The organism is Streptomyces sp. NPDC088707, assembly GCF_044752725.1.
Lineage (GTDB): Bacteria > Actinomycetota > Actinomycetes > Streptomycetales > Streptomycetaceae > Streptomyces.
This window is the reverse complement of the sequence record NZ_JBIVLV010000009.1, coordinates 1-57,671: the sequence shown is the minus strand read 5'-3', so window position 1 is coordinate 57,671 and position 57,671 is coordinate 1. Positions and strand designations below refer to the sequence as shown.

General features: G+C 71.1%; 45 protein-coding genes and 2 pseudogenes (1 of these 47 running past the window's edge). 34 read left to right on the top strand and 13 right to left on the bottom strand.

Annotated features, from left to right (window positions below):
- Positions 1 to 1,031, top strand: the 3' portion of a protein-coding gene (locus tag ACIP84_RS25685) for a 4-hydroxy-3-methylbut-2-enyl diphosphate reductase (protein ID WP_401800624.1). The gene continues 22 nt to the left of window position 1, outside the view; the window shows 1,031 of its 1,053 coding nt (coding positions 23–1,053); its start codon lies off the left edge, out of view; it ends in the stop codon at positions 1,029 to 1,031.
- Between the two features lie 30 nt (positions 1,032 to 1,061).
- Positions 1,062 to 1,805, top strand: coding sequence for a polyphosphate--glucose phosphotransferase (gene ppgK, locus ACIP84_RS25680; protein ID WP_355961979.1), 744 nt, complete (start codon positions 1,062 to 1,064; stop codon positions 1,803 to 1,805).
- 226 nt (positions 1,806 to 2,031) lie between these two features.
- Here the strand turns inward: ppgK and ACIP84_RS25675 are convergent, their stop codons facing one another.
- Positions 2,032 to 2,604, bottom strand: a complete 573-nt coding sequence (locus ACIP84_RS25675; protein WP_355962008.1) for a DUF6542 domain-containing protein — start codon at positions 2,602 to 2,604, stop codon at positions 2,032 to 2,034.
- 338 nt (positions 2,605 to 2,942) lie between these two features.
- Here ACIP84_RS25675 and ychF point away from each other — a divergent pair, with 338 nt between their 5' ends.
- A complete protein-coding gene (ychF, locus tag ACIP84_RS25670; protein WP_187622319.1) occupies positions 2,943 to 4,031 on the top strand; it encodes a redox-regulated ATPase YchF in 1,089 nt (362 codons plus the stop codon).
- A 49-nt stretch (positions 4,032 to 4,080) separates the two neighbouring features.
- Here ychF and ACIP84_RS25665 read toward each other — a convergent pair.
- Positions 4,081 to 4,556: pseudogene (locus ACIP84_RS25665) on the bottom strand (Uma2 family endonuclease); the annotation flags it as partial.
- A 115-nt stretch (positions 4,557 to 4,671) separates the two neighbouring features.
- On the opposite strand from ACIP84_RS25665, the gene ACIP84_RS25660 reads away from it, so the two are divergent.
- Together ACIP84_RS25660 and ACIP84_RS25655 are read left to right on the top strand one after the other, a co-directional pair.
- Positions 4,672 to 7,317 (top strand): BTAD domain-containing putative transcriptional regulator, encoded by a 2,646-nt coding sequence (locus ACIP84_RS25660; protein WP_401800620.1) that lies wholly within the window; start codon positions 4,672 to 4,674, stop codon positions 7,315 to 7,317.
- A 138-nt stretch (positions 7,318 to 7,455) separates the two neighbouring features.
- On the top strand, positions 7,456 to 8,220 hold the full coding sequence (locus ACIP84_RS25655; protein WP_401800617.1) for a DUF4232 domain-containing protein: 765 nt from the start codon (positions 7,456 to 7,458) through the stop codon (positions 8,218 to 8,220).
- 27 nt (positions 8,221 to 8,247) lie between these two features.
- Here ACIP84_RS25655 and ACIP84_RS25650 read toward each other — a convergent pair whose 3' ends face one another.
- The gene (locus ACIP84_RS25650) at positions 8,248 to 9,384 is read right to left on the bottom strand and encodes a threonine synthase (RefSeq protein WP_355967875.1); all 1,137 of its coding nucleotides are present in this window, start codon (positions 9,382 to 9,384) and stop codon (positions 8,248 to 8,250) included.
- Between the two features lie 175 nt (positions 9,385 to 9,559).
- Between ACIP84_RS25650 and ACIP84_RS25645 the strand changes: the two genes are divergently transcribed.
- A complete protein-coding gene (locus ACIP84_RS25645) occupies positions 9,560 to 11,131 on the top strand; it encodes a S8 family peptidase (RefSeq protein ID WP_401800615.1) in 1,572 nt (523 codons plus the stop codon).
- An 898-nt stretch (positions 11,132 to 12,029) separates the two neighbouring features.
- Positions 12,030 to 13,139 (top strand): DUF4190 domain-containing protein, encoded by a 1,110-nt coding sequence (locus ACIP84_RS25640; protein ID WP_401800613.1) that lies wholly within the window; start codon positions 12,030 to 12,032, stop codon positions 13,137 to 13,139.
- Positions 13,140 to 13,404: 265 nt separating this feature from the next.
- On the opposite strand, the gene ACIP84_RS25635 is transcribed toward ACIP84_RS25640, so the two are convergent.
- Positions 13,405 to 14,742: a glycoside hydrolase family 18 protein gene (locus ACIP84_RS25635; RefSeq protein ID WP_401800610.1), complete on the bottom strand. Its 1,338-nt coding sequence runs from the start codon at positions 14,740 to 14,742 to the stop codon at positions 13,405 to 13,407.
- A gap of 318 nt (positions 14,743 to 15,060) precedes the next feature.
- Between ACIP84_RS25635 and ACIP84_RS25630 the strand changes: the two genes are divergently transcribed.
- The 6 genes from ACIP84_RS25630 to ACIP84_RS25605 all read left to right on the top strand — a co-directional run bounded on the left by ACIP84_RS25630 (position 15,061) and on the right by ACIP84_RS25605 (position 21,841).
- Positions 15,061 to 15,813, top strand: coding sequence for a GntR family transcriptional regulator (locus tag ACIP84_RS25630; RefSeq protein WP_030320623.1), 753 nt, complete (start codon positions 15,061 to 15,063; stop codon positions 15,811 to 15,813).
- A 159-nt stretch (positions 15,814 to 15,972) separates the two neighbouring features.
- Complete coding sequence (locus tag ACIP84_RS25625; protein WP_401800606.1) at positions 15,973 to 17,733, top strand: purine-cytosine permease family protein; 1,761 nt, start codon at positions 15,973 to 15,975, stop codon at positions 17,731 to 17,733.
- A gap of 154 nt (positions 17,734 to 17,887) precedes the next feature.
- Positions 17,888 to 18,067 carry an SPOR domain-containing protein gene (locus tag ACIP84_RS25620; protein ID WP_030320624.1) on the top strand — a complete coding sequence of 60 codons (180 nt, stop codon included), beginning with the start codon at positions 17,888 to 17,890 and terminating at the stop codon, positions 18,065 to 18,067.
- A gap of 40 nt (positions 18,068 to 18,107) precedes the next feature.
- Positions 18,108 to 18,560 carry a (deoxy)nucleoside triphosphate pyrophosphohydrolase gene (locus ACIP84_RS25615; RefSeq protein WP_401800603.1) on the top strand — a complete coding sequence of 151 codons (453 nt, stop codon included), beginning with the start codon at positions 18,108 to 18,110 and terminating at the stop codon, positions 18,558 to 18,560.
- Between the two features lie 143 nt (positions 18,561 to 18,703).
- Positions 18,704 to 19,126, top strand: coding sequence for an ATP-binding protein (locus ACIP84_RS25610; protein ID WP_355967897.1), 423 nt, complete (start codon positions 18,704 to 18,706; stop codon positions 19,124 to 19,126).
- Positions 19,127 to 19,270: 144 nt separating this feature from the next.
- Positions 19,271 to 21,841 (top strand): SpoIIE family protein phosphatase, encoded by a 2,571-nt coding sequence (locus ACIP84_RS25605; protein WP_401800601.1) that lies wholly within the window; start codon positions 19,271 to 19,273, stop codon positions 21,839 to 21,841.
- A gap of 152 nt (positions 21,842 to 21,993) precedes the next feature.
- Here the strand turns inward: ACIP84_RS25605 and ACIP84_RS25600 are convergent, their stop codons facing one another.
- Both ACIP84_RS25600 and ACIP84_RS25595 read right to left on the bottom strand, forming a co-directional pair.
- Positions 21,994 to 22,701 carry a PspA/IM30 family protein gene (locus ACIP84_RS25600; RefSeq protein ID WP_401800598.1) on the bottom strand — a complete coding sequence of 236 codons (708 nt, stop codon included), beginning with the start codon at positions 22,699 to 22,701 and terminating at the stop codon, positions 21,994 to 21,996.
- Positions 22,702 to 22,754: 53 nt separating this feature from the next.
- Positions 22,755 to 24,857, bottom strand: a complete 2,103-nt coding sequence (locus tag ACIP84_RS25595) for a TPM domain-containing protein (protein ID WP_401800595.1) — start codon at positions 24,855 to 24,857, stop codon at positions 22,755 to 22,757.
- 170 nt (positions 24,858 to 25,027) lie between these two features.
- Here ACIP84_RS25595 and ACIP84_RS25590 point away from each other — a divergent pair, with 170 nt between their 5' ends.
- Together ACIP84_RS25590 and ACIP84_RS25585 are read left to right on the top strand one after the other, a co-directional pair.
- On the top strand, positions 25,028 to 26,047 hold the full coding sequence (locus ACIP84_RS25590; protein ID WP_401800592.1) for a hypothetical protein: 1,020 nt from the start codon (positions 25,028 to 25,030) through the stop codon (positions 26,045 to 26,047).
- A gap of 158 nt (positions 26,048 to 26,205) precedes the next feature.
- On the top strand, positions 26,206 to 27,084 hold the full coding sequence (locus tag ACIP84_RS25585) for a transglutaminase domain-containing protein (protein WP_401800591.1): 879 nt from the start codon (positions 26,206 to 26,208) through the stop codon (positions 27,082 to 27,084).
- Here the strand turns inward: ACIP84_RS25585 and ACIP84_RS25580 are convergent.
- Genes ACIP84_RS25580 through ACIP84_RS25565 form a run of 4 tightly spaced genes read right to left on the bottom strand, consistent with a single transcriptional unit; the run spans position 27,062 to position 30,872 of the window.
- Entirely contained in the window at positions 27,062 to 27,835 is a 774-nt protein-coding gene (locus ACIP84_RS25580; protein WP_355967913.1) for a succinate dehydrogenase/fumarate reductase iron-sulfur subunit, read from the bottom strand. The two genes, ACIP84_RS25585 and ACIP84_RS25580, sit on opposite strands and share 23 nt — an antisense overlap.
- Positions 27,832 to 29,772, bottom strand: a complete 1,941-nt coding sequence (locus tag ACIP84_RS25575; RefSeq protein ID WP_401800587.1) for a fumarate reductase/succinate dehydrogenase flavoprotein subunit — start codon at positions 29,770 to 29,772, stop codon at positions 27,832 to 27,834. Before ACIP84_RS25575 ends, ACIP84_RS25580 begins: the two co-directional genes overlap by 4 nt.
- A 1-nt stretch (position 29,773) precedes the next feature.
- A complete protein-coding gene (locus ACIP84_RS25570) occupies positions 29,774 to 30,595 on the bottom strand; it encodes a hypothetical protein (protein WP_401800585.1) in 822 nt (273 codons plus the stop codon).
- Positions 30,596 to 30,644: 49 nt separating this feature from the next.
- On the bottom strand, positions 30,645 to 30,872 hold the full coding sequence (locus ACIP84_RS25565) for a hypothetical protein (RefSeq protein ID WP_355967919.1): 228 nt from the start codon (positions 30,870 to 30,872) through the stop codon (positions 30,645 to 30,647).
- 247 nt (positions 30,873 to 31,119) lie between these two features.
- Here ACIP84_RS25565 and ACIP84_RS25560 point away from each other — a divergent pair, with 247 nt between their 5' ends.
- From ACIP84_RS25560 to ACIP84_RS25500, 13 genes are all read left to right on the top strand, one after another.
- Positions 31,120 to 33,570, top strand: a complete 2,451-nt coding sequence (locus ACIP84_RS25560; RefSeq protein ID WP_401800582.1) for an ABC transporter family substrate-binding protein — start codon at positions 31,120 to 31,122, stop codon at positions 33,568 to 33,570.
- A gap of 334 nt (positions 33,571 to 33,904) precedes the next feature.
- On the top strand, positions 33,905 to 35,806 hold the full coding sequence (gene typA, locus ACIP84_RS25555) for a translational GTPase TypA (RefSeq protein ID WP_355967926.1): 1,902 nt from the start codon (positions 33,905 to 33,907) through the stop codon (positions 35,804 to 35,806).
- A 582-nt stretch (positions 35,807 to 36,388) separates the two neighbouring features.
- Entirely contained in the window at positions 36,389 to 38,026 is a 1,638-nt protein-coding gene (locus tag ACIP84_RS25550; protein WP_073909642.1) for an ABC transporter substrate-binding protein, read from the top strand.
- Between the two features lie 174 nt (positions 38,027 to 38,200).
- Positions 38,201 to 39,133 carry an ABC transporter permease gene (locus tag ACIP84_RS25545; protein ID WP_073909639.1) on the top strand — a complete coding sequence of 311 codons (933 nt, stop codon included), beginning with the start codon at positions 38,201 to 38,203 and terminating at the stop codon, positions 39,131 to 39,133.
- A complete protein-coding gene (locus tag ACIP84_RS25540; protein WP_355967930.1) occupies positions 39,126 to 40,073 on the top strand; it encodes an ABC transporter permease in 948 nt (315 codons plus the stop codon). The genes ACIP84_RS25545 and ACIP84_RS25540 overlap by 8 nt, the downstream gene beginning before the upstream one ends.
- Positions 40,074 to 40,085: 12 nt before the next feature.
- Positions 40,086 to 41,144 (top strand): ABC transporter ATP-binding protein, encoded by a 1,059-nt coding sequence (locus ACIP84_RS25535; RefSeq protein ID WP_355967933.1) that lies wholly within the window; start codon positions 40,086 to 40,088, stop codon positions 41,142 to 41,144.
- Complete coding sequence (locus ACIP84_RS25530) at positions 41,137 to 42,225, top strand: dipeptide ABC transporter ATP-binding protein (protein ID WP_355967936.1); 1,089 nt, start codon at positions 41,137 to 41,139, stop codon at positions 42,223 to 42,225. Before ACIP84_RS25535 ends, ACIP84_RS25530 begins: the two co-directional genes overlap by 8 nt.
- Positions 42,226 to 42,444: 219 nt before the next feature.
- Positions 42,445 to 44,070 (top strand): ABC transporter substrate-binding protein, encoded by a 1,626-nt coding sequence (locus ACIP84_RS25525; RefSeq protein ID WP_401800578.1) that lies wholly within the window; start codon positions 42,445 to 42,447, stop codon positions 44,068 to 44,070.
- Positions 44,071 to 44,175: 105 nt separating this feature from the next.
- Positions 44,176 to 45,099 carry an ABC transporter permease gene (locus ACIP84_RS25520; RefSeq protein ID WP_355967942.1) on the top strand — a complete coding sequence of 308 codons (924 nt, stop codon included), beginning with the start codon at positions 44,176 to 44,178 and terminating at the stop codon, positions 45,097 to 45,099.
- A complete protein-coding gene (locus ACIP84_RS25515) occupies positions 45,092 to 46,087 on the top strand; it encodes an ABC transporter permease (RefSeq protein WP_355967945.1) in 996 nt (331 codons plus the stop codon). Before ACIP84_RS25520 ends, ACIP84_RS25515 begins: the two co-directional genes overlap by 8 nt.
- A gap of 6 nt (positions 46,088 to 46,093) precedes the next feature.
- Positions 46,094 to 47,077 (top strand): ABC transporter ATP-binding protein, encoded by a 984-nt coding sequence (locus ACIP84_RS25510; protein WP_401800574.1) that lies wholly within the window; start codon positions 46,094 to 46,096, stop codon positions 47,075 to 47,077.
- Positions 47,070 to 48,230, top strand: a complete 1,161-nt coding sequence (locus ACIP84_RS25505; RefSeq protein ID WP_401800571.1) for an ABC transporter ATP-binding protein — start codon at positions 47,070 to 47,072, stop codon at positions 48,228 to 48,230. The genes ACIP84_RS25510 and ACIP84_RS25505 overlap by 8 nt, the downstream gene beginning before the upstream one ends.
- A 192-nt stretch (positions 48,231 to 48,422) precedes the next feature.
- Positions 48,423 to 49,361, top strand: coding sequence for a hypothetical protein (locus tag ACIP84_RS25500; RefSeq protein WP_401800568.1), 939 nt, complete (start codon positions 48,423 to 48,425; stop codon positions 49,359 to 49,361).
- 1 nt (position 49,362) lies between these two features.
- Here ACIP84_RS25500 and ACIP84_RS25495 read toward each other — a convergent pair whose 3' ends face one another.
- Positions 49,363 to 51,555 (bottom strand): prolyl oligopeptidase family serine peptidase, encoded by a 2,193-nt coding sequence (locus ACIP84_RS25495; protein WP_401800565.1) that lies wholly within the window; start codon positions 51,553 to 51,555, stop codon positions 49,363 to 49,365.
- A 181-nt stretch (positions 51,556 to 51,736) separates the two neighbouring features.
- Between ACIP84_RS25495 and ACIP84_RS25490 the strand changes: the two genes are divergently transcribed.
- The 4 genes from ACIP84_RS25490 to ACIP84_RS25475 all read left to right on the top strand — a co-directional run bounded on the left by ACIP84_RS25490 (position 51,737) and on the right by ACIP84_RS25475 (position 55,672).
- Positions 51,737 to 51,931: a hypothetical protein gene (locus ACIP84_RS25490; RefSeq protein WP_187622349.1), complete on the top strand. Its 195-nt coding sequence runs from the start codon at positions 51,737 to 51,739 to the stop codon at positions 51,929 to 51,931.
- Between the two features lie 36 nt (positions 51,932 to 51,967).
- The gene (mshB, locus tag ACIP84_RS25485) at positions 51,968 to 52,858 is read left to right on the top strand and encodes an N-acetyl-1-D-myo-inositol-2-amino-2-deoxy-alpha-D-glucopyranoside deacetylase (RefSeq protein ID WP_401800562.1); all 891 of its coding nucleotides are present in this window, start codon (positions 51,968 to 51,970) and stop codon (positions 52,856 to 52,858) included.
- On the top strand, positions 52,855 to 53,280 hold the full coding sequence (locus ACIP84_RS25480) for a DUF6113 family protein (RefSeq protein WP_401800559.1): 426 nt from the start codon (positions 52,855 to 52,857) through the stop codon (positions 53,278 to 53,280). The genes mshB and ACIP84_RS25480 overlap by 4 nt, the downstream gene beginning before the upstream one ends.
- A gap of 175 nt (positions 53,281 to 53,455) precedes the next feature.
- Positions 53,456 to 55,672 (top strand): hypothetical protein, encoded by a 2,217-nt coding sequence (locus tag ACIP84_RS25475; RefSeq protein ID WP_401800557.1) that lies wholly within the window; start codon positions 53,456 to 53,458, stop codon positions 55,670 to 55,672.
- 220 nt (positions 55,673 to 55,892) lie between these two features.
- Here the strand turns inward: ACIP84_RS25475 and ACIP84_RS25470 are convergent, their stop codons facing one another.
- Entirely contained in the window at positions 55,893 to 56,117 is a 225-nt protein-coding gene (locus ACIP84_RS25470; protein ID WP_401800554.1) for a hypothetical protein, read from the bottom strand.
- Positions 56,118 to 56,318: 201 nt separating this feature from the next.
- On the opposite strand from ACIP84_RS25470, the pseudogene ACIP84_RS25465 reads away from it, so the two are divergent.
- Positions 56,319 to 56,414 (top strand): annotated as a pseudogene (locus tag ACIP84_RS25465) (DUF397 domain-containing protein); the annotation flags it as partial.
- Positions 56,415 to 56,419: 5 nt separating this feature from the next.
- On the opposite strand, the gene ACIP84_RS25460 reads toward ACIP84_RS25465, so the two are convergent.
- On the bottom strand, positions 56,420 to 56,785 hold the full coding sequence (locus tag ACIP84_RS25460) for a DUF1304 domain-containing protein (protein WP_319310041.1): 366 nt from the start codon (positions 56,783 to 56,785) through the stop codon (positions 56,420 to 56,422).
- Between the two features lie 296 nt (positions 56,786 to 57,081).
- On the opposite strand from ACIP84_RS25460, the gene ACIP84_RS25455 reads away from it, so the two are divergent.
- A complete protein-coding gene (locus ACIP84_RS25455; RefSeq protein WP_355967972.1) occupies positions 57,082 to 57,537 on the top strand; it encodes a hypothetical protein in 456 nt (151 codons plus the stop codon).
- The last annotated feature ends 134 nt before the right edge of the window (positions 57,538 to 57,671 follow it).

Sequence of the window (57,671 nt, the reverse complement as noted above, 5' to 3'; positions counted from 1 at the left end):
CCGCGTCGACGCCCGATTCCGCCTCCGCGACGAACCGCCCGAAGCGTGTCCTGCTCGCCGCTCCCCGCGGCTACTGCGCGGGCGTGGACCGTGCCGTGATCGCGGTGGAGAAGGCCCTGGAGCAGTACGGGGCCCCGATCTACGTCCGGCACGAGATCGTCCACAACAAGTACGTCGTCCAGACCCTGGAGCGGAAGGGCGCCATCTTCGTCGACCAGGCGACCGAGGTGCCGCCGGGCAACATCGTGATGTTCTCCGCGCACGGCGTCGCCCCGACCGTCCACGAGGAGGCCCGCCAGGGCCGCCTCGCGACCATCGACGCCACCTGCCCGCTGGTCACCAAGGTCCACAAGGAAGCCGTCCGCTTCGCCAACGAGGACTTCGACATCCTCCTCATCGGCCACGAGGGCCACGAGGAGGTCATCGGCACCTCCGGTGAGGCCCCCGACCACATCCAGCTGGTCGACGGCCCCGGCGACGTCGCCAAGATCGAGGTCCGCGACCCGTCCCGGGTCGTCTGGCTCTCGCAGACCACGCTCTCGGTCGACGAGACGATGGAGACGGTCGACGCGCTGAAGGAGAAGTTCCCGCAGCTGATCTCCCCGCCGTCCGACGACATCTGCTACGCGACGCAGAACCGCCAGATCGCGATCAAGGAGCTGGCCGGCCAGGCCGAGCTCGTCATCGTCGTCGGCTCGAAGAACTCCTCGAACTCGATCCGCATGGTCGAGGTCGCCAAGCAGGCCGGCGTCCCCGCCGCCTACCTGGTCGACTTCGCGAGCGAGATCGACGAGGCCTGGCTTGAGGGCGTCACCAGCGTCGGCCTCTCCTCCGGCGCCTCCGTCCCGGACATCCTCGTGCAGGAGGTCCTGGAGTGGCTCTCCGAGCGCGGGTACGCGGACGTGGAGATCGTCAAGACGGCCGACGAGTCCCTCACCTTCTCGCTGCCCAAGGAGCTCCGCAACAAGGACCTGCGGGCCGTCGCCGAGAAGCTCGGCGCGGGCGAGCCCGCGGCGACCGCCAAGGAGTAACCCGGCACCCCAGCCCGTACCGTGGATTCCATGAACGTCTTCGGAGTGGACATCGGCGGCTCGGGCATCAAGGGTGCCCCCGTGGACCTGGAGCGCGGGGCGCTCACCGAGGAGCGCCACAAGGTGCTGACCCCGCACCCCGCCACACCCGACGGTGTGGCGGGGTGCGTGGCGGAGGTCGTGGCGCACTTCGGCTGGACGGGACCGGTGGGGGTGACGTTCCCGGGGGTGGTGACCGGCTCGACCATCCGCACGGCGGCGAACGTCGACAAGTCATGGGTCGGCGTGGACGCCGGCACTCTGCTGAGCGACCGCCTGGGCGGCCTCCCGGTGACCGTCCTGAACGACGCCGACGCGGCCGGAATCGCCGAGATGACCTTCGGCGCGGGCCGGGGCCGCAAGGGCACCGTGATCATGCTGACCTTCGGCACAGGCATCGGCTCGGCCCTCTTCGTCGACGGCCGCCTCGTCCCGAACACGGAGCTGGGCCACCTGGAGCTCAAGGGCCACGACGCGGAGACCAGGGCGTCGACGAAGGCCAAGGAGGACGAGGACCTCAGCTGGGAACACTGGGCGACGCGCCGCGTGCGGAAGTACCTCGCGCACGTGGAGATGCTGTTCTCGCCGGAGCTGTTCATCATCGGCGGCGGGGTGAGCCGGAAGGCGGACAGGTTCCTGCCGCTCATCGAGGACATCAGGGCGGAGATCGTCCCGGCGGAACTCCAGAACAACGCGGGGATCGTGGGGGCGGGAATGGCGGCGGGAGCGGCGTAGGGGCTCCAGGAGCAGGGGGCTCTACGCCGCCGGGGACGCCGAGGCGGCGTAGAGCCCCGGCGGTCCGGGGATGCCGAGGCGGGGACCCCCCGCGGGGTGCCGAGGCGTCTTCGCGTACGCGGACGGGGGCGCCGAGGTGTCCTGGGCGACCAGGCGTCTTCGCGTACGCGGGCCGGGAGCGCCGAGGTTTCTTCGGGGGCAGGCGTCTTCGCGTACGCGGACCGGGCTAGCCGACGGGGCGGCGCCGAGGGGTGCGGCCGCCCGACGCGGGCCCCCTCCCACCGGCCCCGGGCGCCTCACCGGCGCCGGCGGAGGCTCCGGCCGAGGCGCCGCCGGAGGCCGCGGCTGCCGCGGCGGCGGTGCGCACGAGGTGCTGGCGCCGCCCCATCTCCCGCACCTTCCGCACGCTCGCGATGAGCCCGGCGACCAGGGTCCCGCCGTACAGCCAGCCGGCGTGCACGGCGAGGGCCGTCACGACGGCCATGGCCTGGCCGCCGAAGCCGCCCGTGCCGCCCGCGATGGGGACGACGCCTACGGCGAAGGCGATGGGCACGCCGATGGGGGCGGTGACGAGGTCCGCGGCACGGACCCAGAGCGCGGTCAGGGCGCTGACCGGCAGGAACAGCAGTCCGTAGACGACCGGGGAGCCGTCGAGGAGCAGCCGGTCGAGGCAGCCGAGCGTCAGCATGACGGCGGAGGCGAAGAGGCCGGCGCCGAGCCCGGTGAGGCGTGGCTGGGGGAGCCGCCGCAGCGCGAGGACGACGGGCGGCACCGGCCGTCCCGTCGGCTTCCCGGCCACCGCCCCGGGTGCCCCGGCGCGCTGGACGCGGGGGCCGCCGGGGCCCCGCCGGGTCCGGCCGGTCACGCGGTACACGGCCGCGCCCTCCACGAGTGCGGGGGGCGGGGTGACGGGCGGCGTGACGGGGGTTTGGGGCCGTCGGCGGCCTTGCGGCTGACTTGTCCTGTGCTGCTCCACTCCACCAACGTAGGTCGGAAAGGGGCGGGAACCGGGTCCGGGACACGCCCTTTGGGTGACCTTGCCCCCGAGAACGACCGAAGGTCGGCGTCACTGGCCGGTTCGGCCCGCCCGTAAACTGGGGGATCGGCCCACCATCCACACTTCAGGAAGTCGCCACCGTGTCGCTCACGATCGGAATCGTCGGTCTGCCGAATGTCGGCAAGTCGACCCTGTTCAACGCCCTGACCAAGAACGACGTGCTGGCGGCCAACTACCCGTTCGCCACGATCGAGCCCAACGTCGGAGTCGTCGGTGTCCCCGACGCCCGCCTGACCAAGCTCGCGGAGATCTTCTCCTCGCAGCGGATCCTCCCGGCGACGGTCGACTTCGTCGACATCGCGGGCATCGTGCGCGGCGCGAGCGAGGGCGAGGGCCTCGGCAACAAGTTCCTGGCGAACATCCGCGAGTCGGACGCGATCTGCCAGGTCATCCGCGCCTTCAAGGACGAGAACGTCGTGCACGTCGACGGCAAGGTCTCGCCGAAGGACGACATCGAGACGATCAACACGGAGCTGATCCTCGCGGACCTCCAGACGATCGAGAAGGTCCTCCCGCGCCTCCAGAAGGAGATGCGGATCAAGAAGGACACGGCGCCCAAGGTCGCCGCGGTCGAGGCCGCGCAGGCGATCCTGGAGAGGGGCGACACCCTCTTCTCGCAGGGCATCCTGCAGGGCTCGGAGAAGGCGGAACTCCTCCACGACCTGCACCTCCTCACCACCAAGCCGTTCCTCTACGTCTTCAACGTGGACGAGGACGAGCTGACGGACGACGCGTTCAAGGCCGAGCAGAGCGCGCTGGTCGCCCCGGCCGAGGCGATCTTCCTGAACGCGAAGCTGGAGCAGGACCTGGCGGAGCTGGACGAGGAGGACGCCATGGAGCTCCTCCAGTCCGTCGGCGCCGAGGAGCCGGGCCTGGCGACCCTCGCCCGCGTGGGCTTCGCGACCCTGGGCCTCCAGACCTACCTGACGGCCGGCCCCAAGGAATCCCGCGCCTGGACGATCAAGCAGGGCGCGACGGCCCCCGAGGCGGCCGGTGTGATCCACACCGACTTCCAGAAGGGCTTCATCAAGGCCGAGGTCATCTCCTTCGCCGACCTCGTGGAAACCGGTTCGGTGGCCGACGCCCGCGCAGCCGGCAAGGCCCGCATGGAGGGCAAGGAGTACGTCATGCAGGACGGCGACGTGGTGGAGTTCCGCTTCAACGTCTGACGTCTGGCCAAGACCTGTGCCCGACCCGCTCGTTGGTGGGTCGGGCACAGGTCGGCTCGTCGAGCTCGTAGACGTGCACGGCGGGTACGCCGTCCTCGTCCTCCACGCACCAGTAGTGCCGGATGCCCGCCTCGGCGTACTTGCGCAGCTTGACGGTCCGATCGCGAGGAGCGGACTCCGGCGAGACGACCTCGACGACGAGCTGGACGTCCTCAGGGGCGAACCAGGTCCAGGTCGGCTTCATAGGGCGCCGTGGTCAGCAGGAGGTCCGGTTCCGGGCGGTTGCGGGCGTCGAGGCGGATCGTCTTCTCCCGCTCGACCTCGACGGCGCCGGGGGCTTGCGCCATGAGTGCCACCGTCATCCGGTGACGACGCGGGCGTGCCAGGACCGCTGGGGCGACATCATGAGAACAAGGGATCCGTCGATCAGCTCGGTGTGGCGTGGTGCTTCCGGGAGGCGGTCCAGGTCCTCCGCATCCAGCCTTCCGCACGCGGCGGGCGCATCCAGTCGGGCAGGGCGGTCATGGAGCAACCCTAGCGATTTCCGCCAGTCGGGGAGGCCGAGCCGTCGGGCGTCCCCTCCACCCCACGTATCCTCAGCAGCTGGGGAACGGGGGAGACGGATCGCGGAGGTGTACTGGTGGAGTTCCGGCTGCTCGGCTCCGTTGCGCTGGTGACGGAGGACGGGGACGTAGCCCTGGGGCCCGCCAAACGGTCCAGTCTGCTCGTCATGCTGCTGCTGCGGCCCAACAGCGCGGTGAACGTCGGTCAGCTGATCGACGCGCTCTGGGAGGAGGAGCCGCCCACCCACGCCAAGACCGTGCTGCAGGGGCACGTCTCCCGGCTGCGGGCGCTGCTCGCCGAGCACGGGGCGGAGGCGTACGGGGTCGAGCTGGCCACGCAGGGGTCGGCGTACGTGCTGCGGATGCCGGAGTCCCTGGTGGACGCGCACCGCTTCGAGGAGCTCGTGGCGCTCGCCGGGGTGCAGCGGCGTCCCGCCGACGCGGTGCGGATGCTGCGGGAGGCCCTGTCGTACTGGCAGGGGCCCGCGCTCACCGGGACCGTGCACAGCCGGCCGCTGGAGGCCGCCGCCGGGGGCCTTGAGGAGCTGCGGCTCGCCTCCGTCGAGTCGCTCGCCGAGGCGTACGGGGAGCTCGGCGAGCACGCCAGGGCCGCCGCCGTACTGCGTACCGAGGCCGTCGCGCACCCGCTGCGGGAGTCCCTCGCGGCCGCGCTGATGCTGGCCCTTGGCCGTTCGGGCCGGCAGTCGGACGCCATCGACTGGTACCACCGCACCCGGCGGCTGCTCGCCGAGGAGCTGGGCGTCGACCCCGGCGAGACACTCAGCGAGGCGTACGCGACGCTGCTGCGCTCCGCCGAGCCTGTGACCGTGCCCCGGCCCGCCGCACCCGTCGTGGTCCCCGCGCCGGAGGGGCTGCCGCGCGCCCCGCGCGGATTCACCGGGCGCGGCGCCGAACTCGCCGCCCTCGACCGGGCCGTACGAGGCGGCGACGGACCCGTCTGCCTGGTCACCGGGCCCGCCGGCGTCGGCAAGACGGCGTTCGCCGTGCACTGGGCGTACGAGCGCCGCGCCGACTTCCCCGACGGGCGGCTCTTCGCCGACCTGCGCGGCTTCAGCGACACCCCCGCGCCCGAGACCGCCGGAGTCCTCCGCGAGTTCCTCCTCGCGCTCGGCGTGCAGCCGCAGCGGATCCCGGAGGCCGTCGAGGCGCGCGGCGCCCTGTTCCGCTCCCTGACCGCCGACCGCCGGCTGCTCGTCGTCCTCGACAACGCCCGCTCCTCCGAGCAGGTCAGGCCGCTGCTGCCGGGCGGTGACCACTGCACCACCCTGGTCACGAGCCGCGACCGGCTCGGCGGTCTCATCGCCTCCGACGCGGCCCGGCCGGTGCCGCTCGGCCATCTCCCCCCGGCCGCTTCCGCCGCGCTGCTCACCACCGTCCTCGGCGAGACGCGCGTGGCCGCCGAACCCGCCGCCGCCGCACGGATCGCCGGGCTCTGCGACGGCCTGCCGCTCGCCCTGCGCGTGACGGCCGCCCGGCTCGCCGAGCGCCCCGGGTGGACGCTCGACGCGATGGTCGGCGAACTCGCCGACGAGCAGAGCCGGCTGATGCTCCTGGACGTCGAGGACCGGGGCGTCTCCGCCGCACTGCACCTCACCGTGCAGCAGCTGCCCGACTCCGCGGCCCGGCTGTTCCGCGCGATCGGCCTGCACACCGGATCCGACCTGGACCGGTTCGCCGCCGGCGCGCTCGTCGGTACGTCCCCGGTGCAGGCCTCCGCCGACCTGGACCGGCTGTCCGCCGCCCATCTGCTCACCGAGCCCGTCCCCGGCCGCTGGATGCCCCACGACCTGGTGCGGCTCTACGCCCGCCACCTCGCCGAGGACGCCGACCCGGAGGGCCTGCGCCGCCTCTTCGACCACTACCTGTACACGGGGCTCGCGGCCGACGCGGCGGCCGAGCCGGGCTCCCAGCCCTGCTATTCGCTGCCCGCCGACGCCCGCAGGCCCGCCGCGATCCTCGAGTTCGAGGACCGTACGGCGGCCCTCGACTGGTACGTGGCCGAGCGCGCCGCCCTGGAGGGCGCCGTCACCGCCGCGGCCGCCCTCGGTCTGCACGACCGGGCCTGGCGGCTCGCCCTGGTGCAGTGGCCGCTGATGCTCATGCGGATCGGGGACGGCTGGACGCCGCTCCTGGAGGCGGGACTCGCCTCGGCCGAGCATGTCGGCGACTTCGACGCGCAGTCGCGCACCAGGGCGCTGCTCGGCTGGATCCTGCACGAGGAGGGCCGGGACGCCGAGGCCCTCGTCCATCTGGAGAAGGCGCCCGGCCTGGCCGCCCGGGCCGGCGACATGATCAGCGAGGCGATCGCGTACGTCAACCACGCCGCCGTCCTGGACGCGACGGGGGAGCACGAGCGGGCCGGGCTGCTCATGGTGCACGCCGTCTCGCTCGCCGACCGCACGGGCCATCCGTCCACCCAGGTGCTCACCCTCCATCACCTGGCGGGGCACTGCATGGAGGCGGGGGACTACGAAGCGGCGCTCGCGCACACCCTTCGCGCCGGGGAACTCGTCCCACCCGACGCGGTGGTCGTCCAGGCCCAGCTGCAGATCGTCAAGGGTGAGGCGCTGGCCGGCATCGGCCGCGTCGACGAGGCCGCCGACCAGCTCGAACGCGCGATCGCGGCGTCCGACGCGGCCGGTTTCACCGAGGGTTCGGTACGCGCGGCGGCGCGGCTCTCGCGCCTGTCAGCGGATCGTTAGCGGTACGCAAGCGGGACGGCAGCGCGAGGCCGGAAGCTGGATACAGCACCGAGGACATGACGTACTCGGAGCCCTGACGCCGGGGCTGTCGCCCCGGCGCATCCACGCCGACCGCACGCTTCACGGGGGAGAACCACCATGCGTACCCACCACAAGTCCACCGTCCTCGCCGCCGCCGCCATCGCCGCCCTCTCGCTCGGCCTGACGGCCTGCGGCGGCACGGACACCGGCGCGAAGGACGCGGGCAGCGCGAGCTCCGCCGCGTCGGACGCGGGCGCCGCCGACAAGGGGATGGGCGGCGCCGCGGGCACCGCCGACCAGACCGCCGCGAAGAGCGGCTCCGGCTCTGCCGGCGGGTCGACGGCCGGTGGTTCGACGGCGACCGGCGGCACGTCCGGCGGCAGCGGTACGAAGGGGAGCACGGCGGGGTCCTCGACGGGATCCTCGACCGGCGGCAAGACCTCCGCCAAGGCGCCCGCCTGCGCCTACGGCGACATCAAGATCACGGCGGCGAAGGCCGACGAGGTCCCGACGGAGCACATCGTCCTCACCGCCACCAACACCTCCGGCAGCGCCTGCACCCTGCTCGAGTACCCGCTGATCGCCTTCGGCCCGATCCAGACCGCCAAGGACGTCCCGGCCGTCGCGAAGAGCAAGCCGGCCGCCCCGGTCGTCCTGAAGCCCGGCGCGCCGGCGTACGCGAACGTGCGGGTCGCGCTCGGCGGGGTCGACGAGGACACCAAGGTCGTGAAGAGCTTCAACGTGAACCTGTTCGCCGCCGGGGGCCCGGCCGAAGGCAGCATCGTCGTCAAGGCGCCCGCGGGCGGCCTGGCCGTCGGCGAGGCCGCCGCGAAGACGGGCTACTGGACGGAGGAGCTCCGCAACGGCGCCGACGAGTTCTGATCCGGCTCCGCCGCTGACGCCCGGGGGTCACTGCGCCAGGCCGGTCTTCGCCCCCGCCCCGCACAGCGGTACGACGGTGAGACCGGGCCTCGGCGCGGCCGCCCGGACCGCCGCCCAGCAGGCCACGCCGGTGGTCTCCACGAAGAGCCCCCGTCCGGCCAACTCCCGCTGAGCAGCGCGGATCTGGTCCTCCGACACCGTCAGGAACGTGCCGCCGGTCGCCCGTACCGCCCGCAGGATCTGATGGGCGCGGGGCGGCGCCGGGATCGCGATGCCCTCGGCGAGGGTGGGGCGGACGGGGGCGGCCTCACCCAGCTCCTCCGCGCCCGCGTGGAAGGCCGCGGCCAGCGGGGAGACGGCCTCCGCCTGGACGGCGACGAGGGCGGGGCGGTTGTCCGTGAGCCCGTGGCGGTGCAGCTCGTCGAGCGCGAGGGCGGCGCCGAGGAGCAGCGTGCCGTTGCCGACGGGGACGACGATCGTGTCCGGGAGGCGGCCGCCGAGTTCCTCCCACAGCTCGTAGACGTAGGTCTTGGTGCCGTGCAGGAAGTACGGGTTGTAGACGTGCGAGGCGTAGAAGGTGCCGGGCTCGTCGGCGGCCGCCCGCGCGGCGCGGGCCGTGGCCTCGCGGTCGCCGGGGACCTCGACGACCTGTGCCCCGTGCGCCCGGATCTGCTCCAGCTTCTTGGGCGAGGTGCCCTCGGGGACGTACACGAGGCGGTCGAGCCCGGCCCGTGCGCCGTACGCGGCGATCGCCGTGCCCGCGTTCCCGCTGCTGTCGGCGACGACCCGGCGGAGGCCGCCGTTCCGTGCGAGTCGGAGGGCGTGGGCGGCGAGCATCACCGCGCCGCGGTCCTTGAAGGACAGGGTGGGCATGAGGAAGTCGAGCTTGGCGGAAACCTTTCCCTCCGCACCTTCCTCCAGGGGGACGAGGGGCGTACGGCCCTCCCCGAGCGTCACCTCCGTCGCGTACGGCATCGGCGGCAACGCCTCCTCGTAACGCCACAACGAATTTCGTCGTGACGCCAGTGACGGGAGTGACACCGGTCCACTGTCGAACTCCAGGTCCCAGGGACCGCGGCACTTCGGACAACACCAGGTGAGAGCGTCCGTGGGCGAGTGGACCCGGCAGCGGGGGCACACGTATGAGGTCATGAAGATCAGCATGTCAGCTGTGTGGCGCGGGTGTTGCGGGCCGCCGAAAGCCCTTGTGAGATTCCTATGGATCAGTCAATCTTTCGCTCGGCAGCCGGATGTCCGAGGCGGTGTGGAGCCACATCGCCTTGTCATGTCCCTGCTAATCCCCCACAGCAACGCACCACCAATGAGGAGGACCCCTCACATGTCAGTGATGCGTGAATCACGGCGCAGAATCGCCACCGCGGCGGCCGTCGCCGTCACCGCCCTCACCCTCGGCACCCTCTCCGCCCTCCCGGCCGCCGCCTCACCGGCCGCCCCGGAAGGCGTCATCGAGAACGCGGGAGCCGAAGGCACGATCGCGGGCAGCTACATCGTCACCCTCGACGAGTCGGCGCAGGCGGAGACCGCCAAGGGCCGTGCCGTGGCCGCCAGGTTCGGCGCGAAGATCAAGCGGACCTACACCTCCGCGATCAACGGCTACTCCGTCGAACTCTCCGAGGCGCAGGCCCGGAAGCTCGCGGCCGACCCCGCCGTGACCTCCGTCGTCCAGAACCGCGTCTTCACGGTCGACGGCACGCAGCCGTCCCCGCCGTCCTGGGGCCTGGACCGGATCGACCAGAAGGCCCTTCCGCTGAACCAGAGCTACACCTACCCGGACACCGCGGGCCAGGGCGTCACCGCGTACATCATCGACACCGGCGTACGCATCACCCACAGCGACTTCGGCGGCCGGGCCTCCTACGGCTACGACGCCATCGACAACGACAACACCGCGCAGGACGGCCACGGCCACGGCACCCACGTCGCCGGCACGGTCGCGGGTACCTCGTACGGTGTCGCCAAGAAGGCGAAGATCGTCGGCGTCCGCGTCCTCGACAACTCCGGCTCCGGCACGACCGAGCAGGTCGTCGCGGGCATCGACTGGGTCACGCGGAACGCCGTGAAGCCCGCCGTCGCCAACATGAGCCTCGGCGGCGGAGTCGACACCGCGCTCGACACGGCCGTCCGCAACTCGATCGCCTCCGGCGTCACGTACGCGGTCGCGGCGGGCAACGACAGCTCCAACGCCTCCAACTACTCGCCGGCGCGCGTCGGCGAGGCCATCACCGTAGGCTCCACGACCAACACCGACGCCCGCTCCAGCTTCTCCAACTACGGCACGGTCCTGGACATCTTCGCCCCGGGCTCCTCCATCACGTCGTCCTGGAACTCCAGCGACTCCGCCACCAACACCATCTCCGGTACGTCCATGGCGACCCCGCACGTCGCGGGCGCCGCGGCCGTCTACCTCGCCGGCAACCCGACGGCCACCCCGGCGCAGGTCTCCACGGCCCTGACGACCGCCGCCACCCCGAACGTCGTCACCAACCCGGGCTCCGGCTCCCCGAACCGGCTGCTCTACGTCGGCGGCGGCACCACCACCCCGCCCGGCCCGAAGTTCGAGAACACCGCCGACTTCGCCATCGCCGACAACTCGACCGTCGAGTCCCCGGTCACCGTCAGCGGTGTCACCGGCAACGCCCCGGCCGCCCTCCAGGTGCCGGTGAACATCGTCCACACCTACATCGGTGACCTCCAGGTCCAGCTCATCGCCCCCGACGGCTCGGCGTACACGCTGAAGGCCTTCGGTACCGGCGGCAGCTCGGACAACATCAACACCACGTACAGCGTGAACGCCTCCTCGGAGGTCGCCAACGGCACGTGGAAGCTCCGGGTCACGGACAACGCGAACGCCGACGTCGGCAAGATCGACTCCTGGGGCCTGCAGTTCTGACCCTGGTCCCGACGGATCGTGAGCAGCACGGAACATGAGCAGCACGGAACACGAGCGGTACTGACGTGAGCGGTACTGATCGCGAGAGGTGAGGGGCGGTCGCCTGTCGGCGACCGCCCCTTCCGTCACTCGTCCCCGTCCCCGTCCCCGTAGAGGTCCGCACAGTCGTTCTCCAGCGGCAGCAGATCGCCCGGCACGGCCTTCCGCGTCCCCGACAGCACCTCGATGCCCGCCGAGAGGACGGCTCGGTGTTCCCGAGCACGCGGAGCACGGTGAGCAGACCGAAGGGCGTCTTCGTCACGCCGACCGGTCGAGCAGGGAGGTGCTCCGGTGGAGCCCGACCAGCTCGCGCCCCGCCCACGGGCCGGTCTGCGGTGACAGCCGGCCCGCGTCGAAGGGTCGGATCCATCGTGTCCGCAGCGACTGGGCGACCGCGACGACGAGCTCCGTGTCCTCGCGGACCGTGGACGACGAGCTCCGTGTCCTCGTCGACCGTGACCGGCATCAAGGGGATCAGCCCGTCCGTGTGCTTGGCCGCCCACGCGTCGAGCCGACGCTGATCGGCCCCGGGGCCGCCGCCGAGGCGGGTATTGCGGAGAGGGCGGCGATCAGACCGCGGGCGGCCGTCGCGGTCGCGTGGGCCCATCGGGCGGTGAGGCGGTTGACGGCTCGTACCGTCGTCGCCGGGATCGTCGGGATCGTCCCCCGCATGTCGCCCCCGCCACCCGGCCGCGTACGATGCGCGACCGATCGTTTGTTCGTGTCGTTCGCCCCGAACAGGAGCACCGTACCCGTGGAGCCGACCCCGCCGACCCCACCTCCTCCGCCGCCGTCGCCCCCTCAGGGGGGCCCGCAGCGGGGGAGTTGGCCCGCGCCGGGGCCGTACACCTCGCCCGGGATGCCGTACACGGCCGGACCCTACGCCGGGACGCCGGGCGGACCGGGCCCGACCGGCCTGCCCGGCGCCGCTCCGTACGGGCAGCCGCCGCGGCGGACCACCAACGGGCTCGCGATCGGCTCCCTCGTCTCCGGCATCGTCTGCTGCCTGCCGCCCCTCGGACTGGTGCTCGGTGTCATCGCTCTTCCGCAGATCAGGAGGCGGGACCAGGCCGGCAAGGGGCTCGCCGTCGCGGGCATCGTCCTCTCCGCCCTCAGCTGCCTGCTGCTCGTGATCGGCATCGCCACCGGCGGCATCAGCACGTTCTGGGGCGGCTTCAAGGAGGGCATGGACGAGGCGGCCCGTTCGAAGTCGCCGTTCTCGCTGCGGACCGGGCAGTGCTTCACCCCCGACGGCAAGCTGCAGGACTACGCGACGGACGTCACGGTCGTCGACTGCGAACGCCCGCACATCGGCGAGGTCACCGGCGGCTTCAAGGTGACCGGCTTCGACAAGTGGCCCGGCGAGGACGCGATCGACGGGATCGCGGAGAAGCGCTGCGAGACGGTCAACGGCGGCTACGCGCTGGACACCTGGGCCGTCCCCGCGGACGTCTGGCTGTTCTACTACCTCCCCAGCAGCCAGAGTTGGCGGCTCGGCGACCGCACGGTGATCTGCGCGTTCGCCAGCGAGAAGAAGCCGTTCAGGGGCTCCGTGCGCTCCGACGCGCCCCTGCTCACCGGCGACCAGGAGTCCTTCCTGAAGACCGTCAACCCGATCGAGACGGTGACGTACCGGGAGCCGGAGGAGGACCCGGACGAGGACTTCACCGCCAACAAGGTGTGGGCCATGGAGGTCCTGGGCGCGATCAACACGGCGTACGCGGAACTGGGACAGCGCACCTGGCCCGCCGAGGCCGCCCCGTCCGTCGCGGCGCTCCGCAAGGAGCTCGCGGCGGCGTCGAAGCGGTGGCTCAAGCTGGCGACGGCGGCCGACGCGGACGCCTACTGGGAGGCGTACGACCCGGCGTGGGAAACCCTGCCAGGGGACCTGGGCGCGGACGCGCGCACCGCGCTCGACCTGACCGGCACACCGCCGGTGGGCCCGGCGGGCGAGGGCGGGTCCGTCTGAGCCCGCGTGTACCGGCGCGCCCGTACGGGACCCGCGTGTGCACCTGAGTACGCGAAACCGGGCCGGGTGCGGGAAACCGGGGCTCAGCACGGGAAACGGGGCCGGGTCTCCCTCGGGAGGCCCGGCCCCGTCGTGTGCGGACCGGGCGGTGGTCCGGGGAGCGGCGGCCCGTGACCGACCGCCGCTCCCCGGTCCACCGCGAGCGGCGGGGCCGGTCCGCGGTCCGGGGGCCCGGCCGCCGCGGGACGGCGACCGGGCGGGGGTGTCAGCGCCGGGTCAGGCCCCGGTCGATGGCGGTGATCAGCTCACCGTCCGCGGTGTCCCCGTCGAGGGACCAGATCATCGCGCCGCCGAGCCCGTTCTGCCGGACGTAGGACGCCTTGGTGCGCAGCACGGTCGGGTCGTCGTACGTCCACAGGTTCGTGCCGTCGAAGAGCCAGGCATGGCCGTTGCGGTAACCGCGGTGGAGCTTGTACGTCCCCGAGTCCGCCAGCTTCTTCAGGTACTTGTAGTCCTCGGAGCCCGCCACCCAGGTCGCGGGCGCGGGGCCGGTCGCCGGCTGTCCGAGGCCGTCGCCGCCGCCGGTGACGCCGGTCCACCCCTGGCCGTAGAACGGCATGCCGACCACGAGCTTGTGGGCGGGAGCGCCGCGCCGCAGCCAGGCCTTCACGGTCTGGTCGACGCTGAAGTCGTTCTTGGCGAAGAGCGCGGACTGCTGGGCGGTGGTCTTCTCGCCGGAGACGTGGAAGTCGTAGCCCTGGAGGTTCACGAAGTCGAAGTCCCGCATGATCTTGGAGACTTCGAAGCCCGCGTCGATCTTGGCGGGAGCGGTGGGCACGTACGCGCTGAGCTCGTAGTGCTTGCGCTGCGCCCTCGGCAGCGAGCGGCCGTAGGCGTCGAGCTGGGTGCGGAACTCCCGTACCAGCTTGGTGAAGTTGGGCTTGTCCTCGGGGCGGATCACGTTCCCGGGGGCGCCGTCCGAGCCGGGCCACTCCCAGTCGAGGTCGACGCCGTCGAAGATTCCGGCGGCGGCTCCGGCTCCGCCGCGGGTGCCGTCGAGGGGCAGGTTGCCCTTGATGTACGTGTCGATGCAGGAGGCGACGAGGGTCTTGCGGCCGGCGTCGGTGCGCACCGCGTCGGAGAAGTGCGCCGAGCCCGTCCAGCCGCCCAGCGAGATCATGACCTTGAGGCCGGGGTTCTTGGCCTTCAGCTCGCGCAACTCGTTGAAGTTTCCGGCCAGTCGCTGGTCGGCGGTGTCGCCGACGCCGTCCACCGAGGTGGCGGCGTCGACCGGGCGCACGTAGTCGGCCCAGGGGTCGGAGCCCGGCGCGTTGCCCATGAGGCACTTGCCGTCGGAACCGATCACGCCGAAGGCGTAGTTGATGTGGCTGAGCTTGGCGGCGGTGCCGCTCGTCTCCAGGTCCTTGACCTGGAAGTTCCTTCCGTAGATGCCCCATTGGGTGAAGTAGCCGATCCGCTTCAGCTCGGGCTTGTGCCCGGACGGCTGGTGCGCGTCGGCGGTGGGGGCCAGGGTGGCGAGGAGACCGAGAGTGGCCGCGGCGGCCGCACCGAAGGTCAGCTTGGTCATGGCTCTGGGACGCATGGGCTCGTTCCTGTGCGAGGCGGGGTGGCGCGTGCGGTGGAGCGTGCGGGTGGCGCGCACGGTGGAGTGCGCGCGCGGGCGAGCAGGGCGATGTGCGCGTGCGGTGGAGCGTGCGTGCGGTGGAGCGTGCTGGCAGGAACGTATTGGTCTGTACCAATGCGGGTCAAGGGGGTCGACGTCGCGTATCCGGGGTGACCGTGGGTAGCAAGAGGTGTGATCTCGGAGTCATCACTTCGAGTGAAACTTTGGCCCACGCTTGCGGATCGCGACCGACGGTTGTCAGTCTGTAGCTTTCAGTCAACCTGAGGGGAGTGTCCAGTGACGTTCGGTGAGCAGCCCGCCTATCTGCGCGTGGCGAGCGATCTGCGGGAGAAGATCGCGAACGGCTCGCTTCCGCCGCATACCCGTCTCCCCTCGCAGGCACGCATCCGCGAGGAGTACGGGGTGTCGGACACCGTCGCGCTGGAGGCCCGCAAGGTACTCATGGCCGAAGGGCTGGTGGAAGGGCGCTCCGGCTCGGGCACCTACGTCCGGGAGCGCCCGGTGCCGCGCAGGATCGCCCGCTCCGGCTACCGCCCCGCATCGGGCGCCAGCCCCTTCCGGCAGGAGCAGGCGGCCGAAGGGGCCCGCGGCACCTGGGAGTCGAGCAGCGAGCAGGAGCCGGCGAGCGGCGAGGTGGCCGAGCGGCTCGGCATCGAACCGGGGGAGCGCGTGATGCGCACGCGGTACGTCTACCGGGACGGCGGCGAGCCCATGATGGTCGCCACCTCCTGGGAGCCGCTCGCCGTCACGGGACGGACGCCGGTCATGCTGCCCGAGGAGGGACCCTTGGGCGGCTGCGGTGTGGTCGAGCGGATGGCCGCCATCGACGTCGTCGTGGACAACGTGGTGGAGGAGGTCGGCGCCCGGCCCGGCCTCGCCGAGGAGCTCCTGGCGCTCGGCGGGGTGCCGGGCCATGTGGTGATGGTCGTGGAGCGCACGTACTACGCCTCGGGTCGGGCCGTCGAGACCGCCGACGTCGTGGTCCCGGCCGACCGGTACCGCCTCTCGTACCACCTGCCGGTGCGGTGACCGTTCAGCGGACCCCGCAGTCCGGGCGGTGTGACCGCGAGTTAACAGGACGTCAACTCGTGTAACCCCGGCGCAACCGCGTGCCGCCGCCGTCCGTCACGACCGGCTCCTACCTTCCTCGTCCGTACCCGCGAAACCGGTCGGACGACAGGAATCCTCATGACGGACACGGTCACCACCCCCGCCCCGGAGCCGGGTGGGAGTACCTCCCAGGCCCTCGACGAGCCGAGGGAGGCCGCGCCGCCACCCGGCGGCCCCCGCCGCAGCTACGCCAAGCTGGCCGCCGACGAGAGCCGCGAGGACTACTCGCTGCGCTACGCCCCGCACTCGTTCCGGCGCTGGTCGCCCGGGACCGTCGCCGGCACCGCCCTCGGGGGCATCGCCTATCTCGCCGACTTCGCGATCGGCGCCTCGATCGTCTTCACCTACGGCTTCGGCAGCGGGCTCGCCTCGATCCTCACCGCCGCCACGCTGATCTTCCTCACCGGCATCCCCATCGCCCGGGCCTGCGCCGCGTACGGCCTGGACATGGACCTCATCACCCGCGGCGCCGGCTTCGGCTACTTCGGCTCGACGCTCACCTCGCTCATCTACGCCTCCTTCACCTTCATCTTCTTCGCCCTCGAAGGCTCGATCATGGCCCAGGCCATGCATCAGGCCGTCGGCCTGCCGGTCGAGATCGGCTACCTGATCACCACCCTCATCGTCATCCCGATCGTCTTCCGCGGCATGGGCGCCCTGGCCAAGGTGCAGGCCTGGACCCAGCCGGTCTGGATCATCGGCATGGTGCTGCCCTTCGTCGTCCTGGCCTTCGAAGCCCCCGACGCCTGGGGCGCCTTCACCTCCTTCGGCGGTACGGAGGGAGCCGGCGCCGGCTTCTCGTGGATCGGCTTCGGACTGGGCACGGGCGTCGCGCTCTCCCTGATCGCCCAGATCGGCGAACAGGCCGACTACCTGCGCTTCATGCCGGCCAGGACGGAGGCCACCAAGCGCCGCTGGAACCTCGCCGTGCTCGCCGCCGGTCCCGGCTGGGTCGTCATCGGCGCGGCCAAGCAGCTCGGCGGCGCCTTCCTCGCATTCGTCGCCCTGGAGGCCGTCGGCAAGACCCACGCCCTGGAGCCGATCGCCCCTCAGATCGAGGCGCTCAAGCCCTGGCTCGGGGCGTTCGCCCTGCCCGCCGCCGCCCTCTTCGTGATCGTCTCCCAGGTCAAGATCAACGTCACCAACGCCTACAGCGGCTCGCTGTCCTGGTCGAACTTCTTCTCCCGCGTCACCCACCGGCACCCGGGCCGCGTCTGGTACATCTTCCTCAACCTCGCCATCGCGCTGACGCTGATGGAGATGAACATGTTCGCGGCCCTGAACAAGCTGCTCGGGTTCTACTCCAACGTCGGCATCGCCTGGATCACGGCCGTCGCCGCCGACCTCGTCATCAACAAGCGGGCCGGCTGGAGCCCCCCGTACATCGAGTTCAAGCGCGCCTATCTGTATGCCGTGAACCCGGCCGGCTTCGGCGCCATGGTCATCGCCTCCACCGTCTCGATCCTCGCCTTCTTCGGTGCCTTCGGTACCTATGCCCAGGCCTTCTCCACCTTCATCGCGGCCGGTCTCGCGCTCGTCCTCTGCCCGCTGATCGCCTGGGCCACCAAGGGCCGCTACTACCTGGCCCGCCCCAACACGGTCAACGGCCCGGCCGCCGGTGCCGTCGACGAGCGGGCGACCCACACCTGCGCCGAGTGCGAGACCGCCTACGAACTCCCCGACATCGCCGACTGCCCGGTGCGGTCCGGCCCGGTCTGCTCCCTCTGCTGCTCGCTCGACGCCACGTGCGGCGACGCCTGCCGCAAGAACCCCGAGGGCGCCGGCGGCCCCGTCCTGATGCCCGTGCCGACCGTGCCCGGGGCGGCCCCCGGGGCGTGACTTCGGCCTCCCTCCGTCGGTTCCCGGCCGATCCGTATCTCTTTGTGCAATTCCGTATCCGCTGTGTGAAGGTCAGGCGTAAGCTCCGGCATATGCGGATTGCGGTTTCCCGGAGATCCTCAACGGCGCCCGGACCGGCGGAGGGAGAAGCCTGATGACCGAGAGCGGCCCTGTCCTCGCCTGGCTCGTCATTCGACAGGACGACAACGGCAACCGCTACCGGGTGGGGCGGTACGCGACCGAGGACGAAGCGCAGAAGATCGCGGACAGCCTCGACGACCGCGGCCACAAGCAGCTCTACTGGGTCGAGCGCATCGGCACCCCCGCGCTCTGAGCCCGACCGGCAGCGGCCGGGCCGGACTACGCTCGCGCCCATGACCGAACGCACCACCGACCCCGCCGCGCCCCACGAACCCGTCGTGGTCGTCGTCGCGGGCGCCCTGTACGACCGGGGGCGACTGCTCGCCGCACGCCGCAGCGCCCCCGTCGAGCTGGCCGGCCGCTGGGAACTCCCCGGCGGCAAGCTCGAACCGGGCGAGAGCCCCGAAGAGGCCCTCGTCCGTGAACTGCGCGAAGAGCTCGGCGTCGAGGTCGAGCCGGGCGAGCGCATCCCCGGCGAGTGGCCGCTGAAGCCCGGATACGTCCTCCGGGTCTGGACCGCCCGGCTGCTCTCGGGCGAACCGCGCCCGCTGGAGGACCACGACGCCCTGCGCTGGCTCACCCGGTCCGAGCTCGACTCGGTCGACTGGCTCGACCAGGACCGCCCCGCCGTCGCCGAGGCCGCCCGAAGACTCCCGGAGGCGCCCGGAACCGGAGCGCACGGCTGACTTTCTACGCCGTTCGTGCCACCGTGCGCCCGCTGCTGCGCCCAGCGCGATATCCCGCCCCATATTCCGGGTATGTCCTGATTGACCCGTTGAAAGAGGACGTGGGCCTTCCTGCTGACGCACGGCTGGGGAAGTGATCGGGTGTGATCGACACCGACGGCGACCGCGCCGAGTGGAACTTCCCGGCGGAGGCGAACGCCGTGCGCACGGCCCGCCACGCCGTGCGCGAGACGCTGCGTGCCTGGGACCTCGACTCGGCCCTCGGTGATCTGACCGTCCTGCTGGTCAGCGAGCTGGTGACCAACTCCCTGCGCTACGCGTCCGGACCGATCGGGGTCCGGCTCGTCCGCCCCCGACTCGAAGGCGGCGACCCCGCCCACCCGCCCGCGCTGCTCGTGGAGGTTTCCGATCCGCTTCCGGATCCCCCCACCGCGCGTGCCCCCGGACCCGAGGACGAAGGGGGCCGTGGACTCGGTCTCGTGGCCTGTTCCGCCCGCCGCTGGGGCACTCGTAAAGGAAGGACCGGCAAAACCGTATGGTTCGAGCTGGCTCTCCCTGGTGAGTAAACAGGGTGGGACAACGATCACCGGTACTCGGCGCGAAGCGAACGAGACCACCCTGTGATCGTGAACGTCGTGCCGTCGGGGCCTGCCGTATTGAATACTGCGGGCATGGCCGGTCCGGTGCGGTGAGCTGGAGGGGACGGTCGCGTGAGCGAGATACCTGAGAAGGCGAGTGGCGGCGTGGTGTGGCAGAGCAGCCCGCCCGGCTCCATCTATGACTACATCCGGGTGGCGTCCTTCTCCATCGGGCCCGACGGACTCGTCGAGCAGTGGAGCCGACGGGCCGTGGACCTCTTCGGGGTGACCGCGGAGGAGGCCAGGGGCAAGGACCCCGTCGAGGCCTTCATGCCCGCCGACCAGCGCGAGCGCGGTCACCGACGCGTCCGGGAGATCCTCGACGGCAAGGAGTGGACAGGCCTCGTCCCCTTCCGGATCCCCGGCGACGACCGGCCCCACGGCATCGCCGAGATGTACGTCATGCCGAGCGAGACCCAGACCGGGGAGCGGGCCGCGCTCTGCATCGTCGTCGACGTCCGCGCCCTGCGCCGCATCGAGACGGACCTCGCCGCCTCCCAGGCGATATTCGGCCAATCCCCCTTCGGCTTTCTCCTCTTCGGCACCGACCTCACCGTGAAACGGGCCAACCGGCGCTTCGCCACCGTCTTCGGCGGCTCCGCCGACGACCACCGGGGACGCACCGTCCACGACTACCTCAACCTGCCCGAGGCCGACCGGATGACCGCGGCCCTCCGCAGCGTCCTGGAGACCGGGGAGTCCGTCACCGACTTCGAGATCGTCGGCGCCGCACCCGGCTCCCGGGACCGCCGGCACTGGTCCATCAACCTCTACCGCGTGCACAGCGGATCCGGCCGCCCGATCGGCGTCGCAGGCCTCGGCATCGACGTGACGCGCCGCCACAACGCCGCCAGGGAAGCCGCCAGCGCCCGCCGCAACCTCGCCCTCCTCAACGAGGCGGGCGCCCGCATCGGCAACTCCCTCGACCTGGAGGCCACCGCCCGCGAGCTGCTCGACGTCGCCGTCCCCGGCTTCTGCGACCTCGCCTCCGTCGACCTCTACCAGGGCCTGCTCACCGGCGACGAGGCACCGCCCGGCCGATGGGGCAGCTCCCACGACGTCGGCTACGGGGCCGGCAGCGCCGAACTCCGCAGGGTCGCCTTCGCCAGCGCCGTCTCCGACACCCCCCGGAGAACCGAGGACGGCCACGGAGCGGGCAGCGGCTGTTGCGGACCCGAACCGATCGACGTCGGCGCCGTCCACCGCTACCCCTTCAACTCGCCCTGCGCCGGGGCCCTGCGCACCGGCCGCCTCCACACCGTGCCCGGCGCCGACGGCGAACTCGTCCAGACCACCCTGGTCGTCCCGATGGTCGCCCACGACACCGTCGTCGGACTCGTCCAGTTCTCCCGCACCAAGGGCAGCGAGTCCTTCGGGGAGCGCGACCGCGCCCTCGCCGTCGAACTCGCCGCCCGCGCCGCGGTCTGCATCGACAACGCCCGCCTCTACCGCCGCGAGCACGAGCGGGCCCTGATCCTCCAGCGCAGCCTGCTCCCGCCCGGCGACCCCGAGGCGGCCGGCCTCGACATCGCCTGCCGCTACCTCCCCGGCACCGCCGCCACCGAGGTCGGCGGCGACTGGTTCGACGTCATCGAACTCCCCGGCCACCGCACCGCCCTCGTCATCGGGGACGTCATGGGCCGCGGCCTGCGCGCCGCCGTCGCCATGGGCGAACTGCGCACCGCCGTCCGCACCCTCGCCCAGCTCGACCTGGAACCGGCCGAAGTCCTCTCCCACCTCGACGAGATCGCCCGCGGCCTCGGCGCCCCCATCGGCGCCCAGCAGTCCCGCGGCCACAAGTCCCGCGGCCCCGAACTCTCCGAGGTCTACCTCGCGACCTGCGTCTACGCCGTCTACGACCCGGTCACCCGCCGCTGCACGTTCGCCAACGCCGGACACCTCCCGCCGGTGCTCGTCGAACCCGGCGAAGAGGCCCTGCTGCTCGACGTACCCCCCGGGATGCCGCTCGGGGTCGGCGGCGAACCCTTCGAGGAGGTCGAGGTCGAACTCCCCGAAGGAGCCCTCCTCGCCCTCTACACCGACGGGCTCGTCGAATCCCGCGACCATCCCCTCGACGAGGGCCTGAGCGCCTTCCGACGCGCCCTCACCGACCCCGCCCGCCCCCTGGAGGACGTCTGCGACCGGGTCCTGACCAGCCTGGAGACCGGACACGGCGAGGACGACATCGCCCTCCTCATGGCCAGGATCCAGGGACTGCCCACCGAGGCCGTCGGCGACTGGCGGCTGCCCAGGGAACCCCGCTCGGTCGGCCGGGCCCGTGAACTCGCCCGCACCCAGCTCAAGGCCTGGGACCTCGAACCGCTCGTCGACACCGTCGAACTCCTCGTCAGCGAGCTCGTCACCAACGCGCTGCGCTACGGCGAGGGCGAGATCCGGCTGCGGCTGCTCCGCGACCGCACCCTGGTCTGCGAGGTCTGGGACGCCGGCCTGGTGCAGCCCAGGCGCCGCCGCGCCAAGGACACCGACGAGGGCGGCCGCGGCCTCCAGCTGGTCGGGCTGCTCAGCTCCTCCTGGGGATCGCGCCGCACCCCGCGCGGCAAGACCGTCTGGTTCGAACTGGCCCTGCCGGACGGCGAGGGGGCGGCGGAACCCACGGTGGAACAGCTCCTCAGCATGTTCTGACAGCCGCCGCACCCACCCGACCGCACTGCTGAGCCCACACCCGACCGCACTGCTGAGCCCACACCCGACCGCACTGCTGAGCCGACACCCGACCGCACTGCGGGGCCGACACCCGGCCGCGGCCGCGCCGGCGACCCGGGCCGGCCACCCGGTCAGCCCTTGAGCGCCGCCAGCCGGGCCTCGATCTCGGCGCTGTCGCCCAGCGCGTCCAGCTGCTCGAACTGGGCGTCCAGGGAGGACGCGGCGAGCTCCTGCTTGCCCATCGCCCGCGCCTCCTCCCGGCGCACCTTGTCCTCGAACCGGCTCAGTTCGCTGGTCGGGTCGAGCACGTCGATGCTCTTCACGGCGTCCATCATCGTGTTCTGCGCCTGGGCCGACTTGGCGCGGGCCACCAGCTCGTCGCGCTTCGCCTGCAACTCGCCGAGCTTGCCCTTCATCTGGTCGAGGCCCGTCCTGAGCTTCGACACCACCTCGGTCTGCGCGGCGATCGTCGGCTCCGCCGTCCGCGCCTCCTTTTCCGACTGGAGCTGACGGCCGAGCGCCACCTTCGCCAGATTGTCGAAGCGGTCCGCCTCCGACACCTGCCCGCCGCTGCGCAGCTCGTCGCCCTTCCGGCTGGCGGCCAGTGCCTTGCCGCCCCACTCCTTCGCCGCCTCCACGTCCTCCTGGTGGTCCTGCTCCATCAGCCGGAGGTTGCCGATGGTCGCGGCCACCGCCTCCTCCGCCTCCGCGATGTTGCGTGAGTAGTCGCGGATCAGCTGGTCCAGCATCTTCTGCGGATCCTCCGCCTGGTCCAGCAGTGCGTTGATGTTGGCCTTCGCCAGCTGGGTGACCCGGCCGAGGATGGTCTGCTTGCTCATGGCACTTCTCCTTGAGAGGGACAGAAAGGGGCAGGACGCGCATCGCGCCGCCCTCAGAAACGGCCTCCGCCGCCCAGCCGGCCGCGCGTGCCGCTGCCGCCGAAGCTGCCGGGCCCGCCGCCGAGACCTCCGCCCCCGAACCCCCCGCCCGAACCTCCACCGAACCCCCCATGTCCGCCTCCCCTTCCCCCGCCGAACAGTCCGCCGAGGATGATGCCGCCGAGCACCGCACCGCCGAGCCCGCCGCCGCCCCCTCCTACCCCTGATACACCGCCCATGCCGTTCGGGTTCCCATACCTCCGGACGTCCTGCTCGGCGAGGTCCTGGGCCCGCCGGGCCAGGGCATCCGCCTGCTGCGCCTCCGCGAGGGCGGCCTGCGGGTCGTCGGCCTCGGCGAGCCCCCGCGCCTTCTCCCAGCGCCGCTGGGCCTCGGCAAGGCGCGTACGGGCCTCACTGCCCACGGCGCCCCGGTGGGTGGTCACGTAGTCCGAGGCCGCACCGATCGCCGAGCGGGCCGTCAGCATCGCCTGGTCGAGGAGCGCACGGGCGCGTCGGCTGCCCGACTCGCGCTCCCGCGCGCCCTCAAGCGCCGCGTCGAGCACCGCGTCGGCCTCCTCCACCCGGCGCAGGGAGTCGAGCGGGTCGTACCGTCCGGCGTCCATGACCCGCCGCACCTCGCCGAGCACCGACTCGGCGCGGGCGATCCGGCCCCGGAGGTGGGCCGTCGACCCTTCGGTGCTCCCCTGCAGCAGCCCCCGTGCCTCCGCCAGGTCGGCGTCCGTCTCCGACAGGGCTCCCGGCAGCTTGCCGACCGCCTCGGCCAGTTCCTGCGCCCGCCGGTCCACCGCCTCGACCAGCTGGGCCGCCTGGTCCACGGCACCCTCGGCCGCCCGGATGTGGACGGCGGCCCCGCCGTTGTCACCGTCGTCGATCTGCTCGCGGGCCTGGTCGATGTGGGTCGTCGCGAAGACGAGCCGGTCCTTGGCCTGTTCGACGTCGCCGGCGACGGGAGCGGCGGCCGTCTCGGCGTACCGCTCACGCATCGCGGTCAGGGCCGCCTCGGCCGTGCCCATCCTCCCGGTCTGCTCCCGGAAGGCGGCCTCGACGGTGGCCAGCGCCTCGGGCGCGGTCCGCTCCAGGGCCCGCAGCCGGTCGAAGTCCTCGCTCTCGGCGTCGAGCCGGGCGTCGGCCTCCGCGCAGCGCCGCAGGATCTCCTCCAGCATGGCCCGCCTGGTCGAGTCGTCCTCGGGGAACGCGTCGTCGAGCTTCTGCCGCAGCCGGAAGGAGGCCGTGAGCTGCTCCTTGGCGAAGGCGACCGCCTCGGTGAAGGGGCGGACGGCCTCGTCGCCGAACTGGGCTGTCGCGAAACCGAGTTCCTCCTGGCTGGTGCGGACGGCGTCGTCGGTGGCGACCAGCGTCTGCCGAGCCTGACCGTCGAGCTCGTCGAGGGACGGCGGCGCGGGTGCCTTCGGTGGGCCCCAGCCCTGGCCGCCCTGGGGCGTGGTGCGGGTCTCGGTCCGCCGGCGCCGCTTCGTGAACGCGTAGGCCGCCACGGCGCCGGCGCCGCCGACCAGGACCACCGGCAGGACCAGATCGGTCGCCGAGGTGCCGTCGTCGACCGCGCCGCCCGGGTCGGCGGGGCCGGGGGTGATGGCCGGGGTGGGGACCGGCTGCCCGGCGAGGACGGCGGAGTAGCCGTCGGCCGCTCCGATCGCGGCGCCCGCCCAGTCGTTCTGCCGCAGCGCCGGTTCGATGGCGGTCCTGGCCACGGTGTCGAGCCGGTCCTGGGTGAGGCGGGCGTCCGGGTCGGCGGAGTAGCCGTACAGGCGGTCGTGGGTGGCGACGGCGAGCAGGACGTCGTCGACCCCGAGCCCGTTGCGTTCGGCGGTGGCGTCGGCCCAGGCCTGGCCCGTGCGGCCGGAGAAGTCCCGTACGTAGACGACGAACAGCTGGATCCGCCGGTCGTCGTAGAGCCGGTCGAGGGCCTGGACCACGGAGGCGCGGCGGTCGCCCAGCGCGTCCACCCGGTCGGTGATCTGCCCGTCCCGGGACAGGGCGACGGGGTCGTCGGCACGGGCACCGTGAACGGCGGGCACGAGGAGCCACCACGCCGCCACCAGTACCGCGAGAAGGGTTCGGGTGGCTGTTCGCGTCACAAGGGGGAGGTTATGTCCGCCTATGTCAGCCCGCGACCGGACGACCCCGCGGTGGGACTGCCACCGCAGCCCCACGGAAACCGTTCTCCACAGCCCTGCGTCACTGTCAGTAGCCGACGCTACGGTGAGAAGCGGTGGGACACGTGACGCGACGGACGAGGGGGGCTCGGGTGAGCGGACGACTGAGGAGAACGTGGCGACGGGGGCGCTGGTTCGCGCTCGGCCTCGTCCTCGTCCTCGTGGTGCCTCCGCTGTTCGGGGCGCTCGCCCTGCGCGTCAGCTACGCGGGCGACCTCAGGGACGACGCGAAGACCCGGGACAAGGACGCCGTCTGGCTCGGCCACGCCTGGGTCGACGGGCGGAAGAGGGACGCCGACCTCGCCGCGTTCGCCACCCGGATCAAGGACACGGGCATACGCGACCTGTACGTCCACGCCGGGCCGCTGGAGCACGACGGCACCCTGCCCGCCGCCAGGTACCCGCGCGCGAAGTGGTTCATCGACGCCGTGCACCGCACGATGCCCGGGATACGGGTGCAGGCCTGGCTCGGTGACGTCCTGGCCAACGACGGACCCGACGGACTGCACCTCGACAGGGCCGGGACCCGGGCGGCCGTGGTGACCTCGGCCCGGCAGGTCCTGGACGTCGGCTTCGACGGCGTCCACTTCGACCTGGAGCCGCTGCTCTCCGACGACGCCGACTACCTCTCCCTCCTCGACGACCTCGCAGAGGTCACCCGGCCGCGGAAGGCGCGGCTCTCCATCGCCGCCCACCAGATCGACCCCCTGCCCGGCCTGCACTCGGCCAACAGCCTGCTCACGGGCAAGGAGAAGTGGTGGTCGCAGGAGTTCTTCGGCCAGGTCGCCCGGCGCGTGGACCAGATCGCCGTCATGTCGTACGACACGTGGATGCCGCTGGAGAGCCTGTACGGCGGGTACGTCGCCCAGCAGACCAGTCTCGCCCTCGAAGTGACCCCCGAGTCGACCGACCTTCTGATGGGGCTCCCCTTCTTCCACGAGGACGACCTCGGCCACCACGAGAACGCGGAGACCGTCGAGGCCGCCGTCCGGGGCGTCAGACTCGGCCTCGGGCGCACCGACCCCGACCGCGCACGGTTCGGCGTCGCGCTGTACGTCGACTTCGCCGCGGAGGAGGGCGACTGGGCGGCCTACCGCGCCGACTGGCACTGACCCCCGCGGGCCCGGCGCCGCGCGCCCGGCCGCCACGGCGCGGCACTCGGCCACGATGCCCCGGCGCCCTGGAGCGACCCCGCGTGCCGGCGCGCGACGGGCCGGAGGAGGATGGGGCCATCGGCGCGAACCGGCGCCGCGCACAGGGGGAGTCCGCCATGACGAGCCGTCTCTTGATGCCCTTCCGGACCGCCGGCGCGGCTCCCGCACCCGACGCGGAGACCGCCGGGTCGACCCGGCCCACGTCGATCCTGGATCTGGCGCACCCGCGGGTCGCCGCCCTCGTGACCCGGGTGCGCCGCGAGGCGGACGAGCGGGGCGCGACGACCGACCGCGACCTGCTCAGGACCGCCCACGGCATCATCGCCGCCACCGTGCGGCCGGTGTACTCCGTGGAGGACCTGCGGCGCGTGTCGCGGACGCTGCGGCTCGGCCGTGGCTCGTGCAGTCAGCGCATGGCGGTCCTCGAGGCGGTGGCCCGGTCCCTCGGCGTGCCCACGCGGGTCCGGGGCCTGCTCGTCGACGGCGCCTTCTGGTACCCGCGCTTCCCGAAGCTGCGCCCGTTCGTGCCCGAGGAGGTGCTGCTCGCCTGGCCCGAGTTCCTGCTCGACGACACCTGGGTGCCGGTCGCGGAGCTCTTCGCGCGCGGGGAGGAGGCCGGACCCGCCCCCGCGGGCGCCTTCACCAACGCCGGCGCGGAGGCCGGACCCGCCCCCGCGGGCGCCTTCACCAACGCCGGCGCGGAGGCCGGACCCGCCCCCGCGGGCGCCTTCACCAACGCCGGCGCGGAGACCCTCTTCGAGGCCGTGGCGCGGACCACCGTCGACTGGGACGCCCCGGCCGCCTGCGCCGGATCGGCCCCCTGTGACCTCTCCGCCCACCTGCGGACCGACCTGGGCCGCTTCACCTCCCGCGACGAGCTGTTCGCCCGGCACGGTCAGACCCTCTGCCGCCCCGCCCGCACCCTCGCCGAGCCGCTGCTCGGCCGCTGGAGCACGGGCGCGGACACGAGCACTACGTCGTCTTCCGCCGCCTGATCGTGTTGCCCAGCCACACCAGCGGGTCGTACTTCCGGTCCACGACCCGCTCCTTCATCGGGATCAGGGCGTTGTCGGTGATGTGGATGGACTCCGGGCACACCTCCGTACAGCACTTGGTGATGTTGCAGTAGCCGAGCCCGTGCTCCTCCTGTGCCGTGCGCCGCCGGTCCAGCCCGGCCTCCTCGGCGGCGTCCAGCGGGTGCATGTCGAGCTCCGCGACCCGCATGAGGAACCGGGGCCCGGCGAAGGCCTCCTTGTTCTCCTCGTGGTCGCGCACCACGTGGCAGGTGTCCTGGCACAGGAAGCACTCGATGCACTTCCTGAACTCCTGCGAGCGCTCCACGTCCTCCTGTCGCATCCGGTAGTCGCCGGGACCCACCCCGGCCGGCGGCACGAAGGCCGGGATCTCCCGGGCCTTCGCGTAGTTGAAGGACACGTCCGTGACCAGGTCGCGTACGACCGGGAAGGCGCGCATCGGGGTCACGGTGATCACCTCGTCCCGGGCGAACACCGACATCCGGGTCATGCAGAGCAGTCGCGGTCTGCCGTTGATCTCGGCCGAGCACGACCCGCACTTGCCCGCCTTGCAGTTCCACCGCACCGCGAGATCCGGCGTCTGGGTGGCCTGCAGACGGTGCACCACGTCGAGGACGACCTCGCCGTCGTGGACCTCCACCGTGTAGTCGGTCAGTTCGCCGCCCTCGGCGTCTCCCCGCCACACCCGGAACCGTGCGTCGTACGTGCTCATGCGCCGTGCCCCCCTTCCGGGTCCGCCGAGCCGTCCGGACCTCCCGGGGCCCGCCCACCTTCCAGCTCGTCCTCGGCGAGGTACTTCGCCAGCTCCTCCTGCTCGAACAGCGCGAGCAGATCGGCCCGTACGGGCTCCGTGCGGGTCCGTTCGAGGGCGATCCCGTCGCCGTCCAGACGGCACAGCAGGTTCACCGGGCGCCAGGCGCGGTCCATCGCCGGATAGTCCTCGCGGGTGTGCCCGCCCCGGGACTCGGTGCGCTCCAGGGCGGCGCGGGCCACGCACTCGCCGACGAGCAGCATGTTCCGCAGGTCGAGGGCGAGGTGCCAGCCGGGGTTGAACTGCCGGTGGCCCTCCACGGAGACCTGCCGGGCCCGTGCCCGCAGGGCGGCGATGCGTTCCAGGGCCTCGGCCATCTCGCTCTCCCGCCTGATGATCCCGACGAGGTCGTTCATGGTCTGCTGGAGTTCCTGGTGGAGGGTGTACGGGTTCTCCGGGGCGTGCCCGTCGGGAGGACCGAACGGAGCCAGCGCCTCCGCCGCCGCGGCCTCGACGTCCGCCGCCACGACCCCGCCGCCGACCCCCGACAGCGCGTACTGCGCCGCGTACAGACCGGCCCGCCGGCCGAAGACCAGCAGGTCGGAGAGGGAGTTCCCGCCGAGCCGGTTGGAGCCGTGCATGCCGCCGGCCACCTCACCGGCCGCGAACAGCCCGGGTGCCCCCACCGTCGCCGCCGTCTCGGAGTCGACGTTGACCCCGCCCATCACGTAGTGGCAGGTGGGGCCCACCTCCATGGCCCCCGCCGTGATGTCGACGTCGGCCAGCTCCTTGAACTGGTGGTACATCGAGGGCAGCCGCCGCTTGATCGTCTCGGCCGGCATCCGGGTCGACACGTCGAGGAAGACCCCGCCGTGCGGGGACCCGCGGCCCGCCTTCACCTCGGAGTTGATGGCCCGTGCCACCTCGTCGCGCGGCAGCAGCTCGGGCGGGCGGCGGTTGTGGTCGGGGTCCTCGTACCAGCGGTCGCCCTCCTCCTCCGTCTCCGCGTACTTCTCCTTGAACACGTCGGGGACGTAGTCGAACATGAAGCGCCGGCCCTCGGAGTTCCGCAGGACGCCGCCGTCCCCGCGGACGGACTCGGTGACGAGGATGCCCTTCACCGACGGCGGCCAGACCATGCCGGTCGGGTGGAACTGCACGAACTCCATGTTCACCAGGGGTGCGCCCGCGAGCAGGGCGAGCGCGTGCCCGTCTCCGGTGTACTCCCAGGAGTTCGAGGTCACCTTGAAGGACTTGCCGATGCCGCCGGTCGCGAGGACGACCGCGGGTGCCTCGAGGACGTGGAAGCGACCGCTCTCCCGTTCGTAGCAGAAGACCCCGGAGACCCGCCCGTCGCCGTCCTTGAGGATCCGGGTGACGGTGAACTCCTGGAAGACCTTCAGCCGGCCCTCGTGGTCACCGGTCTCGCGGTGGTCCTCCTGCTGGAGCCCGACGGACCTCTGCTGGAGGGTGCGGAGCAGTTCGAGGCCGGTGCGGTCGCCGACGTGCGCGAGCCGCGGGTACTCGTGGCCCCCGAAGTTGCGCTGCGAGATCCGGCCGTCGGGGGTGCGGTCGAAGAGTGCGCCCCAGGTCTCCAGTTCCCAGACCCGCTCGGGGGCCTCCTGTGCGTGCAGTTCGGCCATCCGCCACTGGTTGAGGAACTTCCCGCCGCGCATGGTGTCGCGGAAGTGGGTCTTCCAGTCGTCCTGCGGGTGCACGTTGGCCATGGAGGCGGCGATCCCGCCCTCGGCCATCACGGTGTGGGCCTTGCCGAAGAGGGATTTGCAGATGACCGCCGTACGGGCGCCCGCACGGCGTGCCTCGATCGCGGCCCGCAGTCCGGCGCCGCCCGCGCCGACCACGACCACGTCCCACTGCTCTCGCTCGACGTGCGTCATCTCAGAAGAACCTCGGGTCGTCGAAGGTGCCGGTGGCGAGCAGGTACACGTACAGGTCGCAGAGGGCGACGCTGATCAGGGAGGACCAGGCGAGCAGCATGTGACGGGTGTTCAGCCGGCCGACCCAGGTCCACAGCCGGTAGCGGACCGGATGCTTCGAGAAGTGCTTGAGCCGTCCGCCGACGATGTGGCGGCAGGAGTGGCAGGAGAGGGTGTACGCCCAGATGAGGGTGATGTTGACGAGGAAGAGGAGCGTTCCGAGCCCCGCGTGGCCCCAGGCGTAGTCGGCGTCGCGGAAGGTGAGCACCGTGTCGTAGGTGAGGATTCCGGCCACCGGCAGCGCCGCGTAGAAGAAGTACCGGTGGAGGTTCTGGAGGAGCAGCGGGAAGCGGGTCTCGCCGGTGTACGAGGCGTGGGGCTCGGCGACCGCGCAGGCCGGGGGAGAGGCCCAGAAGCCCCGGTAGTACGCCTTCCGGTAGTAGTAGCAGGTCAGCCGGAAGCCCAGTGGGAAGACCAGGATCAGCAGGGCGGGCGAGAGCCCCCACCAGCTGCCGAAGATCTCCCAGTTCGGTCCGCCCTTCATGGGGACGCAGTTCTCCGCCAGGCAGGGCGAGTAGAACGGCGAGACGTAGGGGGCGGCGTAGTAGTCGGCGTTGGCGAAGGCCCGCCAGGTCGAGTACGCGACGAAGGCGAGCAGTCCGGCGGCCGTCGCCGCGGGGGAGAGCCACCAGCGGTCGGTGCGCAGATGTCGGGCGGTGATGGCGGCGCGCCCCGGGGAGCGCACCCCCGTGGCGGATCCGGGCGGTTCCGTACCTGTGGCCAACAGGCCCTCCTACGGTCGGTTGCCGGTACGTCCTGCGGCGCGTGGCGTCTTACGGCGCGTGGCGGTCGCGTGCTCCGAGGCCCTCGTCGTCCGTGTCCGTCCACAGCCCGCTGTCGTACGGGGCGTCGGGGATGGTGACGAGGCTTTCGGCGCGTCCGGGGGCCGGCGCGGCGGGTGCGCCCCGCTCGGCCGTGACGGACCGTTCGAGCTGTCCGACGGTGCGGACCAGGTCTTCGAGGCAGCGCTTGACGGCTGCCAGATCGTCCTGAACGGACATGGTTGCCCTCACTTCCGCGAGCGGCTTCGGCAGGAGTGTCGCGCGTCACATTCCCGCTTGGGAAGCCATGTGCACGGGATTCCACTCGTCCGGAGCGCTCCTTCTCCGGCGGTTGGGCCGCACGAGTGGGGTTTTCCGGACGTGCCGCCGTGTCGCCGTGGCCGGATCCGTTCCGTCCTTTTCAGTGTATGAGCAATAGGTGTGATCATCTCCAAATGGAATGAATCTGGACGAAGGGGTACAAGTCATGTCCCAGATCGGCGCCCCTCGCGGGAGGACATGCTCCAGGAGCCCCCGCTCCCGCACGCTCCGCTCCGTCGCCACCCTGACCAGTGCCGTCCTCGCCGTCACCGTCCTCGCCGGATGCAGCTCCGACGAGGCGGACGAGGCCCGGGCCGCGGCCCAGGACAACGCGCCCGCCGCCCGCGACAAGGTCGCCGACGGCGGCACCCTGCGCTGGGCCGTCGACGCGCTCCCCACCACCCTCAACACCTTCCAGGCCGACGCCGACGGCACCACCTCCCGGATCGCCGGGGCCGTGCTCCCCTCCCTCTACACGATCGACGAGCGGGGCCGGCCGCGGCTCAACCCCGACTACCTGGAGACCGCGCAGGTCGTCGAGACGGAGCCCAAGCAGGTCGTCCTCTACAAGCTCAACCAGCAGGCGGTGTGGAGCGACGGACGCGAGATCGGGGCGGCCGACTTCGTGGCCCAGTGGCGCGCGCTGAGCGGCCGCGACACCGCGTACTGGACCGCACGGAACTCCGGCTACGAGCGGATCGAGAAGATCGAGCGGGGCAAGAACGACCTGGAGGTACGGGTCACCTTCTCCAAGCCCTACGCCGACTGGCAGTCCCTCTTCACCCCGCTCTACCCGAAGCAGGTGATGGGCTCCCCGAACTCCTTCAACGACGGGGCCCGCACCACCCTCAAGGCCACCGCAGGACCGTTCCTGCTGAAGGCGATCGACCGCAAGAACGGCGATGTCACCCTCGCCCGCAACCCCCGCTGGTGGGGACAGCCCGCCAAGCTCGACAGCATGGTCCTCAAGGCCGTCGCCCGCCCCGACCGGGCGGACGCCCTCGCCGCGGGCACCGTCGACCTGGCCGAGATCGACCGGTCCACCGCCGAACGCATCTCGCTCGCCCTCCGCGACGCCCGCGCCGGACGCAACGGCGCCCAGGCCGCCCTCGCCCACGGCCCCGGCTCCTCGATCACCCCGTCCAAGGCCCTGAAGTCCTGGGCGCTGGCCCACGGCTCCGACGACGACAAGGCCGAGGAGGTCCAGGCCGCCCGCGAGAAGAACCAGCAGGCCATCGCCGCGTACGCGACCGCCCAGGACACCCTGGCGAAGTACGTCGTCCGCAAGTCCCTGGAGCCCGCCTACACCCAGCTCTCGCTGAACGGCGAGTCCGGGCCGCTCGCCGACGAGCGGGTACGGCGCGCGGTGGCCCGCGCGATCAACCGCCGGGAACTGGCCGAATCCGTACTCAAGCCCCTCGGCCTCCCGGCGGACCCTCCCGGCAGCCACCTGGCCCTCGCCGGCCAGGCCGCGTACGCGGACAGCAGCGACGCCCTCGGCAGCCAGGACACCGCGGAGGCGCGGGCCCTCCTCGCCGACGCGGGCTGGGTCCCCGGCGGCGCGGCCAGGAAGCCCGGGGAGGCGGGCACCAAGGCGGGCAGCGAGGCCGAGAAGAAGGCCGCGGAGCAGAAGGCCGGCGAAAAGGGGAAGGCGGACGGGGACGGCGCGAAGACGGAAGGCGCCGAGAAGGAAGGGGCGAAGAAGGACGCCGCCAAGGACACCGCCGCCTCCACCGACGCCAAGAAGCAGGCCGCCGACACCGCGTCCGACGAGGGCCTCTACATCGTCGGCGACGACAAGCCGGGCGAGCAGCCGGCCGCCCCCGCCCCCGTCATCGGCGCCGGCGGCCCCGAGAACGGCACCGACATCCTCGCCCCGGCCCCCGCGGCCGCACGCCAGAGCGCCGCGCTCCTCGCCCGCGCCGAGGCACTCGACACCGGAACGGGCGCCCACGCCGCCCAGACGATCGCGCGCACGGACAAGGGCGTCGCCGGGGCCTACGCCCCGCGCGGCACCGCCGCCCCCGTGACGGCGCCCGAGGCGAGCAAGGCCCTCGGCAAGGACGGCAAGGCGCTCAGCCTCCGCTTCGTCCTGCCGTCCGGCCCCGGCTCCGAGGCGCTGCGGGCGGTCGGCGACCGCATCGTCCGGATGCTCGACGCGGTCGGCATCCGCACCGAGGTCACCAAGGTCTCCGACGACAGCTTCTTCAAGGACCACGTGGCCTCGGGCGACTACGACCTGGCCCTCTACTCCTGGCCCGCCTCCGCCTTCCCGGCGACCGACGCCCGGCCGATCTTCGCCAAGCCCGAGCCCGCCTCCGACGGCTCCCTCCTGGTCGAGCAGAACTACTCGCGGGTCGGCACCGACCGCATCGACCAGCTCTTCGACCAGGCGGCGGGGACCCTCGACGAGGAGGAGGCCCGCGAGCTGGTGCGCCAGGCCGACGCCCGGATCTGGGCGGCCGCCGGCTCCATTCCCCTCTATCAGCGCCCGCAGCTCGTCGCCGCCAAGGCTGATCTGGTGAACGCCGGCGCCTGGGGCCTGGCCGGTCCGCGCTACCAGGACATCGGCTTCAAGAAGCGGGAGACTTCCAAGGGCGCCGAGCGCACCCCCTGAGGCGACCGGGCCGTCCCTCTGGGGCACACCGAACGCGCGGAAAGCCCCTGAAAGCTCTGAAACCGCAGGTCACAACCTCAGAACCAGCTCAATTTCCTTGCCCGCCGGTGATCCCGGCGGGCAGGATCGCGTCGGCCCTTTGACCCGGTCGCACGACCTCAGCACGACCTCCCCCACACCCTTGCCCCCTCGCAGGACGACTTCTCGGATCTTGGCCGGGGAAGCCCCTTGCGCGGCAGCCCCGTACCATAGGACATAGCCGTGGCGCGTCCGCCCGGCGGGCGTACGAGGAACTGACGCCGCATCCCACGATCCGAGAGAAGCGCAAGCACCCATGCCCACGCGCCACGACATCCGTAACGTCGCCATCGTCGCCCACGTCGACCATGGCAAGACGACCATCGTCGACGCCATGCTCAAGCAGGCCGGTGCCTTCGCCGCCCACCAGCAGCTCGACGACCGCATGATGGACTCGAACGACCTGGAGCGTGAGAAGGGCATCACGATCCTCGCCAAGAACACGGCGGTGAAGTATCACCCCAAGGACGGCGGGGCCCCGATCACGATCAACATCATCGACACCCCCGGCCACGCCGACTTCGGTGGCGAGGTCGAGCGCGGTCTGTCGATGGTGGACGCGGTCGTCCTCCTCGTGGACGCCTCCGAGGGTCCGCTCCCGCAGACCCGGTTCGTGCTGCGCAAGGCGCTCCAGCAGCGCAAGCCCGTCATCCTCTGCATCAACAAGACGGACCGCCCGGACTCCCGGATCGACGAGGTCGTCAACGAGACCTACGACCTCTTCCTCGACCTGGACGCGGACGAGGACCAGATCGAGTTCCCGATCGTCTACGCCTGCGGCCGTGACGGCGTCGCCTCGCTGACCAAGCCGGAGAACGGCACCGTTCCCGCGGACAGCGACAACCTGGAGCCCTTCTTCTCCGCCATCCTGGAGCACGTCCCGGCCCCGGTGTACGACGAGGAGGCGCCGCTCCAGGCCCACGTCACCAACCTGGACGCCGACAACTTCCTCGGCCGTATCGCGCTCCTCCGCGTCGAGCAGGGCGAGCTGCGCAAGGGCCAGACGGTCGCGTGGATCAAGCGTGACGGCACGATCTCCAACGTCCGCATCACCGAGCTGATGATGACCGAGGCGCTCACCCGCAAGCCCGCCGAGGTCGCGGGCCCCGGTGACATCTGCGCCGTCGCCGGTATCCCCGACATCATGATCGGCGAGACGCTGGCCGACCCGGAGAACCCGATCGCGCTTCCGCTGATCACGGTCGACCAGCCGGCCATCTCCATGACCATCGGCACCAACACCTCGCCGCTCGTCGGCCGCGGCGGCACGGGCAAGGGCGCGGACGCCAAGTCCGCGGTCAAGCAGCGCAAGGTCACCGCCCGGCAGGTCAAGGACCGCCTGGACCGCGAGCTCATCGGCAACGTCTCGCTCCGCGTCCTCGACACCGAGCGTCCCGACGCCTGGGAGGTCCAGGGCCGTGGTGAGCTCGCGCTCGCCATCCTGGTCGAGCAGATGCGCCGCGAGGGCTTCGAGCTCACCATCGGCAAGCCGCAGGTCGTCACCAAGCTCGTCGACGGCAAGGTCCACGAGCCGGTCGAGCGCCTCACCGTCGACGTGCCCGAGGAGCACATGGGCGCGGTCACGCAGCTCATGGGTGTCCGCAAGGGCCGCATGGACAACATGTCGAACCACGGCTCCGGCTGGGTCCGCATGGAGTTCGTCGTCCCGTCCCGTGGCCTCATCGGCTTCCGTACGGAGTTCCTCACCAACACCCGCGGTACGGGCATCGCCCACTCGATCCACGAGGGCCACGAGCCGTGGTTCGGCACGCTGACGACCCGTAACAACGGCTCGCTGGTCGCCGACCGCGCCGGTGCCGTCACCGCCTTCGCGATGACGAACCTCCAGGAGCGCGGTGTCCTGTTCACCGACCCCGGCACCGAGGTGTACGAGGGCATGATCGTCGGCGAGAACTCGCGCTCCGACGACATGGACGTGAACATCACCAAGGAGAAGAAGCTCACCAACATGCGCTCCTCCTCGGCCGACTCCTTCGAGGCGATCGTCCCGCCGCGGAAGCTCTCCCTGGAGCAGTCCCTGGAGTTCTGCCGCGACGACGAGTGCGTCGAGGTCACCCCGGAGGCCGTGCGCATCCGCAAGGTGATCCTGGACCAGAACGCGCGCGGCCGTGCGTCCTCCCGCGCCAAGAACGGCTGAGCGGAGCCGCACGGCACGGCCGGATCGGTAGTACCGCCGGAGCGGCGGTACGCCCGAGTTGGCTGAAAATGGTACGGCTGAGCCGGCCGAAGATCGGCTGAGTTCGGCCGCATGCCGCCGATGACAGTGGGGTAGATCACGTTCCTGTGATCTACCCCGCTTTCGGTTCTACGCGACGTCGACACCGGAGCCCGGACCCCCACAGGGACTGTGGGAGTCCGGGCTTTTCGTCAACTTCCGTCAACTCCATTTCAGAGTGCCGGTGTCCGCATATCGGCCATCGCTCTCCGGTACGTGTGTTAACGGTCCGTTTCGGGGGTGTCTGTCTGTGCTCAGTTTGTCCGGATTTCGGTATCCGGGGGTGTGGTGATGTTGTCAAAACGAGACCACTTAAGTGTGGTTTACAGCCCGGACGTACTTAATAGTTGGCTCCATTGAGCTCGGGTCAATGGGTCACGCACTGTGGGGAGTGCCGACTCACGAGCACACTCGGGGCACTTGAGTGCAATGCCGTCAGGGGTGTCGGCAGAACTCGGAGTGCCCCTCTTGTAGTGACAAAAGTGGACTCATGAGGAGGAACCCATGCGCGGTGCCAAGAGCGCCAAGTGGGTAACGGGCGCGATCATCGTTGCCCTTGCTGCGACCGCCTGTGGCGGGGGTAAGAGCGACAGCGGCGACGCCAAGGGCGCTGTTGACCCGAACGGAATCTTCTCCATCGAGCTGGGCGAGCCTGAGAAGCCCCTGCTCACCGGTGACACGATGGAGTCCAACGGCTCCGCCGTGATGGCCGGCCTGTTCTCGACCCTGGTCGACTACAAGGCTGACGGCTCCCTGGAGATGATCAACGCCGAGTCGGTCACCACGACGGACTCGAAGACGTGGACCGTCAAGCTGAAGCCGGGCTGGACCTTCCACGACGGCACCCCGGTGACCTCCAAGTCCTACGTGGACGCGTGGAACTGGAACGCCAACGTCAAGAACGCCCAGGGTCTGTCCTCGTGGTTCGCGGACATCAAGGGCTACGACAAGGTCCACCCCGAGGCCGAGGGCGCCAAGCCCACCGCCGAGAAGATGGACGGTCTGACGGTCGTCGACGAGACCACCTTCAAGATCGAGCTCACCAAGGCCGTTCCGTACTTCGGCCACAAGCTCGCCTACATCGTCTTCGCCCCGCTGGCCGAGTCCTTCTACAAGGACCCCGCTGCCGGTGGCCAGAAGCCGGTCGGCAACGGTCCCTACAAGTTCAAGAGCTGGGACCACAAGAAGAAGATCGAGATCACTCGATTCGACGGCTACAAGGGCCCGAACAAGGCGAAGAACGGCGGTGTGGTCTTCAAGAACTACACCACCCTCGAGGCCGCGTACGAGGACCTGAAGTCCGGCAACGTCGACGTGCTCCGTCAGATCGCGCCGAAGGACCTCCCGGTCTACCGCCAGGACCTCGGCGACCGCGCCGTGGACCAGCCGTACTCCGCGATCCAGACCATCGCCGTCGCCTTCTACGCCGACCAGTGGAAGAAGCCGAAGCAGATCGACCCGCGCGTCATCCAGGGTCTGTCGATGGCGATCGACCGTGCCACCATCACCAAGACGGTGCTGCAGGGTACGCGTGAGCCCGCGACCGGCTGGGTCGCCAAGGGTGTCCTGGGCTTCCAGGAGGACGGTGGCGCCGGCGTCACCAAGTTCGACCCCGCGAAGGCCAAGGAGCTCATCAAGGCCGGCGGTGGCGTCCCGAACAACAAGATCTCCATCCAGTTCAACGCCGACGGTGGCCACAAGGAGTGGGTGGACGCTGTCTGCAACTCCATCCAGCAGGCCACCGACGTCCAGTGCGTCGGCGACGGCAAGCCGGACTTCCAGGCCGACCTGACCGCTCGTAAGACGAAGCAGGTCAAGTCCCTGTACCGCTCCGGCTGGGTGCTCGACTACCCGGTGAACGCCAACTTCATCTCGGACCTGTTCCGTACGGGTGCGGCGGGCAACCAGGGTGACTTCACCAACAAGGAGCTCGACGCCAAGATCGCCAAGGCGGACTCGGCTGCGACCCTCGACGAGTCGGTGAAGCAGTTCCAGGCCATCGAGAAGGACCTGGTCAACTACATGCCGTCCATCCCGCTCTGGTACTACAAGGTCAACGCGGGCTACTCCGAGAAGGTTTCGGGCGTGGCGTACGGCCAGGACGGTGACCCGATCCTGACCGGCGTCGAGGTCAAGAAGTAATCACCCAAGCGTAGTCCGCCTGCCGATGCGGGGCTGACGGGATGTCAGCCCCGCGTTCGGCGCCTTACGTATGTGGCTGGGGGGCCCTTCCACGACATTCGCGTACCCGTTGCGGGTCGCGGCTGCCGAGGGAGGGCCCGTCGGTTGCTGCTGTCATATTTCAACGGAGGCATGATGGGGCGCTATGTCGCACGACGACTGCTCCAGATGATCCCGGTTTTCCTCGGGACCACCCTGCTGATCTTCCTCATGGTCTACAGCCTGCCCGGCGACCCCGTGGCGGGTATGTTCGGGGACAAGGGCGCAGACCCCGCAACCCTCGCGAGGATCAGACACGATCTGGGACTGGATCTGCCGCTCTGGCAGCAGTACTGGAACTACATGACCGACATCATCCTGCACTTCGACTTCGGGACCCAGATCCGCAACGGTCGCCCGATCACCGAGGTACTGGGTGAGGCGTTCCCCGTCACTCTGCAGCTCGCCGCCCTGGCGTTCGCGTTCGAGCTGGTCTTCGGCATCGGCCTCGGCATCATCGCCGGTCTCAAGGCCGGCCGTCTCGCCGACAACGCGATCCTGATCTTCACGCTGCTGATCATCTCGATCCCGGTCTTCGTCCTCGGCTTCATCATCAAGATGGTGTTCGCCTTCGAGCTGGGCTGGATCGAACCGAACGTCAGCAACGACCAGTTGGTGTCCGAGATGATCGCGCCGGCCATCGTGCTCGGCGGTCTCTCACTCGCCTACGTCGCCCGGCTCACCCGTACCTCCATGGCGGAGAACCTGCGCGCCGACTACATGCGCACGGCCGTCGCCAAGGGTCTGCCCCGCCGTCGCGTCATCGGCGTGCACCTCATGCGCAACTCGATGATCCCCGTGGTCACCTTCCTCGGCACCGACATCGGCGCCCTCATGGGCGGCGCGGTCGTCACCGAGCGCATCTTCAACATCAAGGGCGTCGGTGGCCTCATCGCCGAGTCGATCACCCGGCGTGAAGGGTCGACCCTGGTCGGCCTCGTCACCATCCTGGTGATCATCTACCTGGTCACCAGCCTGCTCATCGACCTGCTGTACGCGGTCCTGGACCCGAGGATCCGGTATGCCTGACGTGACCAAGACCGCGACCGCCGTCGAGGACGCCGTCGCGCTTCCCGCCGACGTGACTCCTCCGGCCAAGCCGGAGAAGGCCCGCAGCCTCTGGGGTGACGCCTGGGTCGACCTGCGCCGCAACCCGTACTTCCTCGTGGCGTCGGTGCTGATCTTCTTCCTGCTCCTCGTCGCCGCCTGGCCGAGCCTCTTCACGAGCGCGTCGCCCACCAAGGGCGACCTCGTGAAGCACTTCCTCGGCAAGCCGGAGCTCGGCAGCATCGGTTCCGAGGGCTGGCTCGGCTACGACGGCCAGGGCCGCTCCGTGTACGCCCGACTGATCTACGGCACCCGTGCCTCGATCATCGTCGGCGTCACCGTCACCGCGATCGTCACGCTCGTCGGCGGTGTGATGGGCATGCTCGCCGGCTACTTCGGCGGCTGGATCGACGCGCTGCTGTCGCGCCTGACCGACATCTTCTTCGGCATCCCGTTCCTGCTCGGCGCCATGGTCGTCCTGCAGTCCTTCGTCGAGCGCACGGTCTGGGTGGTCGTCTTCGCCCTCGCGTTCCTCGGCTGGACGCAGATGGCCCGCGTCATGCGCGGCGCCGTGATCACGGTCAAGCACGCCGACTACGTCCACGCGGCGAAGGCCCTCGGCGCCGGCACCAGCCGGATCCTCTTCCGGCACATCCTGCCGAACGCCATGGCTCCCGTGATCGTCGTCGCGACCATCGCGCTCGGCGGCTACATCTCGGCCGAGGCCACCCTGTCCTACCTGGGTCTGGGCCTCGCCGCCCCGACCGTCTCGTGGGGCGTGGACATCTCCACCGGTGTCGACCAGATCCGAGTGGCGCAGCACATCCTGCTGTGGCCCTCGATCATGCTCAGCATCACCGTTCTGGCGTTCATCATGCTCGGCGAAGCCGTCCGCAACGCCCTCGACCCCAAGCTGCGCTAGGAGGGCGTAAAGGTGACCATCATCGACAACACCGCGACGGTCCCGTCGCCCCGCGACGGCGCCGGCCACACCGGTCCGCTGCTCGAAGTCCGTGACCTGCACGTCGAGTTCCACACCCGTGACGGTGTGGCCAAGGCGGTCAACGGTGTCAACTACTCGGTGAACGCCGGCGAGACCCTCGCCGTCCTCGGCGAGTCCGGCTCCGGCAAGTCCGTCACGGCCCAGGCCATCATGGGCATCCTCGACATGCCGCCCGGCAAGATCCCGCAGGGCGAGATCCTCTTCCGCGGCCAGGACATGCTGAAGATGTCCGAGGAGGAGCGCCGGAAGATCCGCGGCCGGAAGATCGCGATGATCTTCCAGGACGCGCTGTCCTCCCTCAACCCGGTCCTCAGCGTCGGCTACCAGCTCGGCGAGATGTTCCGGGTGCACCAGGGCCTGTCCAAGAAGGACGCCACGGTCAAGGCCATCGAGCTGATGGACAAGGTCAAGATCCCCGCCGCCAAGGCGCGGGTCTCCGACTACCCCCACCAGTTCTCCGGCGGTATGCGCCAGCGCATCATGATCGCCATGGCGCTCGCCCTGGAGCCGGACCTGATCATCGCCGACGAGCCCACCACGGCTCTCGACGTGACCGTCCAGGCCCAGGTCATGGACCTCCTCGCGGAGCTCCAGCAGGAATACAACATGGGCCTGATCCTGATCACCCACGACCTCGGCGTCGTCGCCGACGTCGCGGACAAGATCGCCGTGATGTACGCCGGCCGGATCGTCGAGCAGGCGCCGGTCCACGAGCTCTACAAGCGCCCGGCCCACCCCTACACCAAGGGTCTCCTGGAGTCGATCCCGCGCCTGGACCAGAAGGGTCAGGAGCTCTACGCGATCAAGGGCCTCCCGCCCAACCTGCTCCGTGTGCCCACCGGCTGCGCCTTCAACCCGCGCTGCCCCAAGGCCGACGACATCTGCCGTACGGAGATCCCGGCCCTGGTGCCGGTCACCGAGCAGGACGGCGCGGATCTTCCGGGCCGTACGAGCGCCTGCCACTTCTGGAAGGAGACGATCCATGGCTGACCTCAGCAAGAACGACGAGGCCGTGGCCGCCGCCGTCGAGGCCCCCGTGGGCCGCGGCGAGCCGATCCTCCAGGTGCGCAACCTGAAGAAGCACTTCCCGCTGACCCAGGGCATCGTCTTCAAGAAGCAGGTCGGCGCGGTCAAGGCCGTGGACGGGGTCTCCTTCGATCTCTACCAGGGCGAGACCCTCGGCATCGTGGGCGAGTCCGGCTGTGGCAAGTCCACGGTCGCGAAGCTCCTGATGAACCTGGAGCGGGCCACCGCCGGCGAGGTCTTCTACAAGGGCCAGGACATCACCAAGCTGGGCGGCCGCGCCCTGAAGGCCGTCCGCCGCAACATCCAGATGGTGTTCCAGGACCCGTACACCTCGCTGAACCCGCGTATGACGGTCGGCGACATCATCGGCGAGCCCTTCGACATCCACCCCGAGGTGGCTCCGAAGGGCGACCGGCGCCGCAAGGTGCAGGAGCTGCTCGACGTCGTCGGTCTGAACCCGGAGTACATCAACCGGTACCCGCACCAGTTCTCCGGCGGTCAGCGCCAGCGCATCGGCATCGCCCGCGGCCTCGCGCTCAACCCGGAGATCATCATCTGCGACGAGCCGGTCTCGGCCCTGGACGTCTCCGTCCAGGCGCAGGTCATCAACCTGATGGGGAAGCTCCAGGACGAGTTCAACCTCTCCTACCTCTTCATCGCGCACGACCTGTCGATCGTCCGGCACATCTCGGACCGCGTCGGCGTCATGTACCTCGGCAAGATGGCCGAGATCGGTACGGACGAGCAGATCTACGAGCACCCGACGCACCCGTACACCCAGGCGCTGCTCTCCGCGGTGCCGGTGCCGGACCCGGAGGCCCGCGCGCACCGCGAGCGGATCATCCTCACCGGTGACGTCCCCTCGCCGGCGAACCCGCCGTCGGGCTGCAGCTTCCGCACCCGTTGCTGGAAGGCGCAGGAGCGGTGCTCGCAGGAGACGCCGCTCCTGGCGATCCCGACGCGCTTCGACGGCCAGGACACCCCGGCCGCCCACCTCTCGGCGTGCCACTTCGCCGAGGAGAAGCAGGTCGTGCCGGTGCACTGACGCACCGACCGGCAGACACCTCGAAGGGCGCCCCGTTCCGTATGTACGGAACGGGGCGCCCTTCGCCGTGCGCTCCCGGGACTCCGGAAAGCCGGGACTACGGGACTCCGGAACCTCGGCCCCTCCCGGGCACCGTCCGGCGGCCGTAAAAGTGCAGCCCCGTCAATATCGGGTGATATTGGGGCCTAAGTCAGACTTAGGACATTCGGGAGGCACTCCATGCGCGGAGCCACGCACGCCAAGTGGGCCGCTCTGGCCACCGCAGTCGCCCTCGCGGCGACCGCCTGCGGTGGCGGCGACGACAGCGGCGGCGGAGGGGCCGACGGCATCGTGAGTTCCTCGTGGGGCGACCCGCAGAACCCGCTGGAGCCCGCCAACACCAACGAGGTCCAGGGCGGCAAGGTCCTCTCCATGATCTTCCGAGGGCTCAAGCAGTACGACCCGAAGACCGGCGAGGCCAAGGACATGCTCGCCGAGAAGATCGAGACGACCGACTCGACCAACTTCACCATCACGGTCAAGGACGGCTGGACCTTCTCCAACGGCGAGAAGGTCACCGCCAAGTCCTTCGTCGACGCCTGGAACTACGGCGCCCATCTGAAGAACAACCAGAAGAACGCCTACTTCTTCGGCCAGATCGAGGGCTACGACCAGGTCCACCCCGAGAAGGGCGAACCGACCGCCGAGACCATGTCGGGCCTCAAGGTCACAGGCCCCCAGACCTTCACGGTCAAGCTCACCCAGAAGTTCTCCACCTGGCCCATCACCCTGGGCTACGCCGCCTTCTCCCCGCTCCCGCAGGCCTTCTACACGGACCACGCGGCCTGGCTCTCGAAGCCCGTCGGCAACGGCCCGTACACCGTCGACTCGTACTCCAAGGGCTCCCAGATGGCCCTCAAGCGCTGGGACGGCTACCCCGGCGCCGACAAGGCCCAGAACGGCGGCATCACCCTCAAGGTCTACACCGACAACAACACCGCCTACACCGACCTGACGGCCGGCAACCTCGACCTCGTCGACGACGTCCCCGCCTCCCAGCTCAAGAACGTCGAAGCCGACCTCGGCGACCGGTACATCAACGTCCCCGCCGGCATCATCCAGACCCTGTCCTTCCCGTTCTACGACCCGGCCTGGAACAAGCCCGGACAGGAGAAGCTCCGCCAGGGCCTCTCCATGGCGATCGACCGGAACCAGATCACCGAGACGATCTTCCAGAAGACCCGGACCCCCGCCGTCGACTGGACCTCCCCGGTCCTCGGCGAGGACGGCGGCTTCAAGGACATCTGCGGCGACTTCTGCAAGTACGACGCCGACGAGGCGAAGAAGCTCGTTGCCGAGGGCGGCGGCATCCCCGGCGGCACCATGAAGATCTCGTACAACGCCGACACCGGCTCCCACAAGGAATGGGTCGACGCGGTCTGCAACTCCATCAACCGCGCCCTCGGCAACAACAAGGCCTGCGTCGGCAACCCGGTCGGCACCTTCGCCGACTTCCGCAACCAGGTCACCCAGTCGAAGATGGACGGCCCGTTCCGGGCCGGCTGGCAGATGGACTACCCGCTCATCCAGAACTTCCTCCAGCCGCTGTACTTCACCAACGCCTCGTCCAACGACGGCAAGTACTCGGACCCCGAGTTCGACAAGCTGGTGAACCAGGCCAACGCCGAGGCCGACACCGCGAAGGCCATCGGACTGTTCCAGCAGGCCGAGGAAGTCCTCAGGGACGACATGGGCGCCATCCCGCTCTGGTACCAGAACGGCAGCGCCGGCTACTCGGAGCGGGTCAGCAACGTCTCACTGAACCCGTTCAGCGTCCCGGTCTACGACCAGATCAAGGTCAACTGACGTCGTAGCAGGTCGGCGGCGTACGGCCCGGCCCGCGGACCCCCGCGCCGCCGGGCCGTACGCCTTCCCCCACCCTCTCCCCGGAGCCAACCCCCGGAGCCCCCCATGGGTCGATACGTGATCCGGCGGCTGCTGCAGATGATCCCGGTCTTCTTCGGCGCGACGCTGTTGATCTTCCTGATGGTGAACGTGATGGGCGACCCCATCGCCGGACTGTGCGGCGACCGCCAGTGCGACCCGGCGACCGCCGCCCAGCTGGAGAAGGAGTTCGGTCTCGACAAGCCCGTCTGGCAGCAATACCTCACCTACATGGGCAACGTCTTCACCGGAGACTTCGGCACCGCCTTCAACGGGCAGCCCGTCACCGAACTGATGGCCAGCGCCTTCCCCGTCACGATCCGGCTCACCATCGTCGCGATCTTCTTCGAGATCGTCATCGGCATCAGCCTCGGCGTCGTCACCGGCCTCAAGCGCGGCCGCCCCGTCGACACCAGCGTCCTGCTGCTGACGCTTGTCGTCCTCTCCGTCCCGACCTTCGTCACCGGCCTCCTCGTCCAGCTCCTCCTCGGCGTCAAATGGGGCTGGATCAAACCGGCCGTCTCACCCGAGGCCACCTTCAGCGAACTCATCGTCCCCGGCCTGGTCCTCGCCTCGGTCTCCCTGGCCTACGTCACCCGGCTCACCCGGACCTCGATCGCCGAGAACAAGCGCGCCGACTACGTCCGCACCGCCGTCGCCAAGGGCCTGCCCCGCCGCCGGGTCATCAGCCGGCACCTGCTCCGCAACAGCCTCATCCCCGTCGTGACGTTCATCGGCGCCGACGTCGGCGCCCTCATGGGCGGAGCCATCGTCACCGAACGGATCTTCAACATCCACGGCGTCGGCTACCAGCTCTACCAGGGCATCGTCCGCCAGAACACCCAGACCGTGGTGGGCTTCGTGACCATCCTCGTGCTGGTGTTCCTGCTGGCCAACCTCCTGGTCGACCTCCTGTACGCCGTCCTTGACCCGAGGATCCGCTATGCCTGAGCAGCCCGAGCCGCTTGAGTCGTACGAAGAGGGCCGAGCCATCGCGCCCACCGGCGCCGGCGGCGCGTCCGACCTCGCGACGGCCGAAGCCGAGACCCTGGAGAAGACGCCCGGCGGCCCGATGGGCACCGGCGCCGACAAGAAGCCCCGCTCCCTGTGGTCCGACGCCTGGCGCGACCTGCGCCGGAACCCGATCTTCATCATCTCCTCGCTGGTGATCCTCTTCCTCGTCGTCATCTCCATTTGGCCCCAGCTGATCGCCTCCGGGGACCCCCTCGACTGCGACCTCTCCAAGGCCCAGGAAGGCTCCCAGCCCGGCCACCCCTTCGGCTTCAACGGCCAGGGCTGCGACGTCTACACCCGCACCGTCTACGGCGCCCGGACGTCCGTGACCGTCGGCGTCCTCGCCACCCTCGGCGTCGCCGTCCTCGGCAGCATCCTCGGCGGACTCGCCGGCTTCTTCGGCGGCGCCTGGGACGGCGTCCTCTCCCGGATCACCGACGTCTTCTTCGCCATCCCCGTCGTCCTCGGCGGCCTGGTGCTCCTCTCCGTGGTGACCAGCTCCACCGTCTGGCCCGTCATCGGCTTCATGGTGCTGCTCGGCTGGCCGCAGCTCTCCCGCATCGCCCGCGGCTCCGTCATCACCGCCAAACAGAACGACTACGTGCAGGCGGCCCGGGCCCTCGGCGCCTCCAACTCCCGGATGATGCTCCGCCACATCACGCCCAACGCCATCGCCCCGGTGATCGTCGTCGCCACCATCGCCCTCGGCACGTACATCGCGCTGGAGGCGACCCTGTCCTACCTCGGCGTCGGCCTGAAGCCGCCGACCGTCTCCTGGGGCATCGACATCTCCTCGGCGTCGCAGTACATCCGCAACGCGCCGCACATGCTGCTCTGGCCGGCCGGCGCGCTCGCCATCACCGTGCTCGCCTTCATCATGCTCGGCGACGCCGTCCGCGACGCCCTCGACCCGAAGCTGAGGTAGGGACCCATGCTGCTCGAAGTGCGCGACCTGCACGTGGAGTTCCACACCCGCGACGGCGTGGCCAAGGCCGTCAACGGCGTCGACTACTCCGTCGACGCGGGGGAGACCCTCGCCGTCCTCGGCGAGTCCGGCTCCGGCAAGTCCGTCACCGCCCAGGCCGTGATGGGCATCCTCGACATCCCCCCGGGCAAGATCAGTCAGGGCGAGATCCTCTTCCAGGGCCAGGACCTGCTGAAGCTCAAGGAGGACGAGCGGCGCAAGATCCGCGGCGCCAAGATGGCGATGGTCTTCCAGGACGCGCTGTCCTCCCTCAACCCCGTGCTCAGCGTCGGCGACCAGCTCGGCGAGATGTTCCAGGTCCACAAGGGCATGTCGCGCAAGGACTCCAAGACCAAGGCCGTCGAACTGATGGACCGGGTCCGCATCCCCGCCGCCAAGGAACGCGTCGGCCAGTACCCCCACCAGTTCTCCGGCGGCATGCGCCAGCGCATCATGATCGCGATGGCACTCGCCCTCGAACCCGAGCTGATCATCGCCGACGAGCCCACCACCGCCCTCGACGTCACCGTCCAGGCCCAGGTCATGGACCTCCTCGCCGAGCTCCAGCGCGAACTCAACATGGGCCTCATCCTCATCACCCACGACCTCGGCGTCGTCGCCGACGTCGCCGACAAGATCGCCGTCATGTACGCCGGCCGGATCGTCGAACACGCCCCCGTCCACGAGATCTACAAGGCCCCCGCCCATCCCTACACCCGCGGCCTGCTCGACTCCATCCCGCGCCTCGACCAGAAGGGCCAGGAGCTCTACGCGATCAAGGGACTCCCGCCCAACCTCCTCGCCATCCCGCCGGGCTGCGCCTTCAACCCCCGCTGCCCCATGGCCCAGGACGTCTGCCGCACCGACGTACCCCCGCTCTACGACGTGACCGAGTCCCCGGTGAAGCGCTCCAGCGCCTGCCACTTCTGGAAGGAGTGCCTCCATGGCTGAGGCGATTCTCGAAGTCCGGGACCTCCACAAGCACTACCCCCTCACCCAGGGCATCGTCTTCAAGAAGCAGGTCGGCTCGGTCAAGGCCGTCGACGGCGTCGACTTCGACCTGCACGCCGGCGAGACCCTCGGCATCGTCGGCGAGTCCGGCTGCGGCAAGTCGACGGTCGCCAAGATGCTGGTCAACCTCGAACGGCCGACGTCCGGCTCGATCCGCTACAAGGGCGAGGACATCAGCAGACTCTCCCCCCGCGCGCTCAAGGCCGTCCGCCGCAACATCCAGATGGTGTTCCAGGACCCGTACACCTCGCTCAACCCGCGCATGACCGTCGGCGACATCATCGGCGAGCCGTACGAGATCCATCCCGAGGTCGCCCCCAAGGGCGACCGGCGGCGCAAGGTGCAGGACCTCCTCGACGTCGTCGGCCTCAACCCCGAGTACATCAACCGCTACCCGCACCAGTTCTCCGGCGGCCAGCGCCAGCGCATCGGCATCGCCCGCGGCCTCGCCCTCCAGCCCGAGATCATCGTCGCCGACGAACCCGTGTCCGCCCTCGACGTCTCCGTGCAGGCCCAGGTCATCAACCTGATGGGGAACCTCCAGTCCGAGTTCTCCCTGTCGTACGTCTTCATCGCCCACGACCTGTCGATCGTCCGGCACATCTCCGACCGGGTCGGCGTCATGTACCTCGGCCGGATCGTCGAGATCGGCAGCGACGCCCAGATCTACGACCACCCCACCCACCCCTACACCCAGGCGCTGCTCTCCGCCGTCCCGGTCCCCGACCCCGAGGCGCGCGCCCACCGCGAGCGCATCATCCTCACCGGCGACGTCCCCTCCCCGGCCAACATCCCCTCCGGCTGCCGCTTCCGCACCCGCTGCTGGAAGGCCCAGGAGCGCTGCGCCCTGGAGGTCCCGCTCCTCGCCGTCCCGGCCGTCTTCCGCCTCACGGACAGCCCGGCGAAGCACGACTCGGCCTGCCACTTCGCCGAGGAGAAGCACGTCGTCCCCTCGGAGACCGGCGACGGCCCCGGGGCACCGCCGGAGACCGGCGACGGCGGCCCCGGGACACGGCCCGGGCCCGGCGCCGACGGCCCAGGGGCACCGCCGGACGACGGCGCCGACCCCTTCAGGAAGCCCGAATCGCCTTAACGCGCAGGCAACTTCACCGAATCGGCTCCGATATACGAACAGGCCAGACTGCACAGCGTACGGCCGTGCGGGTGCCGTGAACCGGGCCGGGGCGCGCCATGTCGCCCCGGCCCGGACCCATGTGTTCCCCGCGCCCCACAGGTTTCGCGGAACCGCTTGTTTCCGTTGATGGCGACCGTGAGTATCGGGACCGTGACTGTGACACGACCGGCACGTCTCACGGGCGCCGCGCTCTGCGCCGCGCTCGCCCTCACCGCCGCCGTGTGGATCCTCAAGGATCTCGCCGCGCTCGGCTCACCCGTCGACCTCGCCTGGTACTGGGCCGGGGACCACCACTTCCTCATCCGGGGACGGTCCGCCACCTCCCTGATCGACGCCGTGCTGCTCGTCGTCTCCGCCGTCGCCGCGGCCGCCGCGATCCGCTCCCGGCACGCGGCCTCCGCGCTCGCCGCCACCGGCACCGTCACGCTGGCCCTGCGCCTGCCCGGCCTCTGGGAACCCGACAGCGGCGCCCTCGTCACCGCCCTCCTCGAACTCGCCCTCGCCGCCGGTGTGATCGTCACCGCCGCCGTCGGCCGCCGACCGGCCACCGCCTCGCTCGAGCCGCTCCCCACGCGCCCGCGTACGGGCCCCGCCGTCGCCGCCGGAGCCTTCCTCGCGGCCTCCGCGCTCGTCGTGACCCTGTGGGAGCTGTACTGGGCCACCGAACTGCCCCTGGAGATCACCGTCGACCGCTTCACCGGCGGCCGGTCCATCATGAAGGCGGCCCTCGCGCCCCCGCCCGGCTGGCTGTCGGTGGTCCTCGTCGCCCTGTACGGGACCGCCGCCGTCTCCGCCTTCTTACGCGCCCGCCACAGCCGGGCCTTCGGTCTGCTCGCCGGAACGTTCCTGGCGGCCGGCGGCCTCGCCGAGGTCGCCAGGACCACCCGCTACGAACTGATCGGCGACTTCGCGGACCTCCCGAGCACCGCCCGGCTGAGCGTCCTCACCGCCTTCTTCGGTCTGCTCGCCGGCATCGCCGTGCTCGTCCTGCTCGCCGGACGCGGCGCCCCCGCCGGCGCGCCGAGCCCGTACCCGCCGGCCGGGATGCCGCCCCCGGCCCCGCCCTACCCGCCGCCGCCCGGCTGGTGACTCAGCCCCGCGTCCCGCCGAGGGACCGCTTCAGGAAGTCCACCTGGAGCAGCAGCAGGTTCTCCGCGACCTGCTCCTGCGGCGTCATGTGGGTGACCCCCGACAGCGGCAGCACCTCGTGCGGCCGGCCCGCCGCGAGGAGAGCCGAAGAGAGCCGGAGCGCGTGCGCGACGACCACGTTGTCGTCCGCGAGACCGTGGACGATCATCATCGGCCGCGCGGGCACCTCGGGCGCGGAGAGCCCGTCGTCGGTGAGCAGCGACTGCGCCGCGTACACCTCGGGATCGTCCTGCGGAGTGCCGAGATACCGCTCGGTGTAGTGGGTGTCGTACAGCCGCCAGTCCGTCACCGGCGCCCCCACCACCGCCGCGTGGAACACATCGGGGCGCCGCAGCACCGCCCGCGCCGCCAGATAGCCGCCGTACGACCAGCCCCGGATCGCCACCCGCCCCAGATCCAGCGGGAAACGCCCGGCGAGGCCCTGGAGCGCGTCCACCTGGTCGTCGAGGGTCGGCCCGAAGTCCCGGGCGATCGCCTTCTCCCAGGCGGGGGAGCGGCCCGGCGTGCCCCGCCCGTCCGCCACGACCACCGCGAAGCCCTGGTCGGCGAACCACTGGGACGTCAGATGCGCGTTGTGCGCGGCGAGCACCCGCGGCCCGTGCGGACCGCCGTACGGATCCATCAGGACCGGCAGCGGCCCGTCGCCCTCCGCGTACCCCGACGGCAGCAGCACCGCGCACGGGATCCGCCGCACGCCGGCCTCCGTGAGCCGCACGCGCGCGCGGAGCACCGGATCCTGGGCGTACGAGGCCACCACCGCGACCGGCTCGCCGTCCCGCAGCACCCGCGCCACGCTCCCCGGCGTCTCCGGACGCGCCGACACCAGCACGGTCACCGCCCCCGAACGCACCGCGCCGTGCACGCCGACGCCCTCGGACAACCGCTCCACGCCCTCGCCGGTCACCCGGTACACATGGACCTCGCCGGTCTCCGGGAGAGCCGCCCCCGCGCCCGCCGACGCCGACACGAGGACATCGTCCTCCCCGACGTCGAGCACCGCCCGGACATGCAGCGCGGCGTCCGTCAGCACCTCGTCGCCCACGGCCAGGGCCCGCGCCCCGGTCTCGTCCGTGAGCCGTACGAGCCGCCCGTCGCCGGTACCTCCCGCACCGAGCCCCGAGGGAGCCCACGCCGGCACCCCCGGCAGCAGCTCCAGCCACACCGGGTCCCGCTCCGCCCGGACCGTCCTCGTCTCCCCGGACTCCGGATCCACCGCCAGGAACACCTGCTCCCGCTGGTCCCGCGCCTGGACGAGCAGCAGCGGCGCCCCGGCCGCCGACCAGTGCACGCGCGCGAGGTACGGATACCGCTCCCGGTCCCACAGCACCTCCGTGCGGGCCCCGGCGAGATCCATGACGAACAGCCGCACGTCCGCGTTGGCCGTACCCGCCGCCGGATACGCCACCGGCTGCGGTTCCCGGTCCGGATGCGCCGGGTCGGCGATCCACCAGCGCCGCACCGCCCGGTCGTCCGCACGGGCCACGAGCAGCCGGTCCGAGTCGGGAGACCACCAGAAACCCCGGTCCCGGGTCATCTCCTCCGAAGCGATGAATTCGGCCAATCCGTAGGTCACGTGCGCCTCCTCCGGAACGGCCAGCTCCCGGTCGCCCCAACCGTCCGCGCCCACCACCCGCAGCACGCCCTCCGTGACGTACGCGACCAGGCGGCCGTCCGGCGAGGGCCTGGGGTCGATCACCGGCCCCGGCACCGGCAGCTCCCGCGCCGTCCCCGCCCGCAGCTCCGCCACGAACAGCCGCCCGGACAGGGCGAAGGCCGCCAACTCCACGGCCGCGTCCACCGCGTACGCCACCACACCGGCCGAGCCCTCCCGGCTCCGCTCCCGGCGCGCCCGCTCCTGCGGCGACAACTCCTCCTCACCGCCCGCGAGCAGCACCTCCGGGTCGGCCGCCACCCGCTCCACGGGCGCGCCGCCGTCGCCGGGCAGGTCGAGGACCCAGAGCCGGTGCGTACGGTCCACACCGGACGCGGCCCTGACGAACACGACGCGCTCCCCGTCGGGGGAGACCGAGAAGGCACGCGCAACCCCCAGGGTGAACCGCTGGGTACGGGCGTGACGGCGGGGGAAGGAGAGCCCGGCAGGGGGTGTGGCCGGCTGCTGTCGAGACGAGGTCATGCGGCTGAAACTAGCGCTGTGCGCCCCCCTCGTGCCTCCGTCCGCCGATCGATGCGGCCGCACGGATAGTTATGATCCGTAGCGCTAGGTGGGTATGCATCCGACGGGCCTGCCCCCTGGCACATGCTGATCGACCGAACCACTCGAATATCCGACCGAAGAAGTGTGGAGGTGAACCGCCGTGGCACTCTCGATCTCCGTGGTGGTGCTGCTGGCGATCGTCGTCTTCCTTCTGATCCGGAAATCCGGATTGAAGGCTGGTCACGCGGCGGTCAGCGCGCTCCTGGGCTTCTACCTCGCGAGCTCGTCCATCGCCCCGTCCATCAGCACCCTCACCACGAACGTGGCGAACATGGTCGGCGGCCTCAAGTTCTGAGCGCGCCCCCGCGCGCCGACCTCGTAGGGTGGGGACATGTCCGATCTCCCCGCCCGCCGTCTGCTGCTCGTGCACGCGCACCCGGACGACGAGTCGATCAACAACGGCGCCACCATGGCCAGGTACGCGGCCGAGGGCGCCCTCGTCACCCTGGTCACCTGCACGCTCGGCGAGGAGGGCGAGGTCATCCCGCCCGAGCTCGCCCACCTGGCCCCCGACCGGGAGGACCGGCTCGGCCCGTACCGCGTCGGCGAACTCGCCGCCGCGATGGCCGAGCTCGGGGTCACCGACCACCGGTTCCTCGGCGGCCCCGGGCGCTTCCGCGACTCCGGAATGATGGGCGTCGAACAGAACAAGCGCGCCAACGCCTTCTGGAACACGGACGTCGACACCGCCGCCCCGTACCTCGTCGAGGTCATCAGGGAGACCCGCCCGCAGGTCCTCGTCACCTACGACCCCGACGGCGGCTACGGACACCCGGACCACATCCAGGCCCACCGGGTCGCCATGCGCGCCGCGGAACTCGCCGCCCACCCGGACTACCGCCCCGACCTGGGACCAGCCCACACGATCGCCAAGATCTACTGGAACCGGGTCCCGCGCCCGGTCGCCGAGGCCGGCTTCGCCCGGCTGCGCGCCGAGGGCTCCGCCTTCCCGGCCGCCGCCGCGATCGACGACGTCCCCGGCGTCGTCGACGAGGACCGGATCACCGCCGAGATCGACGCGGGACCGGAGCACACGGCCCGCAAGAGCGCCGCCATGGCCGCGCACGCCACCCAAGTCGCGGTCGACGGACCGTTCTTCGCCCTCTCGAACGACCTCGGCCAGCCGATCTTCACCACCGAGTACTACGAGTTGGTACGAGGCGTCCCCGGCGCCCCCGCGGGCACCCGCGAGACGGACCTCTTCGCCGGAGTGAGCGCATGAGCCCCAAGCCGCCCGCGACGCCCGCGAAGCCCACCCCGTCCCAGGCACCGACCGCGCGCCCCGCGTCCACCGTCTCCCGTAACGCCCGATTCGCCTGGTACGCGGGCCTCGCCGTCCTCGGCGTCCTCGTCGGAACCGCCGGCGCCCTCGTCCAAGCCGCCTGGCTCCCCGTCGGCTTGATCCTCGCCCTCCTCGCGACCGCCGCCCTCTTCTACGGCGGACTGCGGGCCACCGAGACCCAGGTCGGCGTCGTCGCGGGCGGCGTCGGCTGGCTCGTCGCCGTCATCCTGCTCAGCTTCGGACGCCCGGAGGGTGACGGGGCGTTCGGCGGAGGCGTCGGCGAGCTGCTCTTCCTCTTCGGCGGCATGGCGATCGCTGTGATGTGCACCACGCTGGCCCGGCTACCCCGACCGATCCCGTGAACAGGACGACTTGAGTCCGCGGACGCCCTGACTTCGGCCGGATTGACCGTCGTCAGTCACCCACGGGTCAGCTATGTGACGGCGGCGCCCAGTATGGTGGTGCGCGCCGCCGAACCGCCCGGGTCATACGAGCATCAGCAAGAGCGGGCGGTGGAGCCAACCGGGAGATCCTGCTTTGAGTCGTGAAACTGGTCGAGAGACTGACAGTTCGTCCTCCGGCGCCCAGGGGCGCGGTGGAGCCGCGTACCCGTCGGGTACACCGCCGTACGGATCCCGCCAGTATCCGTCGCTCCACCCCTCGCAGGACGCGCCGGAGGAGACCGCCGCCGCGCCCGCACCGCCGGAGGAGCCCAAGACCGAGACGACGCTGACGACCCGGATCCGGATCAACATCCCGGGTTCGCGTCCGATCCCGCCGGTCGTGGTCCGCACCACCGTCAACGAGTCGCCCACGGCGTCGCCGGCCACCGCACCGGAGCCCGCTCCCGCCCCGGAGCCGGAGCCCGAGCAGCCGGCGGCCCCCGAGCCGCCGCAGGCCGAGGAGACGCCGAAGGCGAAGGAGACGAGCGACTGGTTCGCGCCCCGCAAGGCGGCGCCCCCGAGCCCGGCCCCCGAGCCCGCGCTGCCCCCCGCGCCCACCCCGACCCCGAAGCCCGCTCCGGCCACCACCGGACCGGACGACCGGGGCACCGGCTTCGCCGGCTCCGCGACCTCCGGCGTCCCGACGGTCGGCAACGCCCCGTCGAGCCGCCCGGTCACCCAGGGCAGGTCCGCGGGCAACCCCCTGTACGACGGCGGCACGCCCGCGGGCGGCACCCCGATGTACACGGGCACGCCGGCCGGCGGAACCCCCCTGTACAACGGCACACCCGCGGGCGGCACCCCCCTGTACGACGGGACCCCCGCCGGCGGCTCGCCGAGGTACGACGGCAACCCCGGCGCCGCACACCCGGGCGCCGGGAACCCCCTCTACGACGGAACCCCCGCCGGCGGCACGCCCGCGTACCGCGGCCCCGCCGCGCCGACCGGCCCCACGACGGGCCCGGTCACGGGCACCGCGTCGCTGGGCGGACCGGGCCAGGGCGGACTCGCCGGACTCGCCGGACCCTCCGCCCCGGGCCAGGGCACGGGCTCCCCGTTCCCCGGCGGAGCACCCGGCGGCGCTCCCCGCATGTCCGACGACACCGCGATCCTCACCCCGCAGGCCCCCGCGCCGAACGCCGCAGGCCGCGGCGGTCCCGGCGGTCCCGGCGGACAGCGCGGACCGGGACGACCGGCCGACGGCGGTGGCAACGGCCACGTCTCCGGCGACACCCTCACCAGCGGCATCCCGGTCGTCCCGCCGAAGGCGGCCCGCCCGAACCTCACCCCCCGCATCGAGGAGCAGGCGACCCCGGCCCCCGCGCCGCGCCCCGCACCCGCCCCCAACCGCGCCCCGGCGAAGAAGGGCCGCTCCAAGCTGGTCCTCCTCGCCGCCGGAGTCTTCGGCCTCGCCGGCGTCGCCTACGGCGCCGGGCTGCTCCTCAACCACTCCGACGTCCCGAAGGGGACCACGGTCCTCGGCGTGGACATCGGCGGCGGTACGAAGGAGGAGGCCGTCAACAAGCTGGACGCGGCCCTCGGCAAGCGCGCCGGGACCCCGCTCCAGCTCGGCATCGGCGGCAAGAAGGTCCAGCTCGCCCCGGACAAGGCGGGCCTGGCGCTCGACAGCGTCGAGACCGTCCGCGCCGCCGCGGGCAGCGACTACAACCCCGTCTCGGTCATCGGCTCCCTCTTCGGCGGCGAGCGGGTCGCCAAGCCGGTCTTCCCGGTCGACGAGGAGAAGCTCGCCGTCACCCTCGCCGACCTGGCCGGCACGTCCGCGTCGGCGACCGAGGGCACGATCCTGTTCGCCCCGAACAAGGTGACGCCCGTCGAGGGCAAGCCCGGCAAGGGCCTCGACGTCCAGAGGTCGATGATCTCCGTCCGGGACGCCTTCCGCGCCCAGGTGGAGACGGGCCAGACCAAGCTCGTCGAGCTGCCGGTCACCAACCGCCAGCCGAGCATCAGCAAGGCCGAGGTGGACCGGGCGATGAGGGAGTTCGCGACGCCCGCGATGTCCGACCGCATCACCATCCGGGCGGGCGGCAGGGAGATCCAGTTCGGCCCGGCGCGCTCGCTGCCGCAGATCATCTCCATGAAGGCCGCCGGCGGCCGCCTGGAAGCCGTCTACGACACGAAGGCCATCGAGCGGCTCCTCGACGGCGCCTTCAAGGGCATCATGATCACCAAGGCCGACGGCACCAAGCAGGAGGTCTCGCCCGACGACGTGGCCTCCGTGATGCGCGAGGCGCTGCTCGGCAAGACCAAGGCCGAACGCACCAAGACGATCGACCTGAACCCGAAGGGCTGACAGCCCGAGCGACGCGTTCCGAGCCCCCGCCCGACGGACATCGGCCGGGGGCTCGGTGCGTGGGGACGTCAGGTGTCAGGACCGCGCTTGGCGACACACCCCGGACATGCACAGGGCGGATAGCGCAGTGCGGACTCGACCGGTACGGGACCGGGGCGCGGCCAGAAGGTACGGCGGGGCGACCAGGTGCGCCCGCCGTCGCGGGAGACGCGCAGGGTGATCACCACTCACCGCCGTACCGCTGCTGCTTGGCCCGCAGCCAGGCCTGGATCTCCCGGGTCTCGGCGGCGGAGGCGGCCCGGAGGTCGCAGGCGTGGATCGTCGCCACGAAGTGCGTGAACCGCACCCGTCGATGGGCGCCGTCCACGGCGATGACCTTGCCGGGGCCGTAGACGTCGGTGCCCGTATGGGCGACGAAGGCGCCCGGGCCGTGAGGGGTGTGCATCGCGAGCCTTTCGCTCTGTGTGTTGTTCCGGTCACACAGTGGCGTCGCTCACGTTAGCCTCGACAGGGGTACACGCGTGACAACGCGACCGGCACGTAGGGGGTCGCCGATGGCGATCGAGGACAACCCGGAACCCCGCCGCAGGTACGGCGCGGAACTGCAACGCCCCCGCGAGGAGGCGGGCCTGACAGGAGCAGCAACTGCTCTGTCCCGGTACGGGACTCCAAGGTTCCGAACGGCCCGGCCCTGCTGTTCGGCGCCGTCGCCTGGGCGCGGTTCGTGGACGGCCTGAAGTAGGCGTCTCAGTAGTGGGCGACCAGGACGGCGGAGAGGGCGAGCGCGCCGGGTAGGGCCTGGGCGAAGAGGATGCGGCGGTTGGCCGTGGCGGCGCCGTAGAGGCCGGCGATGACGACGCAGGACAGGAAGAAGACCCGGACGCGGAAGGCGGTCGGGTCGTCGGCGATGAGGCCCCAGACGAGCCCGGCGGCGAGGAAGCCGTTGTAGAGCCCTTGGTTGGCGGCCATGGCGGCGGTGTCGCGCGCCATCTTCGCGTCGAAGCCGGAGAAGCGACGGCCGGTCTCCCTCTCCCACAGGAACATCTCCATCACCAGGATGTAGGCGTGCAGCAGGGCGACGAGGGCGACGAGGATGTCTGCGGTCAGCGGCATGGCCGCATTGTGCCGCCGGGCGGGCGGGGGTCGGGGGAAGGCGCGCAACGACTTGCGTAGAGCTGTTCGCGCGAACGAACGGTTAATTCCGGATCCCAAACTAAAAAGCAGAAAATAGTCTTAGAAGCTCGACGGGGGAGTCCTCGGACCGGGAAACTGTCTGCAACAGGCCTGCACACAGGCCTCGTTGGACAAAGTCCGCATCATATCCGGGGGATGACATGGCAGGAACTGCTCGTCGTTGGGCTGCGCGCATATCGGGCGTGGGAGCCGCATCGGCGATGATTTTCGGCGGGATGGCCGGAACGTCGTTCGCGATCGAGAACCCGCCCACGGTCACCATCAGCGTGAACTTCGGCGTGGTCGCGACCACGCACCCGGACACCGTGGGCTGTAACGGCTACAAGGTGGTCGGGACGGGGACCGCCGGCGGGGCGCCGGTCAGCGGGGCGACCTGGGCGCAGGACGAGGTGGCGTGCACCGCGACCATCCCTGGCAAGTACGACATCAAGGGGACGGCGACGCTGACGGAGAGCGACGGGGACAAGCTCTTCATCAGCTACGAACTCTCCGCGCCGCTGTCGTCGGACACGATGGTGTATCCGTCCGGCACGTTCAAGATCCTGCGGGGTGAGGGGAACTTCGAGGACTCGACGGGCGGCGGCACGATGAACGCCAAGGTCAACCTGCTGGACCACGCGCACGCGAGCGCGACGCTGACGGGGTACATCCGCAAGTACTGGCAGGTCTGACCCACGGCCACGGCCACCTGCCGGGGATGCCCGGTGGGTGGTGCGGGTCTTGGGGTTCTTGGGGTGGGCCGGGTGTGTGGGCTTCTGGTGGGACCGCCCTCTTTCCGAGAGTCGCTCCTTCCGGTGGTGCGTCA

Excerpts from the sequence above, each read along its gene's own strand:
- ACIP84_RS25480 (WP_401800559.1), top strand. The coding sequence starts at position 52,855 with ATGAGCCCCAAGCCGCCCGCGACGCCCGCGAAGCCCACCCCGTCCCAG.
- ACIP84_RS25655 (WP_401800617.1), top strand. The coding sequence starts at position 7,456 with ATGCGTACCCACCACAAGTCCACCGTCCTCGCCGCCGCCGCCATCGCC.
- ACIP84_RS25615 (WP_401800603.1), top strand. The coding sequence starts at position 18,108 with ATGACCGAACGCACCACCGACCCCGCCGCGCCCCACGAACCCGTCGTG.
- ACIP84_RS25540 (WP_355967930.1), top strand. The coding sequence starts at position 39,126 with ATGCCTGACGTGACCAAGACCGCGACCGCCGTCGAGGACGCCGTCGCG.
- ACIP84_RS25495 (WP_401800565.1), bottom strand. The coding sequence starts at position 51,555 with ATGACCTCGTCTCGACAGCAGCCGGCCACACCCCCTGCCGGGCTCTCC.
- ACIP84_RS25455 (WP_355967972.1), top strand. The coding sequence starts at position 57,082 with ATGGCCGGAACGTCGTTCGCGATCGAGAACCCGCCCACGGTCACCATC.
- ACIP84_RS25525 (WP_401800578.1), top strand. The coding sequence starts at position 42,445 with ATGCGCGGAGCCACGCACGCCAAGTGGGCCGCTCTGGCCACCGCAGTC.
- ACIP84_RS25505 (WP_401800571.1), top strand. The coding sequence starts at position 47,070 with ATGGCTGAGGCGATTCTCGAAGTCCGGGACCTCCACAAGCACTACCCC.
- ACIP84_RS25635 (WP_401800610.1), bottom strand. The coding sequence starts at position 14,742 with ATGCGTCCCAGAGCCATGACCAAGCTGACCTTCGGTGCGGCCGCCGCG.
- ACIP84_RS25545 (WP_073909639.1), top strand. The coding sequence starts at position 38,201 with ATGGGGCGCTATGTCGCACGACGACTGCTCCAGATGATCCCGGTTTTC.
- ACIP84_RS25470 (WP_401800554.1), bottom strand. The coding sequence starts at position 56,117 with ATGCACACCCCTCACGGCCCGGGCGCCTTCGTCGCCCATACGGGCACC.
- ACIP84_RS25520 (WP_355967942.1), top strand. The coding sequence starts at position 44,176 with ATGGGTCGATACGTGATCCGGCGGCTGCTGCAGATGATCCCGGTCTTC.
- ACIP84_RS25600 (WP_401800598.1), bottom strand. The coding sequence starts at position 22,701 with ATGAGCAAGCAGACCATCCTCGGCCGGGTCACCCAGCTGGCGAAGGCC.
- ACIP84_RS25640 (WP_401800613.1), top strand. The coding sequence starts at position 12,030 with ATGCCGTACACGGCCGGACCCTACGCCGGGACGCCGGGCGGACCGGGC.
- ACIP84_RS25530 (WP_355967936.1), top strand. The coding sequence starts at position 41,137 with ATGGCTGACCTCAGCAAGAACGACGAGGCCGTGGCCGCCGCCGTCGAG.
- ACIP84_RS25575 (WP_401800587.1), bottom strand. The coding sequence starts at position 29,772 with ATGACGCACGTCGAGCGAGAGCAGTGGGACGTGGTCGTGGTCGGCGCG.
- ACIP84_RS25565 (WP_355967919.1), bottom strand. The coding sequence starts at position 30,872 with ATGTCCGTTCAGGACGATCTGGCAGCCGTCAAGCGCTGCCTCGAAGAC.
- mshB (WP_401800562.1), top strand. The coding sequence starts at position 51,968 with ATGTCCGATCTCCCCGCCCGCCGTCTGCTGCTCGTGCACGCGCACCCG.
- ACIP84_RS25620 (WP_030320624.1), top strand. The coding sequence starts at position 17,888 with ATGACCGAGAGCGGCCCTGTCCTCGCCTGGCTCGTCATTCGACAGGAC.
- ACIP84_RS25515 (WP_355967945.1), top strand. The coding sequence starts at position 45,092 with ATGCCTGAGCAGCCCGAGCCGCTTGAGTCGTACGAAGAGGGCCGAGCC.
- ACIP84_RS25550 (WP_073909642.1), top strand. The coding sequence starts at position 36,389 with ATGCGCGGTGCCAAGAGCGCCAAGTGGGTAACGGGCGCGATCATCGTT.
- ACIP84_RS25645 (WP_401800615.1), top strand. The coding sequence starts at position 9,560 with ATGTCAGTGATGCGTGAATCACGGCGCAGAATCGCCACCGCGGCGGCC.
- ACIP84_RS25560 (WP_401800582.1), top strand. The coding sequence starts at position 31,120 with ATGTCCCAGATCGGCGCCCCTCGCGGGAGGACATGCTCCAGGAGCCCC.
- ACIP84_RS25510 (WP_401800574.1), top strand. The coding sequence starts at position 46,094 with ATGCTGCTCGAAGTGCGCGACCTGCACGTGGAGTTCCACACCCGCGAC.
- ACIP84_RS25585 (WP_401800591.1), top strand. The coding sequence starts at position 26,206 with ATGACGAGCCGTCTCTTGATGCCCTTCCGGACCGCCGGCGCGGCTCCC.
- typA (WP_355967926.1), top strand. The coding sequence starts at position 33,905 with ATGCCCACGCGCCACGACATCCGTAACGTCGCCATCGTCGCCCACGTC.
- ACIP84_RS25580 (WP_355967913.1), bottom strand. The coding sequence starts at position 27,835 with ATGAGCACGTACGACGCACGGTTCCGGGTGTGGCGGGGAGACGCCGAG.
- ACIP84_RS25460 (WP_319310041.1), bottom strand. The coding sequence starts at position 56,785 with ATGCCGCTGACCGCAGACATCCTCGTCGCCCTCGTCGCCCTGCTGCAC.
- ppgK (WP_355961979.1), top strand. The coding sequence starts at position 1,062 with ATGAACGTCTTCGGAGTGGACATCGGCGGCTCGGGCATCAAGGGTGCC.
- ACIP84_RS25625 (WP_401800606.1), top strand. The coding sequence starts at position 15,973 with ATGACGGACACGGTCACCACCCCCGCCCCGGAGCCGGGTGGGAGTACC.
- ACIP84_RS25650 (WP_355967875.1), bottom strand. The coding sequence starts at position 9,384 with ATGCTGATCTTCATGACCTCATACGTGTGCCCCCGCTGCCGGGTCCAC.